The sequence below is a fragment of the Micromonospora sediminimaris genome (assembly GCF_016863575.1).
GTDB lineage: Bacteria > Actinomycetota > Actinomycetes > Mycobacteriales > Micromonosporaceae > Micromonospora > Micromonospora sediminimaris.
Window position 1 is genome coordinate 230,687 of record NZ_BOPD01000002.1, and the last position, 55,611, is coordinate 286,297.

At 71.4% G+C, this 55,611-nt stretch carries 56 protein-coding genes (2 of these 56 only partly in view); 35 read left to right on the forward strand and 21 right to left on the reverse strand.

Annotation, left to right across the window (positions count from 1 at the left end; all coding sequences use genetic code 11):
- The 12 genes from Vse01_RS00970 to Vse01_RS01025 all read left to right on the forward strand — a co-directional run.
- Window positions 1-671, forward strand: the 3' portion of a protein-coding gene (locus Vse01_RS00970; RefSeq protein ID WP_093402230.1) for an ABC transporter ATP-binding protein. 112 nt of this gene lie to the left of the window's left edge; 671 of the gene's 783 nt are visible here — the last part of the coding sequence; the start codon falls outside the window, past its left edge; its stop codon occupies window positions 669-671.
- Complete coding sequence (locus Vse01_RS00975) at window positions 671-1,390, forward strand: ABC transporter ATP-binding protein (protein ID WP_093402231.1); 720 nt, start codon at window positions 671-673, stop codon at window positions 1,388-1,390. Before Vse01_RS00970 ends, Vse01_RS00975 begins: the two co-directional genes overlap by 1 nt.
- Window positions 1,391-1,405: 15 nt before the next feature.
- Window positions 1,406-2,284, forward strand: a complete 879-nt coding sequence (locus Vse01_RS00980; RefSeq protein WP_093402232.1) for a branched-chain amino acid ABC transporter permease — start codon at window positions 1,406-1,408, stop codon at window positions 2,282-2,284.
- A complete protein-coding gene (locus Vse01_RS00985; protein WP_093402233.1) occupies window positions 2,281-3,387 on the forward strand; it encodes a branched-chain amino acid ABC transporter permease in 1,107 nt (368 codons plus the stop codon). Before Vse01_RS00980 ends, Vse01_RS00985 begins: the two co-directional genes overlap by 4 nt.
- 65 nt (window positions 3,388-3,452) lie before the next feature.
- Window positions 3,453-4,733, forward strand: a complete 1,281-nt coding sequence (locus Vse01_RS00990) for an ABC transporter substrate-binding protein (RefSeq protein ID WP_093402234.1) — start codon at window positions 3,453-3,455, stop codon at window positions 4,731-4,733.
- A gap of 193 nt (window positions 4,734-4,926) precedes the next feature.
- Window positions 4,927-5,538 (forward strand): TetR/AcrR family transcriptional regulator, encoded by a 612-nt coding sequence (locus tag Vse01_RS00995; protein ID WP_093402235.1) that lies wholly within the window; start codon window positions 4,927-4,929, stop codon window positions 5,536-5,538.
- Between the two features lie 65 nt (window positions 5,539-5,603).
- Complete coding sequence (locus Vse01_RS01000; protein WP_093402236.1) at window positions 5,604-8,393, forward strand: helix-turn-helix transcriptional regulator; 2,790 nt, start codon at window positions 5,604-5,606, stop codon at window positions 8,391-8,393.
- Window positions 8,394-8,577: 184 nt separating this feature from the next.
- Window positions 8,578-9,549 carry an ABC transporter substrate-binding protein gene (locus Vse01_RS01005; protein WP_093402465.1) on the forward strand — a complete coding sequence of 324 codons (972 nt, stop codon included), beginning with the start codon at window positions 8,578-8,580 and terminating at the stop codon, window positions 9,547-9,549.
- A 66-nt stretch (window positions 9,550-9,615) separates the two neighbouring features.
- On the forward strand, window positions 9,616-10,416 hold the full coding sequence (locus tag Vse01_RS01010; RefSeq protein ID WP_093402237.1) for an ABC transporter permease: 801 nt from the start codon (window positions 9,616-9,618) through the stop codon (window positions 10,414-10,416).
- The gene (locus Vse01_RS01015; protein WP_093402238.1) at window positions 10,413-11,237 is read left to right on the forward strand and encodes an ABC transporter permease; all 825 of its coding nucleotides are present in this window, start codon (window positions 10,413-10,415) and stop codon (window positions 11,235-11,237) included. The genes Vse01_RS01010 and Vse01_RS01015 overlap by 4 nt, the downstream gene beginning before the upstream one ends.
- On the forward strand, window positions 11,230-12,030 hold the full coding sequence (locus Vse01_RS01020) for an ABC transporter ATP-binding protein (protein ID WP_093402239.1): 801 nt from the start codon (window positions 11,230-11,232) through the stop codon (window positions 12,028-12,030). Before Vse01_RS01015 ends, Vse01_RS01020 begins: the two co-directional genes overlap by 8 nt.
- Before the next feature lie 37 nt (window positions 12,031-12,067).
- A complete protein-coding gene (locus Vse01_RS01025; protein WP_093402240.1) occupies window positions 12,068-12,955 on the forward strand; it encodes a PaaX family transcriptional regulator in 888 nt (295 codons plus the stop codon).
- Here Vse01_RS01025 and Vse01_RS01030 read toward each other — a convergent pair.
- The 4 genes from Vse01_RS01030 to Vse01_RS01045 all read right to left on the reverse strand — a co-directional run bounded on the left by Vse01_RS01030 (window position 12,952) and on the right by Vse01_RS01045 (window position 16,867).
- On the reverse strand, window positions 12,952-14,475 hold the full coding sequence (locus tag Vse01_RS01030; protein WP_093402241.1) for an acyl-CoA synthetase: 1,524 nt from the start codon (window positions 14,473-14,475) through the stop codon (window positions 12,952-12,954). The genes Vse01_RS01025 and Vse01_RS01030 overlap by 4 nt on opposite strands.
- A 91-nt stretch (window positions 14,476-14,566) precedes the next feature.
- Window positions 14,567-15,019 carry a MaoC family dehydratase gene (locus Vse01_RS01035; protein ID WP_093402242.1) on the reverse strand — a complete coding sequence of 151 codons (453 nt, stop codon included), beginning with the start codon at window positions 15,017-15,019 and terminating at the stop codon, window positions 14,567-14,569.
- 16 nt (window positions 15,020-15,035) lie between these two features.
- A complete protein-coding gene (locus Vse01_RS01040; protein ID WP_093402243.1) occupies window positions 15,036-15,917 on the reverse strand; it encodes an amidohydrolase family protein in 882 nt (293 codons plus the stop codon).
- 23 nt (window positions 15,918-15,940) lie between these two features.
- Window positions 15,941-16,867: an SDR family oxidoreductase gene (locus tag Vse01_RS01045; RefSeq protein WP_093402466.1), complete on the reverse strand. Its 927-nt coding sequence runs from the start codon at window positions 16,865-16,867 to the stop codon at window positions 15,941-15,943.
- Window positions 16,868-16,950: 83 nt separating this feature from the next.
- Between Vse01_RS01045 and Vse01_RS01050 the strand changes: the two genes are divergently transcribed.
- Complete coding sequence (locus Vse01_RS01050) at window positions 16,951-17,418, forward strand: MarR family winged helix-turn-helix transcriptional regulator (RefSeq protein WP_093402244.1); 468 nt, start codon at window positions 16,951-16,953, stop codon at window positions 17,416-17,418.
- A gap of 53 nt (window positions 17,419-17,471) precedes the next feature.
- Here Vse01_RS01050 and Vse01_RS01055 read toward each other — a convergent pair whose 3' ends face one another.
- The 6 genes from Vse01_RS01055 to Vse01_RS01080 all read right to left on the reverse strand — a co-directional run bounded on the left by Vse01_RS01055 (window position 17,472) and on the right by Vse01_RS01080 (window position 23,784).
- A complete protein-coding gene (locus tag Vse01_RS01055) occupies window positions 17,472-19,622 on the reverse strand; it encodes a DUF6351 family protein (protein ID WP_139233091.1) in 2,151 nt (716 codons plus the stop codon).
- Window positions 19,623-19,780: 158 nt separating this feature from the next.
- Window positions 19,781-20,662: a PaaX family transcriptional regulator gene (locus tag Vse01_RS01060; RefSeq protein ID WP_170863324.1), complete on the reverse strand. Its 882-nt coding sequence runs from the start codon at window positions 20,660-20,662 to the stop codon at window positions 19,781-19,783.
- A gap of 100 nt (window positions 20,663-20,762) precedes the next feature.
- Complete coding sequence (locus tag Vse01_RS01065; protein WP_170863325.1) at window positions 20,763-21,536, reverse strand: IclR family transcriptional regulator; 774 nt, start codon at window positions 21,534-21,536, stop codon at window positions 20,763-20,765.
- A gap of 30 nt (window positions 21,537-21,566) precedes the next feature.
- Window positions 21,567-22,520, reverse strand: a complete 954-nt coding sequence (locus Vse01_RS01070) for a PDR/VanB family oxidoreductase (RefSeq protein ID WP_093402247.1) — start codon at window positions 22,518-22,520, stop codon at window positions 21,567-21,569.
- Window positions 22,517-22,744 (reverse strand): hypothetical protein, encoded by a 228-nt coding sequence (locus Vse01_RS01075; RefSeq protein WP_093402248.1) that lies wholly within the window; start codon window positions 22,742-22,744, stop codon window positions 22,517-22,519. Before Vse01_RS01075 ends, Vse01_RS01070 begins: the two co-directional genes overlap by 4 nt.
- Window positions 22,741-23,784, reverse strand: coding sequence for an aromatic ring-hydroxylating dioxygenase subunit alpha (locus Vse01_RS01080; RefSeq protein WP_093402249.1), 1,044 nt, complete (start codon window positions 23,782-23,784; stop codon window positions 22,741-22,743). The genes Vse01_RS01075 and Vse01_RS01080 overlap by 4 nt, the downstream gene beginning before the upstream one ends.
- 143 nt (window positions 23,785-23,927) lie before the next feature.
- Between Vse01_RS01080 and Vse01_RS01085 the strand changes: the two genes are divergently transcribed.
- A complete protein-coding gene (locus Vse01_RS01085; protein ID WP_373870608.1) occupies window positions 23,928-25,199 on the forward strand; it encodes an MFS transporter in 1,272 nt (423 codons plus the stop codon).
- Between the two features lie 61 nt (window positions 25,200-25,260).
- A complete protein-coding gene (locus Vse01_RS01090; RefSeq protein WP_093402251.1) occupies window positions 25,261-25,560 on the forward strand; it encodes a hypothetical protein in 300 nt (99 codons plus the stop codon).
- A 207-nt stretch (window positions 25,561-25,767) separates the two neighbouring features.
- Here the strand turns inward: Vse01_RS01090 and Vse01_RS01095 are convergent, their stop codons facing one another.
- Window positions 25,768-26,511: a helix-turn-helix domain-containing protein gene (locus Vse01_RS01095; RefSeq protein WP_093402468.1), complete on the reverse strand. Its 744-nt coding sequence runs from the start codon at window positions 26,509-26,511 to the stop codon at window positions 25,768-25,770.
- Window positions 26,512-26,661: 150 nt separating this feature from the next.
- Here Vse01_RS01095 and Vse01_RS01100 point away from each other — a divergent pair, with 150 nt between their 5' ends.
- On the forward strand, window positions 26,662-26,832 hold the full coding sequence (locus Vse01_RS01100) for a hypothetical protein (protein ID WP_170863326.1): 171 nt from the start codon (window positions 26,662-26,664) through the stop codon (window positions 26,830-26,832).
- The gene (locus tag Vse01_RS01105; protein WP_232511082.1) at window positions 26,819-28,021 is read left to right on the forward strand and encodes a helix-turn-helix domain-containing protein; all 1,203 of its coding nucleotides are present in this window, start codon (window positions 26,819-26,821) and stop codon (window positions 28,019-28,021) included. The genes Vse01_RS01100 and Vse01_RS01105 overlap by 14 nt, the downstream gene beginning before the upstream one ends.
- Window positions 28,022-28,436: 415 nt before the next feature.
- On the opposite strand, the gene Vse01_RS01110 is transcribed toward Vse01_RS01105, so the two are convergent.
- From Vse01_RS01110 to Vse01_RS01120, 3 genes are all read right to left on the reverse strand, one after another.
- Entirely contained in the window at window positions 28,437-29,213 is a 777-nt protein-coding gene (locus tag Vse01_RS01110; RefSeq protein WP_093402252.1) for a GIY-YIG nuclease family protein, read from the reverse strand.
- A 242-nt stretch (window positions 29,214-29,455) separates the two neighbouring features.
- Window positions 29,456-29,884, reverse strand: coding sequence for a very short patch repair endonuclease (locus Vse01_RS01115; RefSeq protein WP_093402253.1), 429 nt, complete (start codon window positions 29,882-29,884; stop codon window positions 29,456-29,458).
- A gap of 26 nt (window positions 29,885-29,910) precedes the next feature.
- Complete coding sequence (locus Vse01_RS01120) at window positions 29,911-31,062, reverse strand: DNA cytosine methyltransferase (protein ID WP_232511084.1); 1,152 nt, start codon at window positions 31,060-31,062, stop codon at window positions 29,911-29,913.
- Window positions 31,063-31,176: 114 nt separating this feature from the next.
- Between Vse01_RS01120 and Vse01_RS29685 the strand changes: the two genes are divergently transcribed.
- Window positions 31,177-31,491 carry a hypothetical protein gene (locus Vse01_RS29685; protein WP_093402255.1) on the forward strand — a complete coding sequence of 105 codons (315 nt, stop codon included), beginning with the start codon at window positions 31,177-31,179 and terminating at the stop codon, window positions 31,489-31,491.
- A 19-nt stretch (window positions 31,492-31,510) separates the two neighbouring features.
- On the opposite strand, the gene Vse01_RS01125 is transcribed toward Vse01_RS29685, so the two are convergent.
- From Vse01_RS01125 to Vse01_RS01135, 3 genes are read right to left on the reverse strand one after another with little or no spacing between them, the layout of a single operon-like run.
- Window positions 31,511-32,587: an alcohol dehydrogenase catalytic domain-containing protein gene (locus tag Vse01_RS01125; protein ID WP_170863327.1), complete on the reverse strand. Its 1,077-nt coding sequence runs from the start codon at window positions 32,585-32,587 to the stop codon at window positions 31,511-31,513.
- Window positions 32,584-34,002 (reverse strand): aldehyde dehydrogenase family protein, encoded by a 1,419-nt coding sequence (locus Vse01_RS01130; RefSeq protein ID WP_093402257.1) that lies wholly within the window; start codon window positions 34,000-34,002, stop codon window positions 32,584-32,586. Before Vse01_RS01130 ends, Vse01_RS01125 begins: the two co-directional genes overlap by 4 nt.
- A 43-nt stretch (window positions 34,003-34,045) precedes the next feature.
- Complete coding sequence (locus tag Vse01_RS01135) at window positions 34,046-34,711, reverse strand: TetR/AcrR family transcriptional regulator (RefSeq protein ID WP_093402258.1); 666 nt, start codon at window positions 34,709-34,711, stop codon at window positions 34,046-34,048.
- Window positions 34,712-34,799: 88 nt separating this feature from the next.
- Here Vse01_RS01135 and Vse01_RS01140 point away from each other — a divergent pair, with 88 nt between their 5' ends.
- The 5 genes from Vse01_RS01140 (at window position 34,800) to Vse01_RS01160 (ending at window position 39,134) form a co-directional block, all read left to right on the forward strand.
- The gene (locus tag Vse01_RS01140) at window positions 34,800-35,948 is read left to right on the forward strand and encodes an acyl-CoA dehydrogenase family protein (protein ID WP_093402259.1); all 1,149 of its coding nucleotides are present in this window, start codon (window positions 34,800-34,802) and stop codon (window positions 35,946-35,948) included.
- Between the two features lie 24 nt (window positions 35,949-35,972).
- The gene (locus tag Vse01_RS01145; RefSeq protein ID WP_093402260.1) at window positions 35,973-37,145 is read left to right on the forward strand and encodes an acyl-CoA dehydrogenase family protein; all 1,173 of its coding nucleotides are present in this window, start codon (window positions 35,973-35,975) and stop codon (window positions 37,143-37,145) included.
- Window positions 37,142-37,606 carry a MaoC family dehydratase gene (locus Vse01_RS01150; RefSeq protein WP_093402261.1) on the forward strand — a complete coding sequence of 155 codons (465 nt, stop codon included), beginning with the start codon at window positions 37,142-37,144 and terminating at the stop codon, window positions 37,604-37,606. Before Vse01_RS01145 ends, Vse01_RS01150 begins: the two co-directional genes overlap by 4 nt.
- Entirely contained in the window at window positions 37,603-38,532 is a 930-nt protein-coding gene (locus Vse01_RS01155; protein WP_093402262.1) for an AMP-binding protein, read from the forward strand. Before Vse01_RS01150 ends, Vse01_RS01155 begins: the two co-directional genes overlap by 4 nt.
- An 83-nt stretch (window positions 38,533-38,615) precedes the next feature.
- Entirely contained in the window at window positions 38,616-39,134 is a 519-nt protein-coding gene (locus Vse01_RS01160) for a GNAT family N-acetyltransferase (RefSeq protein WP_093402263.1), read from the forward strand.
- Between the two features lie 46 nt (window positions 39,135-39,180).
- On the opposite strand, the gene Vse01_RS01165 is transcribed toward Vse01_RS01160, so the two are convergent.
- Window positions 39,181-41,043 carry a pectate lyase-like domain-containing protein gene (locus Vse01_RS01165; RefSeq protein ID WP_093402264.1) on the reverse strand — a complete coding sequence of 621 codons (1,863 nt, stop codon included), beginning with the start codon at window positions 41,041-41,043 and terminating at the stop codon, window positions 39,181-39,183.
- 208 nt (window positions 41,044-41,251) lie between these two features.
- Between Vse01_RS01165 and Vse01_RS01170 the strand changes: the two genes are divergently transcribed.
- Window positions 41,252-41,962, forward strand: a complete 711-nt coding sequence (locus Vse01_RS01170; protein WP_093402265.1) for a class I SAM-dependent methyltransferase — start codon at window positions 41,252-41,254, stop codon at window positions 41,960-41,962.
- A gap of 19 nt (window positions 41,963-41,981) precedes the next feature.
- Here the strand turns inward: Vse01_RS01170 and Vse01_RS01175 are convergent, their stop codons facing one another.
- Together Vse01_RS01175 and Vse01_RS01180 are read right to left on the reverse strand one after the other, a co-directional pair.
- Window positions 41,982-43,151: a 4-hydroxybenzoate 3-monooxygenase gene (locus Vse01_RS01175; protein ID WP_093402266.1), complete on the reverse strand. Its 1,170-nt coding sequence runs from the start codon at window positions 43,149-43,151 to the stop codon at window positions 41,982-41,984.
- Window positions 43,152-43,168: 17 nt separating this feature from the next.
- Window positions 43,169-44,629, reverse strand: coding sequence for a benzaldehyde dehydrogenase (locus tag Vse01_RS01180; RefSeq protein WP_093402267.1), 1,461 nt, complete (start codon window positions 44,627-44,629; stop codon window positions 43,169-43,171).
- 341 nt (window positions 44,630-44,970) lie between these two features.
- Between Vse01_RS01180 and Vse01_RS01185 the strand changes: the two genes are divergently transcribed.
- The 9 genes from Vse01_RS01185 (at window position 44,971) to Vse01_RS01225 (ending at window position 53,033) form a co-directional block, all read left to right on the forward strand.
- Window positions 44,971-45,789 (forward strand): CoA transferase subunit A, encoded by an 819-nt coding sequence (locus tag Vse01_RS01185; protein WP_093402268.1) that lies wholly within the window; start codon window positions 44,971-44,973, stop codon window positions 45,787-45,789.
- 76 nt (window positions 45,790-45,865) lie between these two features.
- Window positions 45,866-46,630 carry a CoA-transferase subunit beta gene (locus Vse01_RS01190; RefSeq protein ID WP_093402269.1) on the forward strand — a complete coding sequence of 255 codons (765 nt, stop codon included), beginning with the start codon at window positions 45,866-45,868 and terminating at the stop codon, window positions 46,628-46,630.
- Between the two features lie 106 nt (window positions 46,631-46,736).
- A complete protein-coding gene (gene pcaH, locus Vse01_RS01195; protein WP_093402270.1) occupies window positions 46,737-47,477 on the forward strand; it encodes a protocatechuate 3,4-dioxygenase subunit beta in 741 nt (246 codons plus the stop codon).
- The gene (pcaG, locus tag Vse01_RS01200; RefSeq protein WP_093402271.1) at window positions 47,470-48,039 is read left to right on the forward strand and encodes a protocatechuate 3,4-dioxygenase subunit alpha; all 570 of its coding nucleotides are present in this window, start codon (window positions 47,470-47,472) and stop codon (window positions 48,037-48,039) included. The genes pcaH and pcaG overlap by 8 nt, the downstream gene beginning before the upstream one ends.
- Window positions 48,014-49,438, forward strand: coding sequence for a 3-carboxy-cis,cis-muconate cycloisomerase (gene pcaB, locus Vse01_RS01205; RefSeq protein ID WP_093402272.1), 1,425 nt, complete (start codon window positions 48,014-48,016; stop codon window positions 49,436-49,438). The genes pcaG and pcaB overlap by 26 nt, the downstream gene beginning before the upstream one ends.
- Window positions 49,435-50,214 carry a 3-oxoadipate enol-lactonase gene (gene pcaD / locus Vse01_RS01210; RefSeq protein WP_093402273.1) on the forward strand — a complete coding sequence of 260 codons (780 nt, stop codon included), beginning with the start codon at window positions 49,435-49,437 and terminating at the stop codon, window positions 50,212-50,214. Before pcaB ends, pcaD begins: the two co-directional genes overlap by 4 nt.
- The gene (gene pcaC, locus Vse01_RS01215; RefSeq protein WP_093402274.1) at window positions 50,214-50,594 is read left to right on the forward strand and encodes a 4-carboxymuconolactone decarboxylase; all 381 of its coding nucleotides are present in this window, start codon (window positions 50,214-50,216) and stop codon (window positions 50,592-50,594) included. Before pcaD ends, pcaC begins: the two co-directional genes overlap by 1 nt.
- Window positions 50,591-51,379, forward strand: a complete 789-nt coding sequence (locus Vse01_RS01220) for an IclR family transcriptional regulator (protein ID WP_093402275.1) — start codon at window positions 50,591-50,593, stop codon at window positions 51,377-51,379. Before pcaC ends, Vse01_RS01220 begins: the two co-directional genes overlap by 4 nt.
- 55 nt (window positions 51,380-51,434) lie before the next feature.
- Window positions 51,435-53,033 (forward strand): Na+/H+ antiporter, encoded by a 1,599-nt coding sequence (locus tag Vse01_RS01225; RefSeq protein WP_232511085.1) that lies wholly within the window; start codon window positions 51,435-51,437, stop codon window positions 53,031-53,033.
- A gap of 37 nt (window positions 53,034-53,070) precedes the next feature.
- Here the strand turns inward: Vse01_RS01225 and Vse01_RS01230 are convergent, their stop codons facing one another.
- Window positions 53,071-54,318, reverse strand: a complete 1,248-nt coding sequence (locus Vse01_RS01230; protein WP_093402276.1) for a PucR family transcriptional regulator — start codon at window positions 54,316-54,318, stop codon at window positions 53,071-53,073.
- Window positions 54,319-54,402: 84 nt separating this feature from the next.
- On the opposite strand from Vse01_RS01230, the gene Vse01_RS01235 reads away from it, so the two are divergent.
- Both Vse01_RS01235 and Vse01_RS01240 read left to right on the forward strand, forming a co-directional pair.
- A complete protein-coding gene (locus Vse01_RS01235; protein WP_093402277.1) occupies window positions 54,403-55,494 on the forward strand; it encodes a ferredoxin reductase in 1,092 nt (363 codons plus the stop codon).
- Between the two features lie 16 nt (window positions 55,495-55,510).
- Window positions 55,511-55,611 carry the 5' end (the start) of a fatty acid desaturase family protein gene (locus Vse01_RS01240; RefSeq protein ID WP_093402278.1) on the forward strand. The gene runs 1,057 nt beyond the window's last position, so only the first 101 of its 1,158 coding nucleotides appear in the window; it begins with the start codon at window positions 55,511-55,513; the stop codon falls past the right edge of the window.

The following is a 55,611-nucleotide window of genomic DNA, read 5'->3' on the forward strand; positions in this document are numbered from 1 at the left end:
CGAACGGGGCCGGCAAGACCACGCTGTTCAACGTCGTCTGCGGCTTCGCCACCGCGCACACCGGCACGCTCACCCTCGACGGCCGGCCCTTTCGACCACGGCCGCACCGGCTGACCCGGCTGGGCATCGCCCGGACGTTGCAGGGCACCGGCCTGTTCGCCGGGCTCACCGTGCTGGAGAACGTGATGGCCGGGGCCACCCACACCGCCCGCACCGGGCTGATACCGGCCCTGCTGGGGCTGCCTCGCAGCGACCGCGACGAGCGCCGGCTGCGCGAGCACGCCCGCGCCGTCCTGGCCGACCTGGGCATCACGGAGTACGCCGACGCCGCGCCGGACACCCTTCCGTTCGCGGTACGCCAGCGGGTCGCGCTCGCCCGCGCGCTGGCCGCGCGCCCCCGGCTGCTGCTGCTCGACGAGCCGGCCGGCGGCCTCGGCGCGGACGACGTGGACAGCCTCGCGGAGCTGATCCGGGGGCTGCCGCACCGGGCCTCCGACCCCTGCGCGGTACTGCTCGTGGAACACCACATGGACCTGGTCATGGCGGTCTGTGACCGGATCGTGGTGCTCGACTTCGGGCGGGTCGTCGCCACCGGGCCGCCCGAGGCGGTCCGCGAGGATCCGGCCGTGGTGGACGCCTACCTCGGCGCGGCTCTCGACGAGGCCGCGTAGTGGCCGGCGACCTGCTCACCGCCGAGGCCCTGGCCGCCGGTTACGGGCCGGTGCCGGTGCTGCACGACGTCGACCTGCGGGTGCCCCCCGGCACCATCGCCGCCGTCATCGGCGCCAACGGCGCCGGCAAGACCACCCTGTTGCGCACCCTGTCGGGCATGCTGCGCCCGACCGCCGGTCGGATCCTCCTCGACGGCCGCGACCTGCGCGGCACCCCGGTCGAGCAACTCGTCCGGCGCGGCGTCGCACACGTGCCGGAGGGGCGCGGCGTGATCGGCGAACTCACCGTGGAGGAGAACCTCCGGCTCGGCGCGTTGTGGCGGCGGGACCGCAGCGACGCCGCGCGCGCCCTCGACGAGGTCTATCAGCTGTTCGAGCCGCTGGCCTCGCGGCGGCGACACCTCGGCCACCAGCTCTCCGGTGGCGAACGGCAGATGCTGGCCCTCGGTCGGGCGCTGGTCGGCCGGCCCCGCCTGCTGCTGCTGGACGAACCGTCGCTCGGCCTGGCGCCGCGGGTGGTGGCCCAGACCATGGCGTTGCTGCGCCAGCTGCGCGACGACACCGGGCTGACCGTGCTGCTGGTCGAGCAGAACGTGCGCAGCGCCCTGGCCGTCGCCGACCAGGGCATCGTGATGTCGCTCGGCCGGGTCGCGCTGGCCGCCCCGGCCGCCCGGCTACGCGACGACGCCGACCTGCGCCACGCCTACCTCGGATTCTGAAGCGCAAGGAGGACCGTGGACCGCTTCCTCTTCCTCACCCTCGACGGCCTGTCGAGGGGCGCGGTCTACGCCGCGTTCGCACTCGCCCTGGTGCTCATCTGGCGGGCCGGGCGGATCGTCAACTTCGCCCAGGGCGCGATGGCGGTGGCCGCCGCGTACGTCGCGTACAGCGTCACCGCCGTGACCGGCTCGTACTGGCTCGGCTTCGGCGCGGCGCTGCTGGCCGGGCTGCTGCTCGGCGCGGTCGTGGACGTCGCGGTGATGCGGCTGGTGGACCACCGGTCACCGCTCAATCCGGTGATCGTGGCGCTCGGGCTGGTCCTGCTGATCCAGGCGATCCTCGGCATGGTGTACGGCAACGAGTACCTGCCGGCCCGGACACCGTTCAGCCGGACCGCGCTGACGGTCGGCGGCACGGCCGTGCTGTCCCCGTACGACCTGTTCGTCTTCGCCACCGTCGGGGTGGTCGGCGCGGCCCTGGTCTGGGTCTTCACCCGGACGGCGATCGGGCTGCGGATGCGCGCCGCGGCGTTCGCACCCGAGGTGTCCCGGCTGCTCGGGGTGAACGTGGGCGGCATGCTCACCCTCGGCTGGGCGCTGGCCTCGGGCGTCGGCGCCCTGGCCGGGATGCTGGTCATCCCCACCGAACTGGGGCTGCATCCGCACGCGATGGACCTGGTCTTCGTCTCCGCGTTCACCGCCGCGGTGCTCGGCGGGCTGGACAGCCCGCCCGGCGCGGTCGTCGGCGGTCTCGGTGTCGGCCTGCTGCTGTCCTACGTCAGCGGGTACGCCGGCGGCGATCTCATCCCGCTCGCGGTGCTCGCGCTGCTGCTGACGGTGCTGCTGTTACGCCCCGGCGGGCTGTTCGCCCCGGTCGCCGCGAGGCGGGTGTGAGCGCCACCCGGGCGGCGACACCGCCCACCCGGCACGCCGCCGTCGATCCCGTTCGCCCCGGCCGGTCACTGCCGACCCTGGTGCGCCACCTCGCCGTCGCGACCGGCGTCGCCCTGCTGGTACTGACGGTCAGCTACCAGCTCGACTCGTTCCGCAACTACCAACTGGCCACCGTGGCCGCCTACCTCTGCGCCACCGCCGGACTGACCGTCCTGACCGGGCTCTGCGGGCAGCTCTCGCTGGGACACGGCGCGCTGATGGCGACCGGCGCGTACAGCCTCGCGCTGGCGCAGAACGCCTTCGCCGAGCGGGGCCTCACCGCCGGCGGGTGGCTGGCCGTGTCGCTGGTGGTGGCGGTGCTGGCCACCGTCGTCGTCGGCGCGGTCGTCGGGGTCGCCGCCGCCCGGCTGCGCGGGCCGTACCTGGCCGGGCTGACCCTGGCCGTGGCGGTGGTGGTGCCGGCGTTGACCGTCACCTTCGACGGGGTCTTCAACGGCGAACAGGGCCTGGCGGTGCCGGTGGCCCCGGCCCCGGCCGCGCTGGGCAGCTACTTCCCGCACGAGCGGTGGCAGCTCTGGGTGGCCGCCGCGGCGTCCCTGATCTGCCTGGTGCTGCTGGCGAACCTGGTCCGCAGCCGCTACGGCCGCTCGTTCCGGGCGGTACGCGACGACGAGGTCGCCGCCCGGCTGGCCGGTATCCACGTGGCGCGTACCCAGGTGGTCGCGTTCGTGGTCAGCGCGGCCAGCGCCGGCCTCGGCGGGGCCCTGCTGGCGGTGCTCGCGCAGAGCGTGTCGCCCGGCGCGTTCGGCCTGACGTTGTCGCTGTTCCTGCTGATGGCCGTGGTCATCGGCGGTCTCGGTCGGATCGCCGGGGCGGCCTGGGGCGCCATCCTGCTGGTCGCGCTGCCCGATCTGACGCATTCCCTGACCAACCTGTTCACCCTCTCGCCGGCCGCGGCGCAGCGACTGGAGGGCAACCTGCCGCTGGCGATCTTCGGCAGCACGCTGATCGCGGTCATGATCGTCGCGCCAGGCGGTGTGCAGGGGTTGTTGTCCCGGCTGGCCAGGGCGATGCGCGCCCGCTGGCCGGTCGGGCGGTCGTAACCGTCGCACCTACTCACCCCAACCATCCATTTCGCACTACCGGACCGATGAAAGGTCGGTGTCCCATGCGAAGCACGGCACGGCGCGGTCTCGTGATCGCCACCACTCTCACCCTGTTGCTCACCTCCGCCGCGTGCGGCTCGGACGACGGTCCCGGCGCGGGAGCGCCGGTGCCCGGCGTCACCGACTCGGAGATCGTCGTCGGCACCCACATGCCGCTGACCGGTCCGGCATCCGCCGGCTACTCGAAGATCGCCCCGGCGACGAAGGCGTACTTCGACTACGTCAACGCCAACGGCGGCGTGCACGGCCGCAAGATCACGTACAAGATCATGGATGACGGGTACAACCCCGCCACCACCCAGCAGGTCGTCCGGCAGCTCGTCCTCCAGGACAAGGTCTTCGCCATCCTCAACGGCCTCGGCACGCCGACCCACACCGGCGTGCTGGACTTCCTGCACACCAACCGGGTACCGGACCTCTTCGTCGCCTCCGGCAGCCGCAGCTGGGACCAGCCCGACCGCTATCCGAACACCTTCGGCTTCAACCCCGACTACACGGTCGAGGGCAAGATCCTGGCGAACCACGTGAAGACCACCCTGCCCGGTCGCAAGGTCTGCTTCCTCGGGCAGGACGACGACTTCGGCCGGGACGCGCTGGCCGGCGTGGAGAAGGTGCTCGGCGCCGACGGCGTGACCGACCGCCAGACCTACGTCACAAGCAATACAAACGTCGCGCCGCAGATCGGTGCGTTCAAGGCCGCCGGTTGCGAGGTGGTCATCCTGGCCACCGTGCCGGGCTTCACCGCCCTGTCCGTCGGCACCGCCGCCCGGCTGGACTTCCGCCCGCAGTGGGTGGTGTCGAACGTGGGCGCCGACCACCCGACGCTGGCTCGGCAGCTCGGCGACGCCGCCGGGCTGCTGGAGGGCATGGTCGGTCTGAACTACCTGCCGATGCAGAACGACGCCGACGATCCGTGGATCCAGTTGTTCACCAAGGTCAACACGGAGCACAACGGCGGCGCGGAGTTCGACGGCAACACCGTCTACGGGATGGCGGTGGGCTACCTGTTCGTGCAGGTGCTCCAGGCGGCCGGCAAGGACCTCACCCGGGAGTCGCTTGTCGAAGCCGTCCGCAAGGGTGGCTACCAGGGGCCCGGGGTGGCGCCGTTGCGGTTCTCCGCCACCGACCACTCCGGTTACGGCGGCGGCCGGCTGAGCCGGGTCGAAGGGGGAGAGCAGCGCTACTTCGGCCCGACGTACGAGACCGACGAGTCCGACGGGCCGGTCAACGAGTACACCACACCGCCGGTGCCGCCACCGGCCAACGGCGTGCCGAGCGCCTGATCCGCTCGCCCGGTGTGCACCGCCCGGCCCGATCCCGGTCGGTGCACACCGGCGAGCCGAGCCGGCCCGTGCCGGCTTGCCGAGATCCGCAGCGGCTCCGGGTGCGATCGGTCCGGCTCCTCCGGGCAGGTCTCGGCAAGCGCCTAGACTCGGCTCGCACGAAGGCGACGCCAGGGTGAGGGGGACGGCGGGGATGGTCAGTGCCGAGGCAGCCGGTCGGGTCGACGGGCGCACCGCCCGGGCCGAGCGCACCCGGGCGGCGATCGTCGAGGCGCATCTCGCGCTCATCTCCGAGGGAGACCTGCGCCCGACCGGTGAGCGCATCGCCGAGCGGGCCGGCATCTCCCTGCGTACGCTCTGGACCAACTTCAAGGACATGGAGACCCTGTTCGAGGCCAGCGGGGCGGAGCTGCTTCGTCAGCAGGACGCCGCGTGGCGGCCGATCTCGCCCAGCTTGCCGCTGGCCAAGCGGGTCGACGCGTTCTGCCGGCAGCGGGCGAAACTGCTGCAACTGATCGCGCCGTCGGCTCGGGCGGCACAGATGCGCGAACCGGTCTCCGCGCAGCTGCGCCGCAACCGCCTCAAACACATCGCCCGGGTACGCGACGAGGTCGAGCAGTTGTTCGCCGACGAGCTGGACCGTACCGGGCCGGCCCGGGAGCAGGTGGTCAACGCCGTGGTGGCGGCGAGCACCTGGCCGGCGTGGTCGACCCTGCGCGACGGCCTCGGGTTGGGCGTGGACGCCGCCCGCGCGGTGATGGCCCGCACCGTCGGCGCGCTGCTCGCCGAGCCGGCCGACCGCTGACCCGGGTCGCCGCCACCCGACAATTCCCTCTTCTCAAGCGCCGACGCGTAGGCGAGACTCGATGCATGGTTACTGCATCGACGGTGCAAATAGCTGTGCTACGGGGCCGGCAGGCGGAGTGCCGGGAGATCCGGAGCCTGCTCGCCGCACCGGCCGGGAAGGCGCTGCTGCTGCACGGCGAACCCGGGTCCGGGCGTAGCACCCTGCTCGCGTACGCCCACCGGCACGGCCGGGGGCGTCGGCTGCTCGCCGCCGCTGGCCTGCCCGACGAGGCGATGCTGCCCTACGCCGGATTGCAGCGGCTGCTCGATCCGGTGCTCGACGGCATCGGCGCGTTGCCCGAGCGGCAACGGGAGGTGCTGCGTCGGGCGGTGGCCGGTGAGGGCTGTCGCGACCAGGACCAGTTGGTGCTCTCCCACGCCGTGCTCGGGCTGCTCGCCGAGGCCGCCCACGACGGCCCGCTGCTGTGCACCATGGACGACCTCGACGTCGGCGACGCCCCGACGGCGCGGTTGCTGACCCTGGTGGCCCGACGACTGCCGCAGCTGCCCGTCGTCCTGCTGCTCACCGCCGGCAGCGACCGCGGAGCGGACGCGATACCCGGCCGTCGGCTGCTGCCGCTCGACGAGCCGGACAGCCACGCCCTGCTGGCCGCGCGCCGCCCGGGGCCGCCACCACCCGGCCCGGTGCTGGCCGGGCTGAGCGCCCTCGCCGCCGGCAACCCGCGGGCCCTGGTCGACCTCGCGGACTCGCTGACGCACGGCCAGTGGCGCGGCGTGGAACCGCTGCCCACGACCCCGCCGGCCGACGGCGGCCTGGGCCGGGCCTACCGTGGCCTGCTCTCCCGTCTGCCCGGGGAGACGCGGCGCGCGCTGCTGCTGGCCGCGCTCGCCGCGACCGCCCCGGCCGCTCCCGACCTGGCCGACCATACGGACGTCGCGGATCCGGTGACGCTGAGCCGGGCGCTGCGAGCGGCCGGCGACAGTCTCGCGGCGCTCGCACCGGCCGAGGCCGCCGGCCTGATCCGATTCACCGCACCGGGCGGTGTCGCCTTTCCCCGCTCGCTGGCCCGGGCCATGGTCGAGGCCACCGCCTCCGTGACCGCGCGCCGCGACGCCCATCTACTGCTCGCCGCCGCGCTCGACGGCACCGGGGCCCGGTTGCGTCGGGCCCTGCACCTGGCGGCGGCGACCGACGGACCGGCACCGGCGTTGGCCACGGAACTGGCGGACGCGGTGGACGACCGTGCGGACCGCTCCACCGCGGCGACCGCGCTGGCCCGGGCCGCCGAACTCAGCGACGATCCGGTGCTCGCCGCCAGCCGGCAGGTCACCGCCGCCCGCTACGCCTGGCAGGCGGGGGATCCCGGTCGCGCCCGCGCGTTGCTGCATCGCGTCGCGGACGTGCCGGTCACTTCTCCCACCGGCGGTCTCGCCGAGCTGCTGCGGGGCGAGATGCGACTGCGCTGCGGCTCGGCGCCGGCCGCGTTGCCGAACCTGCTGGCCGCCGCCGGCGCACTGGCCGAGATGGACCGTGAGTCGGCACTGGTCGCGCTGGTCCGCGCCGGTGAGGCGGTCTGCTTCTGCGGCGACCAGTACCGCTACGCCGAGGTGGCCCGCCGGATGGCGGCACTCCGTCGCGACGGGGATCCACCGTGGGCGGACCTGCTGACCACCCTGGTCGCCGGGGTGGCCGCCACGCTGCGCGGTGACCACGCCCACGGCGGCCCGCTGCTGCGTCGGGCGGTGGTGTTCGGCGACCGGTTGACAAGTGCGGCAGCGACCCCGACCGCGTTGACCGGCGCGGCCGTGGCCGGTCTGCTGGTCGCGGTGGACGCGGCGGCGTACCGGCTCGCCGACCGCGCCGTCGAGTTGGCGGCCGACCGGGGCGAGGTGTCCCTGTTGCCCCGGGCGCTCGAACTACGCGCGATGAGCGAGTACTGGCTGGGTCGCCACGAGGCCGCGACGCAGAGCTGCCGGGAAGGGCTGCGGGTGGCGCGGGCCGCCGGCCAGCGCAGCAGCGCCGGCGTGCATCTCGGCCTGCTCGCCGTGCTCGCGGCCGTGCGGTCCGACCACGACGCCAGTCTCGGCCACGTCGCCGAGCTGGGCGACGTCGCCGTACCGGGTAGCCGCCCGCATGCCCTCGCCGAGTGGGCCCTCGCGTTGCTGGACCTGGTCGACGCCAGGTACGCCGACGCGGCAGACCGCCTGGCCGCGTTGGCCCGGCCCGGTACCGGACGCGGCCAGGTCCTCGTCCAGGTGATGGCGACGCCCCACCTCGTGGAGGCCGCCGCGCACGATGGTCGGCACGCCCGGGCCCGGGCCGCGCTCGCCGTCTTCGACCGCTGGGCCGGCAGCACCGCCAGCCCGCTGCGCCGGGCGTTGTCGGCCCGCTGCCACGCGCTGCTGGCCCCGCGCGGTAGCGCCGAGGCCGAGCGGTACTTCCGGGCCGCGCTGTCCCTGCACCCGTGCGACGCCGCCACCTTCGAACGGGCGCGCACCGAGTTGCTCTTCGGTCGCGAACTGCGCCACGCCCGCCGCCCCCGCGAGGCTCGCGGTCACCTGCACCGGGCCCGGCAGACCTTCATCCTGCTCGGCGCCGAGGCGTGGGCACGGCAGTCCACCGTGGAGCTGCGCGCGGCGGGGGAGTCCGTCGGTACGCCGGACCCGGACGCCGTGCGGCTGCTCACCGGTCAGCAGCTGCGCGTCGCCCACCTGGTCGCCTCCGGTGCCACCAACCAGGAGGTGGCCAGGCAGATGTTCCTGTCCACCCGGACCGTCGACCATCACCTGCGCAACATCTACCACCGGCTCGGCATCCGCTCCCGCACCGAGCTGGTCCGCGCGTTGGGCTGACGTGGCCAAACCGATATTCAACTGATCCATGACGGGCGTCAGAATTTCTTGACATTTGAGGGTCGGTGGCCCACGATGGCCAACACGGCCGGGTGATCTCACTCACATCCAGCCCGCCGCAGGTCCCAAGGCACCTGTCGGTGTTGACGCGCCCACCACTCCCGCCCCAGGAAGGGCCTTGTCGATGAAGAAGCTATTCACGGTCGGGCTGATCGCCAGCGTCGCGATCGCGCTCGCTGGATGTACGGACTCCGATGCCACCCCCTCGGGAGAGAATAGCGGCGAACTTCGCCAAGTTCGTGTCGCGGCCCTGCCGATCACCGAGACCGCCGCGTTGTGGGGTGGCATGAAGGCCGGCATCTTCGAAAAGCACGGGCTGTCGATCGAGGTGCTGCCCGCGCAGGGCGGCGCACAGGCCATCCCCGCGCTCATCAACGGCGACATCGACTTCGCCATCGGTCAGCCGTTCGGTCCGTTCCGGGCCGACCTGCAGGATCTCGGTGTCGTGATCATCGGCAACTACGCGTCGTCCTACGCCGAGGGCGACGACATCAACGCCGTGGTGGCCTCGGCCAAGTCGGGCATCACCAGGCCGGCGGAGCTCGCGGGCAAGCGGGTGGCGGTCAACAGCCTGGGCGCGGCCGGCGACGTGACGATCATGGCCGCGGTGGAGAAGGACGGCGGTGACCCCTCGACCATCAAGTTCGTCGAGGTCGCCTTCCCCGACGTCCCGGCGCAGCTCGAGGCCGACAACATCGACGCCGCCTGGGTGCCGGAACCCTTCGTCACCCAGCTGCGCAACCGTGGCGACACCTTCGTCGTCGCGCCGTACCAGGCGGTCGCCCCCGGGCTCGCGACGCTCACCGCCATCACGACGAAGGAGCAGCTGGACTCCGAGGCCGAGCTGGTCGCCGACTTCACCGCGGCGATGAAGGAGACCCTCGCCTGGGCGCAGGACTCCGCCAACGAGGCGGCCGTCCGCCAGGCGATCAAGGACAACCTGGAGCTTCCGGAGGCGGTCGCGGACTCGGTGAAGCTGCCGGAGTTCGGTTGGGAGCTGGACCGGGCGAGCCTGGAGTCGCTGGCCACGCTCGCCGGCAAGTACAAGGTGCTCGATCAGCAGCCGAACTTCGATCGCCTCATCCAACAGCAGTAGCCGGCGCGGTCCCGCCCTTCCCGGTGACCGGCCGGGAAGGGCGTCGCCGCCGACCACGGGAGCAACATGCACGTCTTGTCCCTCCGACGTCCCCGTTCGCTGCGCAAGGTGATGCTGGGCGTTGTCGGGCTGACCGGGTTCCTCGTCGTCTGGCAACTCGTCCCGACCCTGGGCCTGATCAACTCGCAGTACCTGCCGTACGTCACGGACGTGTTCGCCCGGCTCGCCGAGGAGTTCCGTGACCTCGCCTTCTGGCGTCGGCTCGGGTACACCATGACCTCCTGGGCGATCGGGCTGGCCGTGGCCACCGCCGCCGCCGTCGTCCTCGGTACGATCGTCGGCCTGGTGCCCTTCCTGCGCCGCGCCACCCACACGGTGGTGGAGTTCCTGCGGCCCATCCCGTCGGTGGCGCTCATCCCGCTCGCCGTGCTGTTGTTCGGCATCCAGATGCAGGCCGCCCTGCTCATCATCATCTACGCGTCGTTCTGGCAGGTCTTCGTCCAAGTGATCTACGGCGTCGCCGACGTCGACGCGGTCGCCCGGGACACCGCCCGCAGCTTCGGACTCACCCGCCGCGAGCGGCTGTCGTACCTGGTGCTGCCGACCGCCCTGCCGTACCTCATGACGGGCGTCAGGCTGGCCGCGGCGGTCGCCCTCATCCTCGCCATCACCGCCGAGATGGTGATCGGCAATCCCGGTCTGGGGCGAATGATCGAGCTGTCCCGGTCCGCCGGTGACGCGGTCGGCCTGTACGCCTTCGTGGTGGTCACCGGTCTGCTCGGGCTCGTGGTGAATCTCGTCTTCCGGTTCATCGAGCGGCGCTCGTTGTCGTGGCACCAGTCCGTACGCGGTGAGGAGGTCCTGTGACCGCGCACACCGTCCGCATCGCCCAGCGCTCGCGTGGGCGCGGCCTCGGGCGCCGGGTCGCCGCGGGTTTCCTCTACCCGCTCGGCCTGCCCTTCCTGCTGCTGGTGATCTGGGGAGTGGCGTCGACCTCGTCGACCAACCGGTTCTTCCCCGGCCCCCTCACCATCTTCGAAGCCTTCCGGGAGACCTGGATCGGCCCCGCGTTCGTCGACGACGTGCTGCCGAGCCTCTACCGGCTCGCCCTCGGGATCGCGGCCTCGATCGTGATCGGCATCGCCGCCGGCACACTCATCGGGCTGTTTCAATGGCTACGGGAACTGCTCGAACCGCTGCTGGAGTTCTTCCGGGCCATCCCGCCGCCGGTGCTGATCCCGGTCGTGATGCTGCTGCTCGGCATCACCGACACGATGAAGGTGGTCGTGATCGTCTCCGGCGCGGTCTGGCCCATCCTGCTCAACACGATCGACGGTGTCCGGGCCACCGACAGCGTGATGTCCGAGACCGCCGACTCGTTCCAGATCACCTGGTGGGAGCGGCTCCGGTTCCTCGTGCTCCCGGCCGCCAGCCCGCGGATCATGACCGGCGTCCGGCAGGGGCTCTCGGTCGCGCTGATCCTGATGGTCATCTCGGAGATGTTCGCCTCGTCCGCCGGACTGGGCTATCGGATCGCCTACTTCCAACGCAACTACCTCATCGCCGAGATGTGGAGCGGCATTCTCCTGCTCGGCCTCGTCGGCGTGCTCCTCGCCGCGACCTTCGGTGTCGTCGAGCGACGGGTGCTGCGCTGGTACCACGGAATCAGGGAGGTCAACCGTGCCTGACCGGAGCACCCTGCTGCGGGTGGAGCACCTGCGCAAGGTCTACGAGTCCACGAACGGCGATGTCGAGGCGATCGGGGACATCAGCTTCACCATGCGCTCCGGTGAGCTGGTCTGCATCGTCGGGCCGTCGGGCTGCGGCAAGACGACCCTGTTGAAATGTCTCGCCGGCCTGCTCCGGCCCACCAGCGGCCTGGTCGAGATGGACGGAGAGCCGGTGACCGGCCCGAGCCCGGCGATGGCAGTCGTCTTCCAGGAGTACGGTCGCAGCCTCTACCCGTGGTTGACCGTCCGGGGCAACGTCGAGCTGCCGCTGCGGCACAAGCGGCTGTCCCGCCAGGAACGCGACAAGCTCGTCAGCGACGCCATCGAGGCGGTCGGGCTGGCGCACGCGGCACGCAGCCACCCGTGGCAGCTTTCGGGCGGCATGCAGCAGCGGGTGGCGATCGCTCGGGCCATCGCGTACCAGCCCGAGGTGCTGATCATGGACGAGCCGTTCGCTGCGGTCGACGCCCAGACCCGCGCGGACCTGGAGGATCTCGTCCGCGAGCTGCACGCCAATCGCAAGATATCGGTTCTCTTCGTCACCCATGACATCGACGAGTCGGTTTACCTGGGGGAGCGGGTGCTGGTGTTGTCCGCGTCGCCGACCTGGGTACAGGAGGACCTGACGGTCGACCTGCCGCCGCAGCGCGACCAGATCAGCACCCGGGCGCTACCGCGCTTCACCGAGCTGCGTACGCATGTCTACGACCAGATCCAGCGTGCGAAGCGCGGGCAGACCGTCGCCCCGTGACCGTGCCGCGGGGTGGATTCGCTCGAGAGGGAGAGCTGTGCGCAGTCGTCAGCCGAAGCAGCTGCTGCTCGCGTTCTTCGGCGAGCACGTCGTCGACGATGCGGTTGGCCCGATTCGCGCCAGCGTCCTGATCGGGGTGCTCGAAGGCGCCGGCGTCGCCGCACCGGCGACGCGGGCGACCCTCGACCGGCTGGTGCAGACCGGCATGCTGGACCGGAGCAAGAGCGGCCGGGAGATCCTCTTCTCGCTTACCGAGCACGGCGTGGCGGTGCTGCGGGAGGCCACCGCACGCGTCCGTGGCCCGCGCCCGTTCGAGCCGCAGGGCACCGGCTGGACCCTCGTCACGTTCACGATCCCCGAGGGACAGCGGACCCTGCGCCACCGGTTGCGTTCCACCCTGACCTGGGAGGGGTTCGCGCCGCTGCGCGACGGGCTCTGGCTGGCGCCCGGTGAGGTCGACCTCGCCGGGTCGCTGGAGCCGTTGTGTCAGGACCTTCCCCCCAAGACGGTCGTCGCCTTCCACGCCCGGGAACTCGCCGGATTTCCGATCGCCGACAGTGTCCGCGCGGCATGGGACATCGAGGCGATCCGGCGGGAACACCTGGCGTTCATCGAGGTGTGGGGCGATCCGGGCGCCGCGACCCAGGCGGCGAGCGCGCTGACCGTACGCACCATGCTGGTGGCCGACTGGCTCGCGTTGCTGCGCGCGGACCCGAGGTTGCCCCGCGAGTTCATGGACGCGCAGTGGCCGGCCGAGCGGTCGACGCAGGTCTACCGGCGGATGCACCAGCGGCTGGCTGCGGCCTCCGCCGAGGAGTTCGCCGCCCTCGTCAGCGGTGGCACCGGTGCGGTGGCCAGGAACGTCGCTGGTGCTGCGGCGAGGTCGGTCGGCGATCCGGTCCGGCGTAGCCGGACCCCGCACTAGCCGGCGAACAGGCTCCGCAGATCGCCCTTGCGCACCTTCCCGGACGCGGTCCGGGGAAGTTCGTCGACGACGACCACGTTCTTGGGCACCTTGTAACGGGCGACCCGGCCGTCGAGGAACTGCTGCACCGTCGCCGTGTCGACGGTGGCGTCCTCCCGCACCGTCATGATCGCCCACGGCACCTCGCCCCACCGCGCGTCCGGTACGCCGATCACCGCCACGCCGGTCACCCCCTCGATCTCGCCGAGCAGGACTTCGATCTCGGCCGGGTAGATGTTCTCGCCCCCCGAGATGATCATGTCCTTGAGGCGGCCCGAGATGTAGAGGTAGCCGTCGGCGTCGAGGTATCCGAGGTCGCCGGAGCGGAACCAGCCGTCCGGGGTGAACGCCTCGGCCGTCGCCTCCGGCAGCAGGTGATAGCCGGGGAAGACGTTCGGGCCGCAGATCTGGATCTCACCGATGCCGTCGTCGGCGATCGGTGCGCCGTGTTCGTCGGCGATCCGCACGCTTGTGAAGAAGTGCGGCAGGCCCACGCTGCCCTGCTTGGCGCGGGTCATCGCCGGGGGCAGCGACGTCGCGCCCGGCGACGCCTCGGTCATGCCGTAGCCCTGCGAGAACGACAGGCCGCGTTCCTCGTAGGCGTTGAGGATGCGGGTGGGTACGGCCGAGCCACCGCAGGTCAGCTTGCGCAACGTCGACAGGTCGGTGGTGGCCCAGTTCGGGTGGTCGGCCATCAGTTGGTACGTGGTCGGCACGCCGCTGAGCATGGTGACGCCGTGCCGCTCGATCTGGGCGAGCGCGCGTCCCGGCTCGAAGCCCTTCTCCAGCACCAGCGTGGCGCCCTTGAGGATGACCGGCAGCGCACCCATGCCGAGGGACGCGACGTGGAACAACGGCGAGATCATCAGCGCGACGTCGGTCGACACGACGTCGTAGTCGACCACGCAGTTGAGCGCGACCCAGGTGAGGTTGCCATGGGTCAGCACGGCACCCTTGGCCCGTCCGGTCGTGCCCGAGGTGTAGATGATCGCGGCCGGGTCGTCCAGGCTCACCGCCACGGCAGCGTCGTCCATCACGGTCGTGCTCAGCAGCCGGGTAAGTCCCGGCCGGTCGGCCGTACCCTCCCCGGTGACGACAACGCGCGGGGACGGCCCGGTGCCGATGGCGGCGGCCACCCGCTCGCCGAACTCGGGATCGTGGATCAGCACCCGCGCGCCGCAGTCGGTGAGCACGTGGGCGACCTCGGGCGGCGCCAGCCGGGTGTTGATCGGCACGAAGACGGCGCCCAGCCGCGCCGCGCCGAACATCACCTGGAGGAAATCCGGACTGTTCTCGCCCAGGTAGGCCACCGCGTCGCCCCTGCCGACGCCGAGCCGCCGCAGCAGGGCGGCGACCCGGTCGGTGCCGTCGGCGAACTGGCGGTACGTCACGGTGGAGCCCTCGCCGTGGACGAGGGCGAGCTTGTCGGGGGACTTGAGCCGGCGCTTGGCCAGCCAGGCACCGATTCCTTGTTCGTGCATCAGCGGTCTCCCGGTGGTGGAGGGTGGTGCGTCGATGCGTGGCCGGTCGGCGTGCCGGTGGCCGGTTGGCCGGCCGGCGTGCCGCTGGCTGTCAGGCGTAGAAGCGGTACAGGCCGCGGGCCACCACTGCGGGCTTGGTGCCGCCGTCGATCTCGATCGTCTGGTCGACGGCGATCTGGTAGCCCCCGGCCACCTCGACGACCTCGGCGACCGTCGCGGTCATGCGTACCCGCGAGCCGACCTTTACCGGGGCCGGGAAGCGCACCTTGTCCAGGCCGTAGTTGACCTTCGTGGTGACCCCCTTCACGTCGAGCAGTTCGGTCCAGAAGGGCACCGCCAGCGAGAGCGTGAGGAAGCCGTGGGCGATGGGTGCGCCGAAGGGGCCGTTCTTCGCCCGCTCCGGGTCGACGTGGATCCACTGGTGGTCGTCGGTGGCGTCGGCGAAGAGGTTCACCTGGTCCTGAGTGACCGTCCGGTAGTCGGTGTAGCCGAGGTCGGTGCCGGCAAGGTCGGCGAGCTGTTCGTAGGTGATCGTCGTCGTCATGAGCGTCCTCTCGTCGTCAGCTGGACAGGCGCAACAGCCGGACGGCGTTGTCCTTCAGGATGCCGGGAAGCACCTCGGGCTTGAGGTCGGTGGCGCGCACGTCCCGCAGCCAGCGGTCCGGGGTGAGCAGCGGGTAGTCGGTGCCGAACAGCACCCGGCGCTTGAGCAGCGAGTTGGCGTACCGCACCAGCTCGGCCGGGAAGTACTTCGGGCTCCAGCCGGACAGGTCGATCCAGGTGTTCGGCTTGTGGGTGGCCACCGACAGCGCCTCGTCCTGCCAGGGCACCGACGGGTGGGCCATGATGATCTGGAGGTCGGGGAACTCGGCCGCGACGGGGTCGAGCAGCATCGGGTTCGACAGGCCGAGCCGGAAGCCGTAGCCGCCCGGCATCCCGGCACCGATGCCGGTCTGCCCGGTGTGGAACAGCGCCGGCACGCCGGCCTTTTCGAGCAGGCCCCACAGCGGGGCGTACTGCTCGTCGCTCGGATCGAAGCCCTGCACCGTGGGATGGAACTTGAAGCCGCGTACGCCCTCGTCCTCGATCAGCCGACTGGCGAGGTCGAGCGCCGCCGCCCCGGTGCGCGGGTCGACCGACCCGAACGGGATCAGGACGTCGGCGTGCTCCGTCGCGGCGCGGGCGATCTCCACGCTCGACAGCGGCTGGTGCGCCAACTGGGTGCGGGCGTCCACCGTGAACACGACTGCCGCCATCTGGCGTTCCCGGTAGTACTGCGCCACCGCCTCGATCGCCGGGCGCGGCCCGTCGGCCTTGAAGTACTTCGACACCGCCGCCACCAGGTCGTCGGGCAGCGAGTTGTGGCCGTGCTCGTCGACCTCGATGTGCACGTGCATGTCGATCGCGGTGACGGCGTCGAGGTCGATGGCGGGTTGGTACATGATGGGAACTTTCGTCCGGCGGGTCAGGAGCCTGCGGTCTTGAACTCCTCGGGGAGTTCCGGGAACCGCTCGCCGACGCTCTGCAGCGCCCCGGCGAACGTCGCCGGCCAGGCTTCGAGCAGAGCATCGTACGTCCAGCCGCCCTCGCGGTGGGCGGTAAGCGCCGCCTCCGGGTGGGTCCAGACCTGGAGCCGGTCGCCGCCCACCCCGATCACCTGACCGGTGACGCCGCCGGCCGCGTCGGAGCCGAGGAACGCGATGAGCCCGGCGACGTCGTCCGCCGTGCCGAAGCCGAGATCGTGCCGGAAGAACGCCGGCATCGGCTCGCCCTGCTCGGCCGCCTGCACGGCGGCGGCGAAGTAGGGAACGGTGGCGGTCATGGCGGTCGCGGCCACCGGGACCACGGTGTTGGCGGTGATGCCGGCCCGCTTGAGCTCCAGCGCCCAGGTGCGCGTCATGCCGACGATGCCCGCCTTGGCGGCGGCGTAGTTGGTCTGGCCGAAATTGCCCCGCTGACCGGTGGGGGAGCCGATGCAGATGATGCGCCCACCCTCGCCGGCCGCCCGCATGTGTTGCACCGCCGCGCGCACGGTGGTGAAGGTGCCGCGCAGGTGCACGTTGATGACGGTGTCGAAGTCCTCGTCGGTCATCTTCCACAGCACGGTGTCGCGTAGCACACCGGCGTTGGTGACCAGGATGTCGAGTCGACCGAAGGTCTCGACGGCGGCAGCGACCAACCGCTCGGCGGTCTCCGTCGGGCCTACCGGAGCGACCACCGCGGCGGCCCGGCCACCGAGCGCCTCGATCGACGCGACGGCGTCGGCAGTGGTCTGCGCGTCGACATCGTTCACCACCACGGCGGCGCCCTGCCGGGCGAGCTCCTGCGCGTACGCGAGGCCGAGACCGCGGCCGGATCCGGTGACGATGGCGACCTTGCCGTCCAGGGACATGGAGAACTCCTTCGTGTTCACCCGATCTGAGCACGGACCGTTGAAAATGTCAATCATTGGTGAAACGCGCTACCATCGTCGCCATGTCCGCTAGCGGGAAGACCCGGCTGCCGGGGCGGGACGCCCTGCGGGACAGCGTGCTCGGCGGTGACCTGGTATTTCTGCTGGCCCGCGCCAACGCGCTCACGCTCGCGGCGGCCAACGCCGCCCTCGCCGAGCACGGGCTCAAGGCACGGTCCTACTCCGTGCTCGCGCTGGCCGCCGACGGGGTTCGACCCACCCAGCGGGAGCTGGCCGAGTTCCTCCGCCTCGACCCGAGTCAGGTCGTCGCGCTTGTCGACGGGCTCGAACAGCGCCAGTTGGTGGAGCGCCGCACCGACCCCGCCGACCGGCGGGCCAACGTCCTCGTCGCGACCGACGCCGGCCGGGATCTGTTCGCCCGTGCCCAGCAGGCCGCCCGTGCCGTCGAGCTGGGCCTGCTGGCCCCGGTCACCCCCGAGGAGCACGAGCGGCTGGCCGGCCTGCTGCGCCTGCTCGCCTTTCCCGACTGAGCGCGGTCGGGGAGGCCCGCGACGAGCGAGCCTCCCCGACTACGCGCTGAGCCTCAGAAGCGGATCCAGGTGCCGACGAGCGGGCGCTGCCCGACGCCCGGTTTCGACCAGTCACAGACACCGTCGGGAAAGACCGCGCGCAGCCGCTGCCACTGCTCGGCGGTGAAGCGCACCCCGTACCCCGACTTGCGCAGCGGCTGAAGCTGGCACTTGAGCACCGCCGAGGTGGTCGGCCCGCCCGCCACCACCCGGGGATTGCGGTGGTACGGGTAGAGCTGGTTGCACCGGGCGTTCGGGTCGAGGGTCAGCCGCTCCACGATCCGCTCACCCTCGGGCGTGACACAGCCGTCGGCCAGGCCACGCGGCCGGGACAGCCGGGTGAGCGCGACGGCGTCGAGGTGCGGACGGGCCGCCGCGAGCCTGCCGCGCGCGGTCAGCCAGGCGTCCATGTCGGCCAGCGCCTGCTCCTGGATCGCCGCGCTGGCCGCGCCCGGCGGGCCGGTGACGCTGACGTGGTTGTCGGCGTTGCCGTTGGCCCGCACCAGCCGCTCCCGCATGGTCCAGGAGCGGAACCGGTCGTGGAAGTCGCCTGTCGGGTCGGTGTAGCCGCGCGTCTCGATGACCGGGGTCCAGCGCAGCCCGCCGTCGAACTGGTTGACCCGGCCGGTCGCGTACGCCCTGCTGATCGCCGCGACGTTCGCCGAGGTGCGCTGCGGCGTGCGGTTGCCCTCCACGTCCAGGCCGCCGATGCCCTCGTTGAGCCGGACGAACTGCTCCGGGCTGATCACGCCCGCCCGGAGCGTCGCCAGGCCGTACTGCACGCCGACGGTGTCCGGGATGATCGGCCGGCCGGCACCGGTCCTCGGGTCGACGCCGTAGACGTTCGAGACGAAATCCGCCATGGCGCAGCGGATGCCCTCCGGGTTGGTCTCCGGGTGGTAGCGCCGGTCGGCGGGGATGTGGGCGGGGCAGGCGGTCGGCCAGTCCACACTGTCGAAGAACTGGTAGCCGAAGCAGGTGTTCGGGCTACCGAAGCCACTGACGGCGTGCTGCTGGGCCGCCGACAGCCCGGCGGCGGTGGCCGCCTGGGAGACGAACCGGCACTCGTGGCCGGAGATGGTCGTGGAGCGCTCGTCCGGATAGCCGATGCTGCCGATGACGCCGTCCAGGATGCCGGGGTAGGCGTTCGAGATCAGCAACTGCTGCATGGTGCCGGCCGATCCACCCCAACCCATGGTGAAGGCCGGTACGCCGAGCGTCTCGACGAAGTGTTCCTTGACCATCATGGCCGTCTCGGCTGACGTGACGTCGTTGCAGTTGTGCGCGTACACGTTGAAGGTCGCGCTGGCGACCGCGTAGCCGCGGCTCAGCAGCGTGTGGTCGAGGACGCCGCCGGTGCTGGTGGCCTGGGTGTGGCCGATGCCGCAGGCGCCGCCGAAGGTGTAGACCAGCCGCTCGTTCCAGCCACGCGTGGTCGCCCAGGGGCTCGGGGCCGGGGTGCCGGGCTGGTGCAGCATGGCGATCTCGTACACCGCCCGGTTGATGGTGCCGCGTTCGATCCGCACCACGTACGGGACGGTCCGGCCGGTTGTGGTGGTGGTGCTGGCCACGTCCGCCGGCAGCGGACCGTCGGGCAGGTCGGCGAAGCTCCCGGCGGTGCTGCGGTACCGGTAGCTGACCTGAGCCTCGGCGACGTGGCAGTCCGCGTCGACCGGGCCGAGGTGCCACGGACTGCCCGAGGCGGTGCATAACAGCGGGATGTGCGGCCCGGAGAAGACCGGGCCGGCGGCCGGATGGTTGACAACCGTCAGGGCGGCGCCGGGACGTCCCCAGCCCGGTCCGTGCGTGCGGACCTCGATCCGGTTGCGGCCCAGCTTCAGCCGGTCCACCAGGCCGAGCAGGGTCCGCTTGTCGCCCGCCGGGCGGAAGCGGCCGGTCACGTCGCGGCCGTCGAGGCGGACCTTCACTCGGTGGGGCGCGACGGTACGCGGCACGGTGACCCGTACCAGGGCGTCGCCGCCGCTGACCATGTCCGCGCGGCCGGAGACGACAGTTACGTCGAAGCCCCTGTCGCCGCCCTTGCCGGTCAGGGGCGCGGCGCCGGCCGGTGCGGAGCTGCTGACCAGTGCGGTGGCGACGAGCGCGGTCAACGCCACCCGGAGGGGTCGGTGCCGGGTGCTCCTCCGAGATCGGTGGATGGGCATGGCGGGACCCCTTTCAGCCGAGGACGGGCGGCTGGGCCTCCGGGGTCGAAGGCACGGGGAGAACGTAATGCGAAAACTGATCGGCAGTCAATGGAAGTGCAATACATCGATGCCGTGAGGTGGCCCTGGGTCGGGTTCGGCACGGATGTACGGTGCGGTCAGACCGGTTCGAGCCGTTGGACGAGGTCCTCGAAGCGCTTCTGGGCCAGCGGTGCCAGTGCCTCGGAGATGCCCAGGAACATCGCCCGTGCCTCGGCGCGTGGAAACGACGGGGGTAGGAACTCGACCGGCAGGTCAGGGTCGGTGCCGACAAGCGCCCGCCAGTCGCTCACCAACTCGGTACGCGCGACGAGCGCCTCCGCCGCCGGCACCCCACCGGCCTCGGCCCGACCGGCCAGGTCGCGGTAGCGGCGCAGGAAGTCCCGGTACCCGGCGGCCACCTCGTCGATCCGCCAGGCGGCCTCCAGCCGCGCCCTGCCGTCCGGCAGCAGCTCAAGGTCCGTGGAGCGCAGGAGCACCGCGTCGGTGACGCCGAGTTCGCTGAGTTGCTCGCGTGCCTCGTGGAGCCGGTCGTGCGGGGTGACCCAGGTGGCGTCGTACAGCGGCCAGAACGTCAACCAGCGCAACCGGGCCCGGATCAGCCGCCGCTGGTTCGCGTCCTCCAGCGGCACCGTGAACGCGATGAGCGTCCAACTGCCGTCCCAGGTGCTCTCGTCGGTGCTGGCGAAGATGCGCTGGGCACCCCGCTGAAGGATGTGCCAGGCCGGCTCGGTCAACCGGTAGCTGGTCCGTCGGCCCTGCTTGGTCCGGTACAGCATGCCCCGCTGGGTCAGCCGGGCGAGCGTGGCGCGGGCGTTGGCGGGCGCGATGCCGAACTCCGCGAGGACCGCCACCAGACCCCCGGACGGCAGTGGAGCACGACCGGCGTGCCAGTGATCGCCGAGCAGGGTCACCAGCAGACGCTGGGCGCGGGCCCGCCCGACCGCCGCCCGCTCCGACGGCGAACCCGGCGGCGACAACTCGCCCAGAACGTCGCTCACCACGACGACGCCCCGGTGGCGATTTCGCCGCTGCGGGGCTGACCAGAGCGCATCAACACCCGGTCACGTTACTGCGCCAGGTGACGGCGCGGTATCGGCCTCACCCGGCTGAACGCGGTAATCCGTACGGCGTGCCGAGCGATCGGGAGATGGTCCGGCCCGCCGCCTGGACCAGCGGCGCCAGCGCCACCGGGTCCGCCCGGTGCTGCGCGACCACGAGTGAGATCGCGGCGACCACCGCGCCCTCCGGTCCGCAGATCGGGGCGGCCACCGAGAGGGCGTCCATGGTCACCTGCCGGTCGCTCACCGCGTACCCGGTGCGGCGCACCTCGGCCAGCCCGCGCCGCAGCCGCCCGGGGTCGGTGATGGTCAGCGGGGTGTACCGCTCCAACGGCGCGGCCAGCACCTGTTCCTGCACCTCGGCCGGCGCGTACGCGAGCAGCACCAGCCCGACGCCGGTGGCGTGCAACGCGAAGCGACCACCGACCCGGGTGAGCACCGGCACCGCGTGCCGCCCGGCGATCCGTTCGATGAAGACCAGTTCGACGTCCTGCCGGACGGCGAGCTGGACGTTCTCGTGGGTCACCTCGTACAGGTCCTCCATTGTCGGCAGCGCCAGTTCACGCAGCCCGAGCCCCCGTGGGGCGAGTGAACCCACCTCCCACAGCCGCAACCCGATCCGGTACCGCCCGTCGTCACCGCGCTCCAGCGCACCCCAGGCGACCAGCTCGGCGACCCGGCGGGACGCGGTGGGCAACGGCAGCTCGGCCCGCCGGGCCAGCTCGCTGAGGGTCAGCGCCGGACTCGCCGGGGTGAACGCGTCGAGCAGGGCCAGCACCTTGCTGGTGACCGACCGTCCGGGCTGCGCGTCCACCCCGCCATCATGCCGACCCCGGCCCGCCGGTCACAGCTCCAGCGTCAGCCTGGGCGTGACCGACCGGGACACGCAGATCATCATGGTGTCGCCGGCGGCCCGTTCCGCCTCGGTGAGCAGGCTGTCCCGATGCTCCGGCACACCGTCCAGCACGCCTGTCTCGCAGGTGCCGCAGGTACCTTCCCGGCACGAGGAGAGCACCTGCACGCCGGCCGCCTCCACCGCCTCCAGGATCGACGTGCCCGGCGGCACGGTGAGCGTCCGGCCGCTGAGGGCTAGTTCCACCTCGACGGCGGCGTCCACGGCCTCGGTCGGGGCCAGCGGGGTGAAGCGCTCGACGTGCAGGGCCCCGGGGGGCCAGGCTCGGCAGCGCTGCTCCACCGCCGCGATCAGCGCCTCCGGCCCACAGCAGTAGACCAGCCCGTCGACCGGCCGTCCCAGCAGCTCGTCCAGGTCGAGCAGGCCGGTCTCGTCCTGCGGATACAGGCCCACCCGATCGCCGTACTTCTCCCGCAGTGCGTCGGCGAAGGCCATCGTGGCGCGGCTGCGTCCGCCGTACACCAGCCGCCAGTCGGCTCCGGCGGCGTCGGCGGCGGCGACCATCGGCCTGATCGGGGTGATGCCGATGCCACCGGCGACGAAGAGGTAGCGCGGCGCCGCCACCAGCGGGAAGTTGTTCCTCGGCCCGCGCACCCGGACGGTCGCGCCCGGGGTGAGACGTTTGTGCACGTGCCGCGAGCCGCCGCGCCCCTCTGCCTCCAGCTGGACCGCGACCCGCATGGTGGCGCGGTCGGCCGGGTCGCCGCAGAGCGAGTACTGGCGCACCAGCCCCGGCCCGAGTTCCAGGTCGAGGTGGGCACCCGGGGTCCAGGCGGGCAGGTCACCGCCGTCGGGGCGGCACAGGCTCAGCACGGCGACACCCTCCGCCGCCGGGTCCCGGTCGGTCACCACCAGCTCCGCGCCGGCCAGGCCGTCGTCGGTCATGCCGGCACCGCCGACCGGGTCGGTGCGGCGTGCGGGGTCGGTGCGACCGCCTCCGGCGGCTGATGACCGTACGGGTGGGCGAGCAGCCACTCCCACAGCTCGACCGGTTCCTCGGCGACCCGCTCGGCACCGCAGTGGCAGATCCCGCGCAGCGTGTCCGTACCCGGCATCCAATGGATCCGGTAGATCCGGTCGCCGGTGAGCATGTGGGCCGGCCCGGTCATCGGGGCGCCCCCACCGTCCCCGCCTCGACCATCCGGGCGATCAGACGGCGAGCGGCGAGCCCGCCGGTGTCGATGTTGATGCTGAGTTCCTGGTACTTGTCCGGCTCGGAGGCGATCACCTGCTCCAGGATGTTCAGCGCCGTCACGTCCTGCATGACCACCGTGCGGTTGCTCTGGTGCAGGTACTCGCTCACCGACTCGTCGTCGATGGCGAAGTCCCGGGCGACCGCCCAGAAGTCGTAGGTGGTGTTCTCCGTCGACGGGGTGATGGCGTACACGATCTCGGCGTGGAAGGCGTCGCTGTCCTCGCCCTCGGCCGGCGGGTAGAGGCCCTGCGGCGCGATCCGGCTGTGCAGCAGGTACAGGCACGGCGGGTGGAACTCGATGTCCTGCCAGCGGGTGATCCGGCCCTGGATACCTGTCGACTTCGCGTAGAACGGTGGGCACTCGGCGTCGTCCATGTGCCGGCTGACGTAGACGATGCCGCGTTCCTCGTCGACCTCGGTGGTGATCGGCGTGTTCGCCACCTCGGGGGTGCCGATGTAGCCGCCGTGCAGGTAGGTCTCGTGCGACAGATCCATCAGGTTGTCGACCAGCAGGCTGTACCGCGCGTTCAGCGGCTCCATCCCGCGGACGACCGCGTACCGGGGGTCGTCCAGCCAGGGGGCGCGGGGAATGGTGGTCGGGTCCGCGCGGTCCCGGTCGCCGATCCACACCCAGATCAGCGAATCCTGCTCCACCACCGGGTACGCGGCGACCCGCGCGGTACGCGGGATCCGTTGCTGACCGGGTACGAAGACGCAGGTGCCGGTCTGGTCGTAGGTGAAGCCGTGGTAGCCGCAGACGATGGTGTCGCCGTCGAGGCGGCTCTCGGAGAGCGGGTAGCGGCGGTGCACGCACCTGTCGGCGAGCGCCACGGCCTCCCCGGATTCGGTGCGGTAGAGGACCAGCGGCTCACCGAGCACGGTGCGGGCGAGCAGATCCCGCCCGACCTCGTTGCTGTAGGCCGTCACGTACCACTGGTTGCGGGCGAACGCCATGGTGGCCCAACCTCTCTCGGGACGGGAGCGGGGTGCAGCCGGATGATCCCGTGACCCGACCGCTGATCGGCAGCGTCTATTTCACTCAGTGAAAGGCCGCGCGGCCTTTCGCCGGTCGCCGCGACGCTGCGATGATCGGCGGCGTGACGGGGGTCGAGGAACCAGTGCGTACGGATGCATCACCCCACCCGGAAGAGGGCGGGCTGGGGGGCCGGTTCTGGCGGCTCTGGTCCGCGTCGGCGGTGTCAAACCTCGCCGACGGGATCGTCAAGATCGCGCTGCCGTTGGTCGCCGTCGGCTACACCCGCTCACCGGTGCTGGTGGCCGGGGTCGCCGCCGCGTACAGCCTGCCCTGGCTGCTGTTCGCGCTGCCGGCCGGCGCCCTCGCCGACCGGCTGGACAGACGCCGGGTGATGCTCGCCGCCAACACCCTGCGCGCAGCGCTCATCGGCGCACTGGCGCTGGCGGCGGCCCTCGACTCCGGGTCGATCTGGCTGCTCTACCTGGTGGCGCTCGGCCTCGGCATGGCCGAGACGCTCTACGACACCTCCGCCCAGTCGATCTTGCCGCAGGTGGTCACCCGCGACCAGCTGCCCCGGGCCAACGGTCGGCTCGCCGCAGTTGAACTGGCCGCCAACCAGTTCATCGGCCCGCCACTCGCCGGCTTCCTGATCGCCGCCGGGGTGGCCCTGGCACTCGCCGGGCCGGCGGTGCTGTGGGCGCTGGCCGTCGCCGCACTGCTCCTGGTCGCCGGCCGGTTCCGGATCGAACGCGACACCCCGACCACGATGCGCGCCGACATCGCCGAAGGGCTACGTTTCCTGTGGCGGCACCGGCTGCTGCGCACCCTGGCCACCATGGTCGGGACCAGCAACTTCATCACCAGCGGCATCTTCGCCGTGCTGGTGCTCTACGCGGTCGGCCCGGACTCGGCCATCGGCCTCACCGAACCCGGGTACGGGCTCCTGCTCACCACCATCGCCGCCGGCATCGTGCTCGGCTCGGTCGCCACCGCCAAGATCGAACAACGGCTCGGGCGGTCCCGCACCCTCGCGCTCTCCGTGCTGGCGATGGCAGCCGTCGTCGGCGTACCGGCGCTGAGCACCAACCCCTTCGTGATCGGCGCGGTCTTCTTCGTCGGCGGGATCCTGCTCGCCACCTGGAACGTCATCACCATCTCGCTTCGCCAACGCATCACCCCGGACCGGCTGCTCGGCCGGGTCAACAGCGGCTACCGAATGCTGGCCTGGGGAAGCATGCCAGCCGGCGCGCTGGTCGGCGGTCTGCTGGCCGAGGTCTTCGGCCTCCGCGCGGTCTTCGCCATCATGGGAGTGCTGACGCTCACCCTGCTGCTCGGCATGTTCGTGGTCACCGACGCCAACATCGACGCCGCTGAACGCGCCGCGACCACCTGACCGCGCCGGCATGGCCATCCTGGGCCTGCGTGGCATGACGATGTGATTGAGGGGTTCTCGGGTGTCGCTCACCGGCTGGTTGGCCTGTCCACAGTGCGCCACGTGTGTGGCACTGGGCACCGCGTACCGGCTGGGCGACCAGCGGATCGGCTATTTCCAGGACGGTTACACCGCCAACTCCGGCCAGCCGGAGTTGACCCGGGCGTTGTGGAAGTTCCTGGCCGACCACGCCACGCACTCACTGCGGGTGCTGCTGCCCGATACTCCTGGCTACGACGACCTGGACCAGTTCCGGGAGATCGGCGGCGATGAGCAGGGCGACGTTTCCTTCGCCGAGTACCTTGACGGGTGGCCCGGCTGAATCCAGGCCCAACCAACTCACCGCCCGACACGGCAACCGGTACAAGCGCCGGCCGTAGTCAGTGGCCCTGCGGATAGGACAACAACGGGGAAGTTGTCGCCTCGAAGCGAACCGAGACGACAACAACAGGGAAGTTGCACTCAGGCTTAGCCAAGCGCCACGCCGAGGTCGGCCGCGGCTCGGCGTCGTCGGTCGGATAGCGGCGCGCTACGTCGCCGTCGTGTTGTATCGGTCGAGTGTTGCCTTGGATGTCGAGGGGTCGCGGAAGATAAGTTCCCACGGGCCGGTGTTGACATCCATGTCCTTGCCGAACCCGACCCACTTGCCGGCCATCCGTCGACCCGTGGGCTCAGCCAGGAGTTGGATCGCACCGTGGTAGCGGGCACCCCGGTAGTAGCCAGCCGGGTCGGTCTGCTCCACCCAGGTGCCGGTGACGACGGAGCCGTCCACGGTCAGGTCCATGGAGAGAGACGAGGCTGCCGAGCCGGGCAGGCTACGTGCGGTCAGCCGGTCACCGTGCTGAAGCACCACGACGAAGTGCTGCCCGGCGAAGGAGTCTCCCCGGCCGCTTGAGTAGTACTGGTAGCGGCTGAGCCAGATTCCCTCGTATGACTGGTGAACCGTGGTCGGCCTTGGCGTCGGCGTGGCCAGGCTGGACATGGGAGATGTCAGGTCGTGACCGCCGTGCTGGTCATCGGCGACCTGCCTTCCGGGTACCGAGGCGAAGCCCAGCAGCGAGATGGGCAGGCCGGTGACGACTTCCAGCGCGCGGGCGTAGACGGGGCGGGGTGCGGCGATCGCCCCGGACTCCCATCGCTGGACGAGCCTCTTGTTGGCGTCGTTGGGCTCACCGACGCGATGGCCGGCCGCCTGGAGCGCGCGGGCGAAGTCGTCCTGGCTCATCCGCATCCCGATGCGGATAGCTCGCAGAGCGGTATTGGGGGCGTCCATGACCGACACGATAGCGCTGTGTCGCCTTTTTGTCGCCACCAATGTGGCCTACTTGTCGGGCTTTGTGTCGTCGCGGTCGGTGACATCCGGACGTCACTGTAGACCTGCGACGGCCGACTTGCCGCCGCGCTTCGGCCGACGGAGGTGGGGATGCAGGGTGACGGCGACGAGCCAGGGGTGAGCCGGGGCGAGCAGATCCAAGCAGCCGAGCGGGAAGCGGCGAAGCGGCGGCTTCTCGCCGAGGCTGAGGCGGAGCGGATCCCGGCGGAGGAGATCACCCGGGCGAGACCGGACCGGCGGTGGCGTCGTGGACAGCGTTGAGCTGTTGCCGGTCGGACGGCGGGTGGCGTACTGGCGGGGGCGGCGGAAGCTGTCGCAGCAGATGTTCGCCGACCGGCTCGGCAAGTCGAAGAGCTGGGTCGACAAGGTTGAGCGCGGAGCCCGATCGTTGGACAGACTGTCTACTCTCCAGCAGATCGCCCGCGTGCTGCGTATCGATGCCGCCGTGTTGGTCGGCGGGAACACCGAGCCGGCCGAGGTGACACATCGCGCCGAGGGTGTCGATCGGATCAGGGTTGCGCTGTCCCGGTACGAGATTCCGTTGGGCATGCCGGCGGGCCTGCGGCCGGTGATGCCGGTGGACCGGATGCTGCGGGAGGTGGGGCACGCGTGGACGACGTTCCAGTACGCCCGCTACCAGCAGGTGATCGACATAGCACCGGACCTGCTCACCAATGCACAGCGCACCTACGCCCAAGCCCCGGCCACAGGTCGAACCCCGCTGGTGGAGGCGTACCGGATCACGGCCGCCCTGCTGATCAAGCTCGGCGACGCCGAGCTGGCCTGGCTGGCCACCGATCGGGCGATGCTCGCTGCCACCGGTGACCGGGAGCTGGTGGCAGCCGCCGCCGTCCAGCTCGGCCAGGTGCTGCGGATGTCGGGTCGTACGCGGGAGGCGAAGTCGTTGATGCTCGCCGGCGCGTACCGGATCGCCCCGCCGGAGATCGACAGCGGTACACCGGCGGAGCTGTCCCTGTGTGGAACCCTGCTCAGCCAGGCGGCCCTGGCCGCCGCACAGCACGGGAACGAGTCGACCGCCACTGAGCTGATCGACGAGGCCGCCGGCATGGCCGAGCGGGTCGGCGACGGGCACGACCATCACCACACCGGGTTCGGACCCACCGCCGTCGCCCTGGCGCGTACCGCCGCAGCCGTCGAGTCCGGTGACGTCCGTGCTGCAATCGGCTGGCACGAGAAGGCCACCAGGCGACCCGGGTGGCGGTGGCTACCCCCCGAACATCGCGCTGCGCACCTGCTTGACGTCGCCCGTGCCTACCTCCACGCCGACGATGCGACACATGCCGCGCGGGTGCTTGTTGAAGCTGAGCGCACCGCACCGGCCGAGGTCCGAGACCGACCCGCCGCCCGGGACGTACTCGCCGAGATCGCCCGTGACCCGCGCGCCCCGACCACGGTCACGCAGCTCGCCGTCTCCCTTGGGGTGGGCTGACCAGTGACGGCACCATTCCTGTCGCCGGCCCAGATCCGCAACCGACTGATCCTCAACGCCCGAACGATCCTCCGACAGCATCGAACCCGGCCCGCGGCCGCTGCCGCTGCCGAGCGTGCGGCACCCGGGTTGCCCGGTGGCGATCGCCGCCCGCAATGTCCTGCGCACGGCGCGCGAAGTGCATCGTTGAGGTACCAATCGTACCGGCGGAAGGCAATCGGGAGATGCCTCTACAGAATGACTCGGGACTGGGCCGGTCGAGTCGCTTGGACCGTGGCCACGGCTAAGTTGGCGGCTAACGAATGTCACGGAGGCGTCGAAGGTAGCGACGCTCCGTTTCTGGGTGGTGTCGGTCGGCCAGTAGCGAGGACGGTGTCGATGTCATCGAAATCAGAAACGCGAGGTCGCAGGCAGGCTACTCGTCCGAAGTGTCGTCATCGCTCGACTCCTGCAGGACGTTGCCGACCAACGCATGTACATCGATTGCACCAGGAGAGGGTCGTGCTCGGCCTTCGGCGAAAGCCAGGCGCGCAGCTGCCAGGTCGGCGAGGCGAACTGCTTGGATCACAATGACGCGTCGCAGCCCAGGCGAGACCTCGCCACGCTCGTGAGCGACGGCTGAAACCCTGGCCAATGTTTCGGCGCGACGGGCGATACGAACATCTGGGTGCTCGCGATCTTCCCGCAAGTCGTCGGGAATCAAGTTGAAACGATAAGATTGTGGCAGATGTACGAGTTCCGAGACTGGCGGAATCTTCTCGTTCAAGATTGCATGATACTTGGATTCATCAATCGCTTGGCGATACACCGAGTACTCGATCGCGTCGAGCTTCGCTCGCTTGTCGGCGTCGGCGCGCAGGTGCTCGGCTGGCCAGAACTCAATTTCTGCAACCTCGAAGGGGTCGAGGATTCGATACGCAAGCGTATCGCTTCGTTGGCCTGTCATGTGCCTGCCTATGCGTGTCCCGAAGTTCTCCCACGTCTGCCCAACGTAGATAGGCTCGGCATCGTAGTCGTAGAAGCCATACACACCGATACAGCTACCCAACCGCTTTCCGCTCGCGGCATCAACGGACCTCATTGCGTCCTTGAGTAGCAGCCGGAATCCTTGGACAAATTTGGTCGGCAGAGAGGCTTTCAATGGCGGCTCGTGATCAGGATCGTTGTACGACGCAACGCCACGACTGGCCACTGCACACCTCAGCTTCTCGTTGGCTCATGAACCGGTAGAGGAGTCTAAGGGCTAACCTTCCGCATCAGGAAGGGCGGGGACGGCATGGAAGCCAACGGAGCCACTTCCCTGGCAGAAGTCCATGCTAGACGGCGGCTTCAGGCGAGTGTCAACTATCCGACCCGGCTTTGCGGCTCGGGCATCCTCGCTGCCACGCCAGCAACGGCCAGCGGGATTGCAGGATCAGACTGCTACGTGGCGCGCTAGGTGCTCACTGCCCTGACCAGCGAAGAATGGATTTTCTCCGCCGCGTCTGTCGCTGACTCGTGTTCCCAAACACGGTAGACAGTCCAGCCTGCGGCGCGGAGCAATTCATTCACTTCCGCGTCGCGCCTTCGGTTGCGATCGATTTTATAGTGCCAGTAGCCGCTGGGGTCGGACGGCATCCGGCAATGCAGCGGGCACCCGTGCCAGAAACAGCCGTCTACGAAGATTGCCACTTTACGACGCGTGAATACGATATCTGGCCGAACCGTGCGTTCTGGCAGGGAGATTCGATGACCTACTCGATACCGTAGCCCTCGATGAAAGAGCTGTCGCCTTAGGGCCAGTTCAGGCTTTGTGTTAGCGCTTTTGTTCGACTTCATAGAGCGCGAGGCTGATGACGGTGGCGGCGTGGGAGGTATCGTCATCTCGATGTCTCTTGCGCCACCTGAAGCTACTCCGCGCTAGTCGGACGTAGGACCGGCAGGAGATAGTTGTTGCCGAGCCACTCGATGACGTCAACCACAACGGCGTCGCCGAACCCGAAGAGTTGCTGGTTCGGTGTGCCAGCAAGGAGTTTGTAGTCATGGGCACCCATAAGGTTGGCGTACTCGCGTGGTGTCATCCATCGAATCGCCTTGCTACCTCTGCCTAGCCGGACCAACGCTTGCTTGCTTGATCCGCCTCCGGTGGTCCTGAGGCAACCAGCGATGCCGTCTTTGCGAAGCTCCCACACCGAGACACCCTGCCTAGTGCGCCGGTAGGCAGTTCGATAGCTGATCGCATCTGCCGCGAGAAGGGCGTCGAAACGGGCCTTTTGAATGTCACTGAGAGAGCGGACGAAGGCGTCTACGCGGTCCTGGCCCCACCACAAGTTTGCAGTGACATCTGCCTCCACGAAGCCCTCTAGGTCCTGCGGGCCCGTCGGCAAGGCTGGCAGCTCGATGTGATGCATATCCAGCGTCTGGCGGTGCTTTTCGTGGATGGCTTGCACCCAAGGAGGACGCGTGTCGGTGACTAGTGGGACGTCATGGCGCGCTTGGCTCGGCAACTTGTCCTTTTGTATGCCGACGATGAACATCCGCGGTCGAGACTGCGGCACGAAATGCCGAGCGTCGATTGCCAGCACGTCCAAGGAGTAGTTGAGCTTCGACAGGCGAGCCAGTGCAGCCGCAAGATCCTCGCCCTTGTGGCTGGTGGCGAAACCGTGGACGTTCTCAAGTAGGACCACAGACGGTCGAGGCGACATGCCCTCCACGATCTTGGCGAACTCCCAGAACATCCCCGACTGATTGCCAACCAAGCCGCGCCTGTTCCCAGCCAACGAGAGATCGATGCATGGGAAGCTACTCGTCGCGAGCTCAATCCCCGCTGGTAGGTCCTGCGACTGAACCTTGCGGATGTCCCGAACTAGAAAGTGATCTTCGGCGTCCGGGAAGTTGGCGGCGTAGGCATCGAACTTGGCCTGTTTGATGTCGTTTGCCCACACCACCTGCACCTGAGCGCCCTTCACGCGCTCGAGGGCGGTTCGGACGAGACCAATCCCGGCAAAGAACTCCGCAGCCCGGATGGGCGCGCTCTCCATGTTTCCCCCCTCGCCCACCACCGCTGCAGCTTATAGGGGGCCTAGTGCTGGTCCCCAAGCATGACACTCATCTGTGATCCTTCGATCATCAGTTCGACTGGCGGTGACTGTGCAAGTGCTGACGGCTGATGTGCGGTGACCACCCACGGCCCGGTCCTGCCGATCTGGAGCTGCGGCGGTTGCGACCTGCCTTGGCCGTGTCCGACCCGGCGGCGCGAACTGCGCGCGGAGTATGCGGGCGCTCCGGTGTCACTGGCCCTCTACCTCGGTGGCTATCTCGTGCAGGCCGCCGAGGACATGCCCTGGGCGCCGGCCGGCGCACTGCACCGCCGCTTCATCGGCTGGACCCGACAGCCGCCGGAAGTACCGCAGCGAAGGACCACAGCCGTGCCTGCCGAACCAGACCGGGCCGGATGGCCTCGGACGACGCCCGATCAGGCCGGCGTCTAAAGAGTTCACACCAAACGGGTCAGTCGAACAGGACCACGGTGCGGGCGCCTTCGCCCCGGGCCATCCGGGCCAGCGCCTCCGGTGCGTCGTCGAGGGTGATCCGGTCGGTGACCAGGAAGTCGAGGTCGAGGGTGCCGTCGAGTACCGCGCGGGCCAGCTCGGGCACGTCGCGGTCCGGGTCGGAGGAGCCGTACACCGAGGAACGCAGGGTGCGGGCGGAGTGGAAGATCTCCAGGGCGCTGAGGGCGACCATGTCGTCCTTGCCGCCCATGCCGACCACGATGACCTGCCCGCCGCGCCGGGTCGCCCGCCAGGCGGCGCGGATGGTGGCGGCCCGGCCGACGCACTCGACCGCGTGGTCGACGCCCCGGCCGTCGGTGAGCGACCGTACCGCGCGGCTGAGGGTGTCGTCGGCGAGCAGGAAGTCGGTGGCACCGGCGGCGTGGGCCAGCTCGGCCTTGGCGGGTGCGACGTCGACGGCGATGACGCGGGCGGCGCCTGCGGCGCGGGCGGCGGCGACAGCCGAGAGGCCGACGCCGCCGAGGCCGATGACGGCGACCGAGTCGCCGGGACGGACGTCGGCGGTACGGCGGATCGCGCCGACGCCGGTGAGCACCGCACAGCCGAGCAGCGCGGCGGTGGCAAAGGGCAGGTCCGGCGGTACGGAGACCACGGCCTGTTGCGGCACCACCACCTGCTCGGCGAGCGCCCCGAGGCCCAGGGTGACGTGCAGCGGCTCGCCGTCGATGGTGTGCCCGACGGTGGCGGCCGGGGTGCCGGAGCGTTCGCAGAGCCACGGCTCGCCGTGCCCGCAGTACCAGCAGGATCGGCACGGGGGAGCCCAGTCGAGCACCACGTGGTCGCCGACCGCGATCCGGTCGACGTCGTCGCCGACCTCGACCACCACGCCCGCGGCCTCGTGGCCGAGCAGCAGCGGGTACGGCGCGGCGATGGTGCCGTCGACCATGGACAGGTCGGAGTGGCAGACGCCGGCCGCCCGGACCGCCACCCGTACCTGCCCGCGGCCGGTGGCGGGCAGCTCGACAGGTTCCACCCGGGGCGGCGTGCCGACGCCCCGGACCACCAGGCCCCTCACCGTTGGATCGCCTTCACTTCGCAGAACTCCTCAAGCCCGTGCACGCCCAGCTCGCGGCCGACGCCGGACTGCTTGTAACCGCCGAACGGGGCGAGCGGGTTGAATGGTGCGCCGTTGATGTCGACGGCGCCGGTGCGCAGCCGGCGGGCCACCCGAAGCGCCCGCTCCTCGTCGCCGGACCAGACCGCGCCGGCCAGCCCGTAGCGGGAGTTGTTGGCGACCCGCACCGCGTGGTCGTCGTCGTCGACCGGGATGACCGCGAGGACCGGCCCGAAGACCTCCTCCTGCGCGAGGGCGCTGTCGGGGTCGACGTCGGCGATGACGGTCGGGGCGACGAACCAGCCCCGCTGCGGGACCGGGGCGTCGGGGCCGCCGGCCACCAGCCGGCCGCCGTCGGCCAGGCCCCGGGTGATGTGGTCGCGTACCCGGTCCCGCTGGGCGGCGGAGACCAGCGGGCCGAGTCGGGTGGCCGGGTCGAGCGGGTCGCCGAGCTGGTAGCCGTCGGTGGCCTTGGCGGCCAGGTCGAGGGCCTCGTCGTAGCGGTCCCGGTGCACCAGCATCCTGGTCCAGGCGGTGCAGGTCTGCCCCGAGTTGAGGAAGGCGTTGCCGACGCCCACCTTGACCGCGCTGGCCAGGTCGGCGTCGTCGAGGATCACATTCGCCGACTTGCCGCCCAGCTCCAGCGACACCCGGGCGATCCGGTCGGCGGCCAGGTGCGTGATCCGCCGGCCGGTGGCGGTGGAGCCGGTGAAGGAGACCAGGTCCACGCCGGGATGGCCGGCGAGCGCCTCGCCGACCACCGGCCCGGTGCCGGTGACCAGGTTGACCACGCCGGGCGGCAGGCCGGCCTCGTCGATGGCGTCGAAGAGCAGGTACGCGGTCAACGGGGTCAGTTCGCTCGGCTTCAGCACCAGCGTGCAACCGGCGGCCAGGGCGGGCGCGAGCTTGGCGACGACCTGGTGCAGCGGATAGTTCCACGGGGTGATCGCCCCGACCACACCGACGGGTTCGCGTACCACCAGGGAGTTGCCCACGGTCTGCGGCGCGGGCGGGTGGGCGGCCAGGTCGACGAAGCTGCGCAGCACGGTGAGCGGCAGCCCGGCCTGGACCCGGGTGGCGACCTTCAGCGGGGTGCCGAGTTCACCGGCGACGGTGTGCGCGATGTCGTCGGCGCGGGCGGTCAGGGCGGCATGCAGCCGGTCGAGGTGGGCGGCCCGGTCGGCGGGGTCGGTCGCCGCCCAGCCCTCGAAGGCGGCCCGGGCGGCGGCCACCGCCCGGTCGACGTCCTCGGCCGTGCCGGCCGGGACGGTGCCGATGACCTCCTCGGTCGTCGGGTTGTGCACCTCCAGCGGCTGTCCGCCGGCCGCACGCACCCAGCGTCCGTCGAGGTAGAAGTCGGTCCGTACGGATTCCATGGGCTCCTCACCTCGACTAAAACTAGCGGTGCAAGTTTGGACTCTAGTACGCCGGGCCGCCCGGCGGGAGGGGTGGCAGCGGGCCGACGACGCGTTCGTACGTGTGTGACAGCCCGTCGATGAGCGCCTCCAGGCCCAGCGCGAAGGCGCCCTCGTCGACCTGTTGCTGGTGCTCGGCGAGGCGGTGGGCCTGACTCAGGTGCGGGTACTGCTCGGCGTAGAGCCCCGGATCCTTCACGAAGCCCTGGGCGAAGGAACTGAGCGCGGAACCCATCACGAAGTAGCGCATCAGCGCGCCGATGTGTGTCGCCCGGGCGGGTGGCCAACCAGCCGCGACCAACCCGCCGTAGACAGCGTCGGCCATGGTCAGCGCCGCCGGACGTCGGCCGGGGCCGCGCGCCAGGTGCGGCACGATGTTCGGATGGGCGGCGAGGGCGGCCCGGTAGGAGTGGCCCCAGCGGCGCAGCGCCTCCCGCCAGTCCACCTCGGCGAAGAACGACACGTCGACCTGGCCGGTGATGCTGTCCGCGACCGCGTCGAGGATCTCGTCCTTGGTGCCGAAGTGGTTGTACAGCGAGGGCCCGCGTACGCCGAGCGCGGCGGCGAGCCGGCGGGTGGAGAACGCGTCGAGCCCGTCGGCGTCGATCAACGCGGCGGCGGCCTCGACGATCCGCTCCCGGCTGAGCAGGGCCTGTCGCGGCCGGGGCATGGCGTCCTCCTTCGGGTGGGTGGCTCGCGGGGAACTTTGCCACACCGGGGTCTGGACAGCATAAAACTTGCACCGCTAGTTTACTGCCATGGACCTTCACCTCTCGGCCGAGCAGGTCGCGGTCCGCGCGCTCGCCGCCGACTTCGTCAACCGCGAGGTGGTGCCGCACGCGACGGCCTGGGACCGGCGCGAGGCGGTCGACCCCGGCATCGTCGGCAAGCTCGGCGAGGTCGGCTTCCTTGGCCTCACCATCGCCGAGGAGTACGGCGGATCCGGCGGCGACCACCTCGCGTACTGCCTGGTGCTTGAGGAACTCGGCCGGGGCGACTCCGCCGTCCGGGGCATCGTGTCGGTCTCGCTCGGCCTGGTCGCCAAGTCGATCGCCACCCACGGCACCCCGGAGCAGCGGGAACGGTGGCTGCCCGCGCTCTGCTCCGGCACCGCGCTCGGCTGCTTCGCCCTCACCGAGCCGGACAGCGGCTCGGACGCGGCGGCGCTTACCACCCGCGCGGTCCGCGACGGCGACGACTGGCTGCTGACCGGCCGCAAGACGTTCATCACCAACGGCACCACCGCCGACGTGGCGCTGCTCTTCGCCCGTACCGGCGGCCCGGGCCACCGGGGGATCACCGCGTTCCTGGTGCCGACCGACAGCCCCGGCCTCACCCGGTCGGAGATCAAGGGAAAGCTGGGCCTGCGCGGGCAGGCCACCGCCGAACTCGTCCTCGACGCCGTCCGGGTGCCCGACACCGCCCGCCTCGGCGAGCGCGGTGCCGGCTTCAAGCTGGCGCTGGCCACCCTCGCCAAGGGCAGGATGTCGGTCGCCGCCGGCTGCGTCGGCATCGCCCAGGGCTGCCTGGACGCCGCCGTCGGCTACGCCGGAACACGTACGCAGTTCGGCAAGCCGATCGCCGGACACCAGCTCGTACAGCAACTGCTCGCCGGCATCGCGGTCGACACCGCCGCCGCGCGGCTGCTGGTCTGGCGGGTCGCCGACCTGATCGACCGGGGCGAGCCGTTCGCCACCGAGGCGTCGATGGCGAAGCTGTTCGCCAGCGAGGCCGCCGTCCGCGCGGCGAACGACGCCATCCAGGTCTTCGGCGGGTACGGCTACATCGACGAGTACCCGGTCGGCAAGTACCTGCGCGACGCCCGCGTCGCCACCCTCTACGAGGGCACCAGCCAGATCCAGCAGTTACTCATCGGGCGGGCGCTCACCGGCGTCAACGCCTTCTGAACCCGCGAGAGGAACCGTGAGCACATGGACTTCGGGCTGTCCGACGAGGAACGGGCCATCCGCGACACCGCCCGCGACTTCATCACCCGCGAGGTCATGCCCTTGGAGCAGGAGCTGCTGCGTCGCGAGCGGGCCCACCAGCCCGGCCTGGAACGCTCCGAGCTGAGGGAGTTGCAGCTCAAGGCCCGCAAGTTCGGCTTCTGGGGGTTGGCCACGCCGGCGGAGTACGGCGGCATGGACCTGCCCGCCGTCGTCCAGTCGCTGATCTGGACGGAGATCGGCCGCAGCTTCGTGCCGTTCCGTTTCGGCGGCGAGGCGGACAACATCCTCTTCCACGCCACGGAGGAGCAGCGGCAGGAGTTCCTGCTGCCCACCATCGAGGGGGAGCGGAACTCCTGCTTCGCCATCACCGAGCCGGGCGCCGGCTCCGACGCCGCCAACATCCGGTTCCGGGCCCGGCGCGACGGTGACGACTGGATCCTCAACGGCGAGAAGACCTTCATCACCGGCGGCAACGAGGCCGACTTCGCCATCGTCATCGCGGTCACCGACCCGGAGCGCGGGGCCCGCGACGGCGGAGCGACCGCGTTCCTGGTGGACCGGGCGATGGGCTGGCGGTCGGAGTTCATCCCCACCATGGGCGAGGGCGGGCCCGCCTCGCTGTTCTTCGACGACGTACGGGTGCCGAACCGCAACATCCTCGGCGAGGTCGGGCAGGGCTTCACCCTGGCGATGCAGTGGATCGGCAAGGGCCGCTACACGATCCCCTCGCACGCCGTCGGCATCGCCGAACGCGCGCTGCGGATGGCCATCGATCACGCCAACACCCGGGAGACCTTCGGGGCCAGGATCGGCACCAACCAGGCCATCCAGTGGATGATCGCCGACTCGGAGACCGAGCTGGAGGCGGCCCGGTGGCTGATCCTGCGGGCCGCCTGGACGGTCGACGCCGGTCTGGACCCGAGGCACGCCTCCTCGATGGCGAAGCTCTACGGCGCCGGCATGGTCAACCGGGTGGTCGACCGGGTCATGCAGATCCACGGCGGGATGGGCTACACCCGCGAGCTGCCGATCGAACGCTGGTACCGGCAGGTGCGGCTGTACCGGATCTTCGAGGGCACCGACGAGATGCAGCGACTGATCATCTCCCGCGACCTGCTGCGCGGGTACACGAAGCTCGGAGGGCATCTGGGATGAGGCGCTTCGCCAGCATCGACGAGTTGGCCGGCGCGATCGGCGAGCGACTCGGGCCGGGCCCGTGGTTCCCCATCGACCAACGCCGGGTGAACCTGTTCGCCGACGCCACCGACGACCACCAGTGGATCCACCTCGACCAGGAACGGGCGGCGGCCGGGCCGTACGGCGGCACCATCGCCCACGGCTACCTGACGCTCGCCCTGCTGCCCGCGTTGGTCGGCCGCCTCTACCGGGTGGACGGGGTGCGGATGGGGGTCAACTACGGCCTCAACCGGGTCCGCTTCCCCGCCCCGGTACGCGTCGGCAGCTCGGTGCGGGTCGTCGCCACCATCGACGAGGTCAGCCCGTTCGACGGCGGGGCGCAGCTGGTGGCCACCGCGACCGTGGACGGTGACGGTGGCGGCAAGCCGGTCTGCGTGGCCGAGACGGTGAGCCGGTTGTACGTGGACCCGCCCCGATGACCGCGCTCTCCCCGGCGACCGTGCTGGCCGGTTCCGCCGACCGGCACGCCGACACCGTCGCCGTCGTCGACGGCCGGGCCCGCGTCACGTACGCCGAATTGTGGTTGGAGGCCCGCTGCTACGGCGCCGGGCTGCGCGCCGCCGGGGTCCGCGACGGCGACGCGGTGGCCCTGCTCGCGCCGAACGTGGTGGATTTCCCCCGGGTCTACTACGGCGCTCTCGCCGCCGGTGCGGTCGTCCTACCGGTCGGCGTTCCGGTCGGTCCGCATGCCGACCACTTGGCCCGGGAGGCGAGGCTGCTGGTCTGCCACACCTCGCAACTGGCGGCCGGGCGGCGGCTCAGTGCGCGGGCCGGCGTACCGCTGCTCACCGTCGGCCCGGCCCGGGGCCTGTCCGGCGTACCCCGGTTGGAAGATCTATGTGATACCCCACCCGGCGGTACCGCCACGTTCGCGGACCCGGACGTCGACCCGGCCGCCGACCCGGACGGCACCGACGTGGTGCTCGGCTGCCTGCCGCTGGGCGGCCGGTTCGGCCGGGCCGTCGCCCTGACCGGCACCTTCCGGGCGGGGGCGACCCTGGTGCTGCTGAGCCGCTTCACCGGCCCGGCGGCGCTGGACCTCATGCTGCGCGAGGAGGTCACCGTCTTCCACGGCACGTCGGCGATGTACGCGGCCCTGCTCGACGCGGCCCGGGGCCGCCGGGTACTGCCCCGGCTGCGTCACTGCGTGAGCCGGGCACCGCTGCCACCGTCCCTGCGGCAGCGCTTCACCAGCACCTTCGACACGGTTGTCCACGTGGCCGAGGGGGAGCGCGACTCGCCCGTGCCGGACCCGCCCGGCGGCAGGTCGCGCCCGGCCCGGCGGCTGCGCTCGCGTCGACTCGGCTGCCACGGTGAGCGGTACCGGTACGGGCCGGCGAGCTAGCGCGGCGGCGGTCGCCGGACCCCGACCCGGCGTGGTTCCGATCGCCGTGCGGGCCGTCCGACGCCCTCGCCTACGATTCGCCAATGATCGGAAATGAGCCGGCGGCGGCCGAGGTGCGGCTGCGCCCGATGACGGCGGACGACGCCGACCGGGTACTGGCGATCTACCAGGCCGGGTTGGACGGCGGGAACGCCAGCTTCGAGACCGTCGCGCCGTCCTGGGCCGACTTCGACGCCGGCCGGTTGCCGGCGCACCGGCTGGTAGCGGTCGACGCAGACGGGACCCTCATCGGCTGGATCGCTGTGTCGCCGACCTCTGCCCGGGCGGTCTACGCCGGGGTGGTGGAGCACTCCGTCTACGTCGACCCGGCCGCCCAGGGCCGGGGCGTGGCCCGGCTGCTGCTCGACGCGCTTATCGAGTCGACCGACGCGGCGGGCATCTGGACGATCCAGTCCGGCGTCTTCCCCGAGAACACCGCCAGCCTGGCGCTGCACCGGCGGGCCGGGTTCCGGGTGGTCGGCACCCGCGAACGGGTGGGCCGCCACCACGGCCGCTGGCGCGATGTCGTCCTGCTGGAGCGCCGCAGCCCGGTGGTGGACTGAACCGCGTCGGCGGGGGCCGGCGAGCCGCCGGCCCCCGCCTGCGGCGCTACGGGTACTGCTCCAGGTAGACCGGAGCGCCGACCCGGTCCATGTCGGCCGCCTCGCCGACGCCGTTGACCACGTGGTCGATGGTGCCGGCGCTGAGATTCACCGTCATGATGTGGCGCAGCCGGATGCCGGGTCGCACCGGCACCTCGAAGCCGTTCTCGGTACGGATCGACGGGTTGTTCTGGTTGAACACGTACACCCCGCCACCGTGCAGCGTGTGGTGGCGGACGCGGTCGCCGACCTTGTAGCCGGCCCACCCGTTGACCTTGCCGTTGTGCCAGTCCGCCTGGGTGGGCGGGTCGTAGGGCAGCTCGTTCTGGTAGAGGATCGTGGTGCCGTGCTCACCGTTCCACACGGTGTTGTACCGCTGGAAGTGCTCGACGAAGAGGCCGGTGGCGGTGACGTGGTCGCCGTTGACGACGACGCCGTAGCGACCGGTGTTGGTACGCCAGCGGTCGGTGTCGCCGTTGACGCCCTCGGTGAAGCCCTCGACACCGTGGTCGCCCCGCCACACCCAGGTGTGGTCGATCAGGACGTGGTCGCTGTTGACCTCCAGCGCGGTGTCCGTCCTGCCGATGTGTGGGCCGCCGACCCGGAAGTACACGTCGGACAGTGTGATCGGGTTACGCGGGGTGCTGTGGTTGCGGCCGTGCTTGCGGCCGACCCGCAGCAGCACCGGTGATTCCTTCAGGCCCGCGTCGATGGTGACCCCGGCGACGACCACGCCGGGCACCCCGGCGACGTTGAGCGGCACCGCGCCGTCGACCGCGGTCAGGGTGGCGTGCCCGATGCCGAGCACGATCGTGTCGGGCCGGCGGACCTCGATGCTGCGGGCCACGTCGTACACCCCGGGGGTCAGCAGCAGGTGCCGGCCCCGGGCGAGTTCCCGGTTGATGACGTGCACCGGGTCGGACGGCCGGGCGACGAAGAAGTCGCTGATCGGGATGGTCCGTCCCGGCGTCATCCGGGTACCCCAGGTGATGCCGCGCGTGTCGCGGCGCACGGCCGGCACCCGGACCTGGTACTTGCCCCTGGCGTCGACGAAGAGGTACGGCTTCTCCCGGCTCAACGGGGTCGTGTCGAGCGTCGTGTACGGCGGGTCGGGGAACCCGGCGTCGTCGGGAGCGCCGACGACCCCGGCGAACACCTGGTTCCACACGGCGTTGGACCAGCTCTCGACCTCGCTGTTGCGGGTGAGCCACTGCTGCTGGGAGCCGTTTGTGGTGGCCGGCAGCCGGGAGTCGGCGATGAAGCCGCCGCTTGCGTACTGCGGCCCGTTGGTGCAGTAGTCCATGAGCGACAGTCCGCCGCCGCTGATGTCGAGCCGGCGCATCGACACGGCCTGGGACACCGCCCAGAAGTTGGCCGTGGCGCGGCAGTCGTCCTGGCCGGTGGCGTTGATGCGCAGCGACAGGTTGCTCAGCGTGCGCCAGAAGTTGACGAGCGCGATGCAGTTGGCGGTGCCACCCTCGGTGAGACAGCGGTTGTACGCCTCGACCTTGCCGTTGATGACCACGTCGGTGGGGGAGGCGCCGAGGCCGGAGATCTCGGTGTAGTAGCCCACCTTGATCTGGAGCGGCTGGTCGGCCGTGCCGTAGTGGCCCGGCCGGAACAGGTAGGCGTGCCGGGTGGTGCCCATCTCGTTGTCGACCTGCGCGGCGTGGGCCGCGTCGAGGGTCGCCTGGATCTGGCTGACCGGCATGCTCGGGTCGAAGATGGTGACGTTGGGCCCGAAGGTGGGGCCGGTCGGTCGGGGCGGGCCCGCGCTGACCGGGGTGTTCGTGGCGACCGCGGCGGTGGTCAGCACCAGCCCGAAGGCCAGTGCCCGGCCGAGTCGCCGGTGCGGTGGTGGGGTCGGCATGCGTTCGTCCTTCCCGTCGGGCCGGTTGCTGGCGGGCCCGACGACACGGTGGACCAGGTATGTGAGAGCGCTCTCTCGCCGAGATGTTTCTACCCCGTGACGCCGCCGTGCGCCAGGTTCCGCGACTCCCAGCCCGCGCGAACAGTCCACTCGGCTGGGTACCTCGGCATCGGCCGGGTGCCGGCGGTCCGGAAGGTACCCTCGGCCGGTGTTCTCGCCCAACGGCCCGTCGCTACGGGAGCTGTGCGTCCAGGCGCTCTCCTCGGTGGAGCGCGGCTACGACCTGCTGGCGCCGAAGTTCGACCACACGCCCTTCCGTACGCCGGACAGCGTTCTCCGCGCGACCGCGCAAGCACTTACCGAAGTCGGGGCGTTCGACAATGGGTTGGACGTGTGCTGCGGCACCGGCGCGGGGATGCAGGTCCTCAGCTCCCTGTGTCGGGATCGGATCACGGGCGTGGACTTCAGCGCCGGGATGCTCGCGCAGGCGCGCCGCGCATTCCCGGAAGCCAACTGGGTACGGGCCGACGCTTGGGCCCTGCCGTTCACCGAGGGATTCGATCTCGCGGTCAGCGCCGGCGCGCTCGGGCATTTCCTGCCGGAGGAACGCCCCGCGCTCTTCGCCGGGGTCCACCGGGCGCTGCGACCGGGTGGGCTGTTCGCCATTCCGATCGGTACGCCGTCGCCGCGTACCTCGGTCTCGCACTGGGTCACCCGCGGATTCGACCTGACCATGCGGGTCCGCAACGCCGTGTGGCGCCCGCCGTTCGTGATGTACTACCACACCACCAGCCTCTCCGCGCTGCGTGACGACCTGACGGCGGTCGGCTTCACCGCGACCGACACCGCCCTGACCGGTCTGGGTCAGCACCCCGGCGGCAGCCCACGGTTCCGGCTCATCCTCGCGCGCAAGCGCTGACCTCCGTCGCCTCCGGGGCTCAGACCTCGGGTAGGCCGACGTAGTTCTCCGCGAGGCTTGTCGCGTACGCCGGGGAGGTGGTGACGTAGCGCAGGGTCGCCGACTGGAGCTTCGCCTCGTACGGGTCGTCGGCGTTGAGCCGGTGCAGCATCGACGTCATCCACCAGGAGAACTGCTGGGCCCGCCAGACCCGGCGCAGCGCGGTACGCGAGTAGCCGTCCAGCAGGTGGGTGCTGCCGTCGGCGTACCAGGCGGCGAAGGCGTCACCGAGCAACGCGACGTCGGCCAGCGCCAGGTTCATGCCCTTGGCGCCGGTCGGCGGCACGATGTGCACCGCGTCGCCGGCCAGGTACAGCCGCTGCCACTGCATCGGCTCGACCACCAGGCTGCGCAGCGGGGTGATCGACTTCTCCAGCACCGGCCCCTCGTTGAGCGTCCAGTTCGGCACCGTCTCCAACCGGGTCCGCAGTTCGGCCCAGATCCGCTCGTCCGGCCAGTCGGCGATGTCCTCGTCGGCCGGCACCTGGAGGTACAGCCGGGATATCTGCGGCGAGCGCATGCTGTAGAGGGCGAAGCCGCGTTCGTGGTGGGCGTAGATCAGCTCCTCCACCGCGGGCGGGGCGGCGGCGAGCACGCCCAGCCAGGCGAACGGGTAGGTGCGCTCGTAGGTGGTCAGCACCCCGTCGGGCACCGTCGGCCGGCTGATCCCGTGGTAGCCGTCGCAACCGACCACGAAGTCGCAGTGCAGCTCCTCGTCCCGGCCCTGGCGTCGAAAGTGGATCAGCGGTGCGGTGTCCAGCCCGGACAGCCGGTCGGCGGGTGCCTCGAACAGGATCGTCCCGCCCGCCGCCAGCCGGGCGGCGATCATGTCCTTGACCACTTCCTGCTGGCCGTACACGGTGATCGCCCGGCCGGTCAGCTCGGTCATCGGCACCCGGTGCGACTCGCCGTCGAAGCGCAACTCGATGCCCTCGTGCCGCATCCCCTCCCGGTCCAGGCGTGCCCCCAGCCCGGTGTCCCGCAGCAGGTCGACCGAGCCCTGTTCGAGCACGCCCGCGCGTAGCCGGTGCTCCACGTACTCCCGGCTGCGGCTCTCCAGCACCACCGAGTCGATCCCGTGCCGGTGCAGCAGGTGCGACAGCATGAGACCGGCCGGTCCCGCTCCGATGATGCCGACCTGAGTACGCATCCATGCCTCCTTGGGACCTAGAACGGGTATTGGGTGATGTCGCCCTGCATCGTGAGCCACTGGGTCTCGGTGAACGCCTCGATGTTCGCCGCCGCCCCACCGAAGCGGGAACCGGTGCCGGATGCGCCGACCCCGCCGAACGGCGCCACCGCCTCGTCGCTGACGGTCTGGTCGTTGATGTGCACGATGCCACTGGGAATGCGCTCGGCCAGCGCCATGGCCTTCATCACGTCGCGGCTGAGGATGCCGAGCGACAGCCCGTACTCGCTGGCGCCGGCCAGCGCCGCCGCCTCGTCCAGGTCGCTGAAGGCGAGCACCGGGGCGACCGGGCCGAACACCTCCTGCGCGTACGCTGGGGTGGTCGGGGTGACATCGGCGAGCACGGTGGGCCGGTAGAACAGACCCTCGTAGCTGCCACCGGCGGCCAGCCGGGCGCCTGCGTCCACGCTCGACGTGACCAGCGCGTGGATCTTGTCGCGCTGTGCCTCGTCGATGATCGGCCCGAGCGCCACCTGCTCCTTGGCGGGGTCACCGACCGGCAGGTGGTCGGCCTTGGCGGCCAGCTCGGTGACGTACCGCTCGGCGAGGCTCTCGTGCACCAGGTGCCGGCCGGTGGTCATGCAGATCTGCCCCTGGTGCAGGAAGGAACCCCAGGCGCCGGCCGAGACGGCGAGGTCCAGGTCCGCGTCGTCGAGCACCACCAGCGCCGAGTTGCCACCCAGCTCCAGGTGCGCCCGCTTCAGGTGCCGGGCGGCGGCCTCACCGACCTTGCGGCCCGCGGCGGACGACCCGGTGAAGCTGATCACCCGTACGCGCGGGTCGGCGACCAGCGCCTCGCCGGTCGCGACGCCGCCCGGCAGCACGTGCAGCAGGCCCTCGGGCAGCCCCGCCTCCTCGAAGATCCGGGCGATGGAGAGCCCACCGCAGACCGCCGTACGCAGGTCCGGTTTGAGCACCACCGCGTTGCCCAGCGCCAGCGCCGGGGCCACCGAGCGGATCGCCAGGATCAGCGGAGCGTTGAACGGCGAGATGACGCCCACCACGCCGACCGGTAGCCGGCGGGCCAGGCTGAGTCGGGGCTGGGCGCTCGGGATGATCTCACCGAGCGACTGCGAGGGCAGCGTCGCGGCCTCGTAGCACTCCTGCGCGGCGGTGCTGGTCTCCAGGCCGCCCTTGGGCGGGATCGACCCGGACTCGCGGACCACCCACTCGCCGACCTCGGCGGCGTGCTGCTCCCACAACGCGCCGGCCCGGCGTAGCACGGCGGCCCGCTCGGTGTAGCTGGTGGCGGCCCAGGCCCGCTGCGCGGCGGCGGCCCGGATGCTGGCCCGCGCGACGTCGTCGGCGTCGGCCACGCCTACCTGGCCGATCTCCTCGCCGGTGGCGGGGGCGCGAACGGTGGCGGTGCCGCCGGAGGCCCGCACCCAGCCGTCGCTGTAGATCCGGCCGTGCCAGGTGTCGGTGTCGAGCAGGGGCATGGTGGTCCTCCTTGCGCCGCAGGTGGGACAGGCACGGGCGGTGGCCGGCGGGATGGTTCCGGCCACGCCTGATACGTGCGGCGGCCCGGCGGTAGCCAGGGCCGACCGCGCGTCGCTTGTTCGCTTGCCGAACAGGCGTTCTCATCAAGGACATTTGCACGGGACTCGGCTCGCGTCAACGGATCACCGCAACATTTCTGCGACAGGTCGGACGGGTGAACCCGGTCGGCCGGGGCGCGTTGACGAACGTCACCAACGCCGATTACGTTCGAGATAAGTACGCCGGTCCGCATGCCGAACAGCGGTCGGTGGGTGCGATGACACAGGAGGCAGGGAGGCTCATGGCGAAGCTCGTCCCGCTGGCCGACGGCGTCGCGGAGCTGGTCCGCGACGGGGACACGGTGGCGCTGGAGGGATTCACCCACCTGATCCCGTTCGCCGCCGGCCACGAGATCATCCGGCAGGAGCGGCGCGACCTGACCCTGGTGCGGATGACCCCCGACGTCATCTACGACCAGCTCATCGGTGCCGGCTGCGCCCGCCGCCTGGTCTTCTCCTGGGGCGGCAACCCCGGCGTGGGATCGCTGCACCGCTTCCGTGACGCCGTGCAGAACTCCTGGCCCGTCCCGTTGGAGCTGGAGGAACACAGCCACGCCGGGATGGCCAACCGCTACGTCGCCGGTGCCTCCGGCCTGCCGTTCGCGGTGCTGCGCGGCTACACCGGCACCGACCTGCCCCGGCACACCGGCAACATCCGCAGCATCGACTGCCCGTTCACCGGGGAGACACTGACCGCGGTCCCCGCGCTGAACCCCGATGTGACGGTGGTGCACGCCCAGCGCGCCGACCGCGCCGGCAACGTGCAGATGTGGGGCATCACCGGCGTGCAGAAGGAGGCGGTGCTGGCCGCCCGCCGGTCCCTGGTCACCGTCGAGGAGATCGTCGACGAGTTGACCCCGGTACCCGGCCAGGTGGTGCTGCCCGGCTGGGCGATAACCGCCGTGGCGCACGTACCCGGCGGCGCCCATCCCTCGTACGCGCACGGCTACTCGGTGCGGGACAACGCCTTCTACGTCGCCTGGGACGAGATCAGCCGGGACCGTGACACCTTCCAGGACTGGATCGAACGGCATGTGCAGAACGCGGGGGCGACGGCATGAGTGAGCGTCAGCGAGCGAATCATCAACTCAGTGCGTTGGTGCCTCATGTCGGCCCGCAGCGCAGCGGAGGGCCGGCATGAGTCAGTACACCGCCGACGAGATGATGACGGTGGCGGCCGCCCGGCAACTGCGCGACGGCACCGCCTGTTTCGTCGGGATCGGCCTGCCCAGCACCGCGGCGAACCTGGCCCGCGCCACCCACGCGCCGGATCTGGTGCTGATCTACGAGTCCGGTTGTCTCGGCGCCAAGCCGGATCGGCTGCCGCTCTCCATCGGTGACGGCGTGCTCGCCGACACCGCCGACGCGGTGATCCCGGTGCCCGAGGTGTTCAACTACTGGCTGCAACCCGGGCGCATCGACGTCGGGTTCCTCGGTGCCGCGCAGCTCGACCGGTACGGCAACATCAACACCACGGTCATCGGCGGTGACTACACCGACCCGAAGGTGCGCCTGCCCGGTGCCGGTGGCGCTCCCGAGATCGCCGCCTCCTGCGGCGAGGTGGTGGTGATCGTCCGGCAGAGCCGGCGTACCTTCACCGAGCGCGTCGACTTCGTCACCTCGGTCGGCTACGGCGCCGGCCCCGGCGACCGGGCCCGGCTCGGTCTACGCGGCGGTGGACCCCGCACCGTCATCACCGACCTCGGCGTCCTCGAGGCCGACCCGGACAGCTGCGAACTCACGCTCACCCGGCTGCACCCGGGCGTCACCGTCGAGCGGGTCCGCGAGGCCACCGGCTGGCCGCTCGCCGTCGCCGACGACCTGAGCACCAACGAGCCACCGACCGCCGAGGAACTCACAGTGCTGCGCGCCCTTGAAGCGACAATGCGGGCGGCGGCATGACCGGCCAGCCTCAGCCCGAACCGCCGGGCGGTGCGATCGTCAGCGGGCACCCGCTCGAATCCTCCGGGTCGCGGATACTCGGATCGACTGAAGGGGAGGAGCGGCCTTGACCCAGGACGCCGAGCGGAAACTGATCCTGCCGAGCTACCGGCGCGACGACGTCGACGCCCACCCGCCGTTGCTCAGCCCCGGCTACCGGTCGACGGTGAGCCGGGCGCCGCAGCAGCCGTTGACCTACTTGCCGCAGCGGCTCACCGAGGTCACCGGCCCGCTGCTCGGCGAGGGTCGCCTCGGCGAGTTGGACCACGACCTGACCCGCCAGCACGACGGTGAACCCCTCGGGCAGCGGATAATCGTGCACGGCCGGGTTCTCGACGGTGACGGCCGCGTGGTGCCGCACACCCTCGTCGAGATCTGGCAGGCCAACGCCGCCGGCCGCTACCGGCACGCCGCCGACACCTGGCCGGCGCCGCTGGACCCGAACTTCACAGGCGTCGGGCGCGCCCTGACCGACGCGGACGGCCGCTACCGCTTCGTCACCGTGCAGCCCGGCGCCTACCCGTGGCGCAACCACGACAACGCCTGGCGGCCCGCGCACATCCACTTCTCCCTCTTCGGCCGCGCCTTCACCCAGCGGCTGGTGACCCAGATGTACTTCCCGGGCGACCCGCTGTTCTTCCAGGACCCGATCTTCAACTCGGTCCGCGACGAGCGGGCCAGGCAGCGGATGGTGGCCCGCTACGACCACGCGGCCACCCGCCCCGAGTGGGCGCTCGCCTACGAGTTCGACATCGTGCTGCGCGGCCGGGAGGCCACCGTGTTCGAGGACGAGGACGACGATGAGTGAGTCGCTGGGCGTGACGCCCGCCCAGACCGTCGGGCCGTACCTGCACATCGGCCTGCGCTGGCCCGACGGGCCGTACGTGGTGCCGGAGGGTACGCCCGGGGCGTTCTGGCTGCGGGGCCGGATCTTCGACGGCACCGGCGCGGCCGTGGTCGATGCGATGGTGGAGAGCTGGCAGGCCGATCCCGACGGGCGCTTCGACCATCCCGACGATCCGCGGGGCGCCCGGCCATCGGCGGTCCCCGGCTTCCGGGGTTTCGGCCGGGCCGAGACCGACACCGAGGGCCGGTACGCGTTGCACATCGTCAAGCCTGGGCCGCTGCCCACCTTCGACGGCGACACCGAGGCACCGCACCTGACCCTGTCGGTGTTCGGGCGGGGGCTGCTGCACCGTCTCGTCACCCGGGTCTACTTTCCCGGCGAGGCGGCCAACGCCAGCGACCCGGTGCTGCGTACCGTCGACCCGCAGCGTCGTGACACGCTGCTGGCCCGGCCGGCCACGGACGGGTTCCAGTTCGACATCCGCCTTCAGGGAGAGCATGAGACCGTCTTCTTCGCCGTCTGAGGCACTGCTGCGCGGGCTCTCCGGCACGCCTGACGTCGACGCCGAACTCGGCGACCACGCCCTGCTGCGGGCGCTGCTGGACGCGGAGGCGGCCCTGGCCCGGGCCGGCGCCGAGGTCGGGCTGGTGCCTGCCCCGGCCGCCGACGAGATCGTCCGGCAGTGCCGCGTCGAACGGTACGACCCGGCCGCTCTCGGCGAGGCGGCCGAGGCGGCCGGCAATCCCGTCGTCCCGCTGGTGCGGGAGCTGACCGCCGCGGTCGCCGCGCCGGCCCGGCCCTGGGTGCACCACGGCGCGACCAGCCAGGACGTGCTCGACACCGCCCTGTCGCTGGTGGCGGCCCGGGCCGTCGAGCCGCTGCTGCGGCACCTCGCCGACGCCGCCGACGCCGCCGCCCGGCTGGCCCGGACCCACCGCGACACCCTGATGACCGCCCGTACCCTCGGCCAGCAGGCCGCACCGACCACCTTCGGGCTCAAGGCGGCCGGCTGGCTGGTCGGCCTGGTGGCGGCGCGGACCCGGCTGGCCGGGGCGCGCGCCGGCCTGCCCGCGCAGCTCGGCGGGGCGGTCGGCACCCTCGCCGCCTATGGCACTGCCGGGCCGGCGATGGTCGACCGGTTCGCCACGCAGCTCGGCCTGGCGGCGAGCCCGCTGCCCTGGCACACCCGCCGCCAGCCCCTGCTCGACCTGGCCGCCGCCCTCGGTGGGCTGCTCGCCGCCACCGGCAAGATCGCCCTCGACGTGGGCCTGCTCGCGCAGACCGAGGTTGGTGAGGTGGCCGAGGGAGGCGCGGGGCGGGGCGGCTCCTCGGCGATGCCGCACAAGCGCAACCCGGTGGATTCGGTGCTGGTCACCGCCGCGGCCCGGCGTGGCCCGGGGCTCGTCGGCACGTTGTTCGCCGCCGCCGGCCAGGAGCACGAGCGGGCCACCGGTGGCTGGCACGCCGAGTGGGAACCCCTGCTCGACCTGACGCACCTCGCCGGTGGGGCCGCCGCCCGTACCGCCCGGATGCTCGCCGGCCTCGACGTACGTCCGCAGCGGATGCGGGCCAACCTGGACGCCACCGGCGGCCTGCTGCTCGCCGAGGCGGTCGCCGCCCGGCTGGCACCGGCCCTGGGCCGCGCCGCCGCTCACGACCTGGTCCGCCGCGCCGCCGGCCGGCCCGACTTCCGGGCGGCGCTGCTGGCCGAGGCGGACCTGCGCGCCCACCTGTCGGAGTCGGACGTCGACGCCGCCCTCGACCCGGCCGGTTGGCTCGGCAGCACTGGCTACCTGATCGACCGCGCCCTCGACCTGCACCGCGACGCGACGCCAGGCCCGGCCGAGACCGCCGGGCCGCACCCCGAGGCGGCCCAGGGCCTGGCCGCGGCCGTCGGGCCGGACGGCGAGGTACGGCCGTGACCGGCGCGCTGCACTACACCGTCGACGGCCCGCCGGACGCGCCGGTGCTGCTGCTCGGCAGCTCCCTCGGCACCACCGGCGCGATGTGGCAGCCGCAGGTGGCGGCGCTGGCCGAGCGGTACCGCGTGGTCCGCTACGACCATCTGGGCCACGGCGGCTCGGCGACACCGGCCGGGCCGTACACCATCGACCTGCTCGGCCGGAAGGTGCTGCGGCTGCTGGACGACCTGAGCGTGACCCGGGTCCACTACGCCGGGCTCTCCCTCGGCGGGATGGTCGGCATGTGGCTGGCCGCCCACGCCCCCGAACGGATCGACCGCCTCGCCCTGCTGTGCACCTCCGCACTGCTCGGGCCGGCGGACGGCTGGCGGGCCCGAGCCGCCGCCGTCCGTGCCGGTCGGCTGGACAGCATCGCCGACGCGATCGTCGAGCGCTGGTTCACTCCCGCCTTCGCCGCGACCCATCCGGACGCCGTCGCCGCGTACCGGAACATGCTGGTCAGCACGCCTGCCGCCGGGTACGCCGGCTGCTGTGCGGCAATCGCCGCGATGGATCTGCGCCCGGACCTGGCCGCGATCCGCGCACCGACGCTTGTGGTCGGCGCGGCCGACGATCCGGCGACCCCGCCGGAGCACGCGGCCGCCATCGCCGAGCGGATCCCGTCGGCCCGCCTGGTGGTGCTCGACGGGGCGGCGCACCTGGCCAACGTCGAGCAACCCGAGGCCGTCACCCGACTGCTCGTGGACCACCTCGACCCGGAAGGCGCGGTGCGCTGATGACCGACCAGCAGCGGTACGAGGCCGGCATGGCGGTACGCCGGCAGGTGCTCGGCGACGCGCACGTCGACCGGGCCATCGCCGGCACCGACGAGTTCACCGCCGACTTCCAGGACCTGATCACCCGCTACGCGTGGGGTGAGATCTGGACCCGGGAGGGGCTGGACCGGCGTACCCGCAGCTGCATCACCCTCGCCGTGCTGGCCACCCTGCACCACGACGAGGAACTGGCCATGCACGTACGCGCCGCTCTGCGCAACGGCCTCACCCCCGACGAGGTGAAGGAGGTGCTGCTCCAGGTGGCCGTCTACGCTGGCGTACCGGCGGCGAACCGGGCGTTCAAGGTGGCCCAGGAGACTCTGCGGCAGGAGGCCCAGTGAGCGACGAGGCGACGGCCCGCTCCGGCGAGTTCGTCCAGTCGTTGGAACGCGGTCTCGCCGTGATCCGGGCCTTCGACGCCGAACACCCGCAGCTCACCCTCAGCGAGGTGGCCCGGGCCACCGGGCTGACCCGGGCCGCCGCCCGTCGCTTCCTGCTCACCCTGGTCGAACTCGGCTACGTACGCACCGACGGGCGGCTGTTCTCCCTGCGCCCGCGCATCCTCGACCTCGGCTACGCCTACCTGTCCAGCCTGAGCCTGCCCGAGGTGGCCCAGCCGCACATGGAGGCGCTGGTGGCGCAGGTGCACGAGTCCTGCTCCGTGTCGGTCCTCGACGGTGACGAGGTCGTCTACGTCGCCCGGGTGCCCACCAAGCGGATCATGACGGTGGGGATCAGCGTCGGCACCCGGTTCCCCGCGTACGCCACGTCGATGGGCCGGGTGCTGCTCGCCGGGCAGCCGCCCCGATGGCTGGACGACTATCTCGCCACGGCGCAGCTGCGCCCGCTGACCCGGCGCACCGTGACCGATCCGGCCAAACTGCGTGACATCCTGACCAAGATCGCCAACCAGGGGTACGCCCTCGTCGACCAGGAGCTGGAGGAGGGGCTGCGGTCGCTGGCCGCGCCGATCCACGGTGACAACGGCTCGGTGGTGGCCGCGGTGAACGTCTCCGCCCACGCCAGCCGAGGCTCGTTTGAGATGATCCGCAGGGAGCTGCTGCCACCGCTGCTGGCCACTGCCAAGCGCATCGAGGAGGACCTGAGCGCCGGTCCCCGTCGCTGAGCCCGGTCTGGGCGCTGCGGCGAATCGGCCCGGGGCGGCCCGTCGGCGTACCACCATGTGGGGGGCGACGAACGGGGGCGAGGTGCGCGAGCTGCTGCTGGTCATCACGCTGGGTGTCGTCGTGCTGGTCGGCACCACCATCGGTGGCCGGTACCGGGTCGCCCCGCCGGTGCTGCTGATCAGCCTGGGGGCCCTGGTGGCGCTGCTGCCCCCGTTCTCGCACGTGGTCCTGGCACCCGAGGTGGTGCTGCTGCTGTTCCTGCCGGCGATCCTGTACCGGGAGAGCCTGGTCACCAGCCTGCGCGAGATCAGGGCGAACATCGTCGTCATCGCGTTGTTGGCGGTCGGCCTGGTCGGGGTCACGATGGTCGCGGTGTCGCTGGTCGTGCAGCGCTTCGGTGTCGACCCGGCGGTGGCCTGGGTGCTCGGCGCGGTGCTCGCCCCGACCGACGCCGCGGCGGTGGCCGGGTTGGCCAAGCGGATGCCGCGCCGGCTGCTGACCACCCTGCGCGCGGAGAGCCTGGTCAACGACGGCACCGCCCTGGTGCTGTTCGCCATCGCGCTCGGGTTGCTCGGTGGGGGCGCCGCACCGAGCGCCTTCGAACTCGTCGAGCGGATCGGCCTGTCCTTCCTCGGCGGCATCGCCGCCGGCATGGTGGTCGGCACGGTGGTGATCCTGATCCGCAAGCGCCTCGACGACCCGCTGCGGGAGGGCGCGCTGAGCGTGCTCACCCCGTTCGCCGCCTTCCTGCTGGCCGACAGCATCCACGAGAGCGGGGTGCTCGCGGTGGTGGTCGCCGGGCTGATGCTTTCCTACGCCAGTCCCCGGGTGATCCGGGCCCGGTCCCGGATCCTCGCGCTGTCCTTCTGGGACCTGACCACCTTCCTCGTCAATGGTGGACTCTTCGTGCTGGTGGGCATGCAGATTCCGCGGGCGGTGCAGAACGTCACAAGCGTCTCCCTGGGCCGGGCCGTCGTGATCGCGCTCGTGGTGGCCGGGGTGCTGGTGGCCGTGCGGATGCTGTGGCTGCACCTGATCGCCGCCGTGGCCCGGCTGGATCGGCGCGAGTCGCAGCTCGCCCGGCAGGTCAACTGGCGGGTGCGTACGGTCGCCGGCTGGGCCGGTTTCCGGGGGGCGGTGTCGCTGGCGGCGGCGCTCGCCGTGCCGTTGACCGCGCAGGACGGCAGCCCGGTGCCGGAGCGGGATCTGATCATCTTCGGCGTCGCCACGGTGATCCTGGTGACCATGCTGGTGCAGGGCACCACCCTGCCGTTCGTGATGAGCTGGGCCGGGCTGCGCGGCGATCCGGAACGGGTCGAGGAGTCGCGGCAGGCGCAGCTGAATGCCACCCAGGCCACCCTCGACGCGCTGCCCGACCTGGCCGACCGGGTGGGCGCCGAGGCGGAGACCCTGCACCGGCTCCGGGCTGAGTACGCGGGCCATCTGAGCGCGATGCAGTCCGAGCCGGAGGACGACTCGTTGACCGCTCGGGAGGTCGAGCGTCAACTGCGGCTGGCCGCCCTCGAACACAAGCGACGCGAGATCACCGCGATGCGCGACCGGCGGGAGATCGACGACACCGTCTTGCAGGAGTTGCAGGCCCGGCTGGACGTCGAGGAGATCCGCCTGCTCGGCCCGACGACCTCCGAGTAACCGCTGCTCGGCCGGCCCGCCTACCCGGCGGGTTCGCTCAGCCGGCCGCCGCCCCGCCGGCCGGCAGGGCGAGCGCGACCGTGAGGTCGAGCAGACTGCGCGGATCGGTGAGCCGGTCACCGAAGAGTTCGCGCAGTTGACCCATCCGATAGCGCACGGTCTGCGGGTGGACGAAGAGGTCGGCGGCGACGTCGTCGCGCCGTCCCTGGTGCAGCAGCCAGGAACGCAGCGTCTCGGTGAGCCGTTCGGCGGTGGCGGCGGGCAGCTCGGCGAGGGGTTGCAGGACCCGGGTACGCAGGTCGGCGAGCGCCTCGACGTCGGCGCTGAGCAGCAGTTCGGCCAGGTGATGTTCGGTGTCCAGGGGTTCGCCGTCGGTGGGCTGGGCGATACCGAGCGCGACCACCCGGACCACCCGTCGGTACGAGGAACTGACCCGGGCCCAGGGACGGCAGGGCCCCAGCACCGCGCGGCGTCCGTGCAGCACCCGGGCGAGCTGCCGGCGTCGGTCACCGTGCATGTCCGGTACGAGGAGCACCGCGGTCTCCTCGCCCGGCTCGCCGGCCGGCAGCTCCTCGCTGCTCTCCAGGGTGTGTTCGCCCAGCAGGGCGAGCGCCCCGCGCAGCTTCGCCTGCGGCAGCAGCGCCACGGTGAGGGTCTGCGGCACCGGCCAGTCGGCCCGCTCGGCGCTGCGCAGCAGCACGTCCTCCGCTTCACCGGCGAGCAACTGCTGGGTGAGCCGTTCCAGGTTCCGCCGTCGGGCCCGGCCCACGCTTGCCAACTCGTCGGCGTGCCCGGCGACGCTCGCGGCGGACAGCTCGTCGATGTAGGCGAACATCAACTCGGCGAACTCGGCGACGGTGGCGGCGGGCAGGCCGGTCGCCACGGTGGCGGCGGCCAGCTCCCGCCAGGAGACCCGGGCGCCCACCCGGTACGCGGCCAGCAGCGCGTCCACGCTGCGGCCCGACCGGGCCTCGCCGCTGCCCAGGGCGTACGCGGCCTCCAGCGCCGGGACCAGCGGGGTGCTCGGGTCGTTGACCTGGGTACGGTCGGCGGCCTGGGACTGTTCGAGCAGTTGCAGGAAGGTGCCCAACGCGATCTGCACCGCGTTCTCTATCTTGTCCCGCATCTGCCCGGTCAGGGTGCCGGAGTAGCTGGGCACTTCGGCGGTGATCGCGGTGACGGTCTGACCGGCCACCAGTGGCAGCCGGTCGCGCAGTTCGCGGGCCACTCGCTGGTCCAATTCGATGCGGGCCGCCCGATTGGTCGTTCCGGATGGTTCCGCCACGGTTGTTCTCTCCGCACAAAAGGGGTGGATCGCTTTACCTTCGCAGACCAAGAGTTTATGCCAACGGGCCGCGACCATCGTCGTATGACCGCCACCGTCCCGCCACCGGGCACGACGAGATCTTTGCGGCGCCGCCTGTGGCGGCTCGCCGAGACGGTGACCACGCCGGTGCTGCCCAGTGACTACCTCGATCTGATCGCTCCGCTCCGCGCCGGTGCCGACCTGCGCGGCCGGATCCTCGCCGTGCAGCCGGAGACGCCGGACGCGGCCACCCTGCTGATCCAGCCCGGCCGCAGCTGGCGCGGGCACGTCCCCGGCCAGTACATCCGGCTCGGTGTCGACGTCGACGGGGTGCGCCAGTGGCGGGCCTACTCGGTCACCTCCGCCCCCAGCCGGCGCGCCGACCGGATCTCGGTGACGGTGAAGGCCATCCCCGACGGCGTGGTCAGCAACCACCTGGTCCGCCGGATCCGGCCGGGCACCATCGTGCAGCTCGACCAGGCGTGCGGCGACTTCGTGCTGCCGGAGCGGGCACCGTCGCGGGTGCTGTTCCTCACCGCGGGCAGCGGCATCACCCCGGTGGCCGGGATGCTGCGCTCGGGTGCCCTGGCCGGCAGCGACGTGGTGCTTGTGCACTCGGCGCCCACCGCTGCGGACGTGGTCTTCGGCGCGGAACTGCGCGGCCTCGCCGAGCGTGGCGCCATCCGGCTGATCGAGCGGCACACCGAGGTCGAGGGCCTGCTCGACGTGGCCGAGTTGGACACGCTCGTCCCCGATCACCTGGACCGTCAGACCTGGGCGTGTGGCCCGCTCGGGCTGCTCGACGCGGCCGAGGCGCACTGGGCGGCTCGTGGCCACGCCGCCCGCCTGCACACCGAGCGGTTCCGCCCCACGGTGATCACCGCCGGTGACGGCGGGACCGTCACCTTCACCCGTTCGTCGGTGACCGTGGCGGCCACCGGCGCCACCCCGCTGCTGGATGCCGGCGAGAACGCCGGGGTGCTCATGCCCTCGGGCTGCCGGATGGGCATCTGCTTCGGCTGCGTGCTGCCGCTGCGCCAGGGCGCGGTCCGCGACCTACGCAACGGCCAGCTCACCACCGCCCTGCCGGGCGACGGCGTACGCGTGCAGACCTGTGTGTCCGCCGCCGCCGGCCCGTGCGAACTCGAGATCTGATCGGAGACCGACCGACATGACCGTGATCCAGAAAAAGGCCGACAACCCGATCGCCCACCTCACCGTCGAGGACATCGAGACCCTCGGCAAGGAACTCGACGCCATCCGGGAACGCGT

What these genes read in the sequence shown, in the direction of transcription:
- Vse01_RS00990 (WP_093402234.1), top strand. Translation starts at nt 3,453, where the DNA reads ATGCGAAGCACGGCACGGCGCGGTCTCGTGATCGCCACCACTCTCACC.
- Vse01_RS00995 (WP_093402235.1), top strand. Translation starts at nt 4,927, where the DNA reads ATGGTCAGTGCCGAGGCAGCCGGTCGGGTCGACGGGCGCACCGCCCGG.
- Vse01_RS01000 (WP_093402236.1), top strand. Translation starts at nt 5,604, where the DNA reads ATGGTTACTGCATCGACGGTGCAAATAGCTGTGCTACGGGGCCGGCAG.
- Vse01_RS01005 (WP_093402465.1), top strand. Translation starts at nt 8,578, where the DNA reads ATGAAGAAGCTATTCACGGTCGGGCTGATCGCCAGCGTCGCGATCGCG.
- Vse01_RS01010 (WP_093402237.1), top strand. Translation starts at nt 9,616, where the DNA reads ATGCACGTCTTGTCCCTCCGACGTCCCCGTTCGCTGCGCAAGGTGATG.
- Vse01_RS01030 (WP_093402241.1), bottom strand. Translation starts at nt 14,475, where the DNA reads ATGCACGAACAAGGAATCGGTGCCTGGCTGGCCAAGCGCCGGCTCAAG.
- Vse01_RS01035 (WP_093402242.1), bottom strand. Translation starts at nt 15,019, where the DNA reads ATGACGACGACGATCACCTACGAACAGCTCGCCGACCTTGCCGGCACC.
- Vse01_RS01040 (WP_093402243.1), bottom strand. Translation starts at nt 15,917, where the DNA reads ATGTACCAACCCGCCATCGACCTCGACGCCGTCACCGCGATCGACATG.
- Vse01_RS01045 (WP_093402466.1), bottom strand. Translation starts at nt 16,867, where the DNA reads ATGTCCCTGGACGGCAAGGTCGCCATCGTCACCGGATCCGGCCGCGGT.
- Vse01_RS01050 (WP_093402244.1), top strand. Translation starts at nt 16,951, where the DNA reads ATGTCCGCTAGCGGGAAGACCCGGCTGCCGGGGCGGGACGCCCTGCGG.
- Vse01_RS01055 (WP_139233091.1), bottom strand. Translation starts at nt 19,622, where the DNA reads ATGCCCATCCACCGATCTCGGAGGAGCACCCGGCACCGACCCCTCCGG.
- Vse01_RS01070 (WP_093402247.1), bottom strand. Translation starts at nt 22,520, where the DNA reads ATGACCGACGACGGCCTGGCCGGCGCGGAGCTGGTGGTGACCGACCGG.
- Vse01_RS01075 (WP_093402248.1), bottom strand. Translation starts at nt 22,744, where the DNA reads ATGACCGGGCCGGCCCACATGCTCACCGGCGACCGGATCTACCGGATC.
- Vse01_RS01080 (WP_093402249.1), bottom strand. Translation starts at nt 23,784, where the DNA reads ATGGCGTTCGCCCGCAACCAGTGGTACGTGACGGCCTACAGCAACGAG.
- Vse01_RS01095 (WP_093402468.1), bottom strand. Translation starts at nt 26,511, where the DNA reads ATGGACGCCCCCAATACCGCTCTGCGAGCTATCCGCATCGGGATGCGG.
- Vse01_RS01100 (WP_170863326.1), top strand. Translation starts at nt 26,662, where the DNA reads ATGCAGGGTGACGGCGACGAGCCAGGGGTGAGCCGGGGCGAGCAGATC.
- Vse01_RS01115 (WP_093402253.1), bottom strand. Translation starts at nt 29,884, where the DNA reads ATGACGATACCTCCCACGCCGCCACCGTCATCAGCCTCGCGCTCTATG.
- Vse01_RS01130 (WP_093402257.1), bottom strand. Translation starts at nt 34,002, where the DNA reads ATGGAATCCGTACGGACCGACTTCTACCTCGACGGACGCTGGGTGCGT.
- Vse01_RS01135 (WP_093402258.1), bottom strand. Translation starts at nt 34,711, where the DNA reads ATGCCCCGGCCGCGACAGGCCCTGCTCAGCCGGGAGCGGATCGTCGAG.
- Vse01_RS01140 (WP_093402259.1), top strand. Translation starts at nt 34,800, where the DNA reads ATGGACCTTCACCTCTCGGCCGAGCAGGTCGCGGTCCGCGCGCTCGCC.
- Vse01_RS01145 (WP_093402260.1), top strand. Translation starts at nt 35,973, where the DNA reads ATGGACTTCGGGCTGTCCGACGAGGAACGGGCCATCCGCGACACCGCC.
- Vse01_RS01150 (WP_093402261.1), top strand. Translation starts at nt 37,142, where the DNA reads ATGAGGCGCTTCGCCAGCATCGACGAGTTGGCCGGCGCGATCGGCGAG.
- Vse01_RS01155 (WP_093402262.1), top strand. Translation starts at nt 37,603, where the DNA reads ATGACCGCGCTCTCCCCGGCGACCGTGCTGGCCGGTTCCGCCGACCGG.
- Vse01_RS01160 (WP_093402263.1), top strand. Translation starts at nt 38,616, where the DNA reads ATGATCGGAAATGAGCCGGCGGCGGCCGAGGTGCGGCTGCGCCCGATG.
- Vse01_RS01165 (WP_093402264.1), bottom strand. Translation starts at nt 41,043, where the DNA reads ATGCCGACCCCACCACCGCACCGGCGACTCGGCCGGGCACTGGCCTTC.
- Vse01_RS01175 (WP_093402266.1), bottom strand. Translation starts at nt 43,151, where the DNA reads ATGCGTACTCAGGTCGGCATCATCGGAGCGGGACCGGCCGGTCTCATG.
- Vse01_RS01180 (WP_093402267.1), bottom strand. Translation starts at nt 44,629, where the DNA reads ATGCCCCTGCTCGACACCGACACCTGGCACGGCCGGATCTACAGCGAC.
- Vse01_RS01185 (WP_093402268.1), top strand. Translation starts at nt 44,971, where the DNA reads ATGGCGAAGCTCGTCCCGCTGGCCGACGGCGTCGCGGAGCTGGTCCGC.
- Vse01_RS01190 (WP_093402269.1), top strand. Translation starts at nt 45,866, where the DNA reads ATGAGTCAGTACACCGCCGACGAGATGATGACGGTGGCGGCCGCCCGG.
- pcaG (WP_093402271.1), top strand. Translation starts at nt 47,470, where the DNA reads ATGAGTGAGTCGCTGGGCGTGACGCCCGCCCAGACCGTCGGGCCGTAC.
- pcaB (WP_093402272.1), top strand. Translation starts at nt 48,014, where the DNA reads ATGAGACCGTCTTCTTCGCCGTCTGAGGCACTGCTGCGCGGGCTCTCC.
- pcaC (WP_093402274.1), top strand. Translation starts at nt 50,214, where the DNA reads ATGACCGACCAGCAGCGGTACGAGGCCGGCATGGCGGTACGCCGGCAG.
- Vse01_RS01225 (WP_232511085.1), top strand. Translation starts at nt 51,435, where the DNA reads ATGTGGGGGGCGACGAACGGGGGCGAGGTGCGCGAGCTGCTGCTGGTC.
- Vse01_RS01235 (WP_093402277.1), top strand. Translation starts at nt 54,403, where the DNA reads ATGACCGCCACCGTCCCGCCACCGGGCACGACGAGATCTTTGCGGCGC.